The sequence below is a fragment of the Streptomyces ficellus genome (assembly GCF_030406405.1).
Classification (GTDB): domain Bacteria; phylum Actinomycetota; class Actinomycetes; order Streptomycetales; family Streptomycetaceae; genus Streptomyces; species Streptomyces ficellus_B.
Genome location: NZ_JAUEPL010000046.1, coordinates 1 through 55,623 on the forward strand (window position 1 = coordinate 1; position 55,623 = coordinate 55,623).

At 72.2% G+C, this 55,623-nt stretch carries 53 protein-coding genes, 1 tRNA gene and 1 pseudogene; 35 read left to right on the top strand and 20 right to left on the bottom strand.

Going from position 1 to position 55,623, the window contains the following annotated elements:
* Positions 1 to 783 (bottom strand): ABC transporter permease (locus QWM81_RS24625; protein ID WP_290114529.1); only part of this gene is annotated, 783 nt, incomplete at its 3' end.
* A gap of 379 nt (positions 784 to 1,162) precedes the next feature.
* Between QWM81_RS24625 and QWM81_RS24630 the strand changes: the two genes are divergently transcribed.
* From QWM81_RS24630 to QWM81_RS24650, 5 genes are all read left to right on the top strand, one after another.
* The gene (locus QWM81_RS24630; RefSeq protein ID WP_290114530.1) at positions 1,163 to 1,819 is read left to right on the top strand and encodes an HNH endonuclease family protein; all 657 of its coding nucleotides are present in this window, start codon (positions 1,163 to 1,165) and stop codon (positions 1,817 to 1,819) included.
* An 87-nt stretch (positions 1,820 to 1,906) separates the two neighbouring features.
* Entirely contained in the window at positions 1,907 to 3,607 is a 1,701-nt protein-coding gene (locus tag QWM81_RS24635) for an alkaline phosphatase D family protein (protein ID WP_290114532.1), read from the top strand.
* Positions 3,608 to 4,215: 608 nt separating this feature from the next.
* Positions 4,216 to 6,090 (top strand): FAD/NAD(P)-binding protein, encoded by a 1,875-nt coding sequence (locus QWM81_RS24640; protein WP_290114533.1) that lies wholly within the window; start codon positions 4,216 to 4,218, stop codon positions 6,088 to 6,090.
* A gap of 36 nt (positions 6,091 to 6,126) precedes the next feature.
* Complete coding sequence (locus tag QWM81_RS24645; RefSeq protein ID WP_435372447.1) at positions 6,127 to 6,573, top strand: DoxX family protein; 447 nt, start codon at positions 6,127 to 6,129, stop codon at positions 6,571 to 6,573.
* Positions 6,574 to 6,720: 147 nt separating this feature from the next.
* On the top strand, positions 6,721 to 7,317 hold the full coding sequence (locus QWM81_RS24650) for a DedA family protein (RefSeq protein ID WP_290114580.1): 597 nt from the start codon (positions 6,721 to 6,723) through the stop codon (positions 7,315 to 7,317).
* Between the two features lie 149 nt (positions 7,318 to 7,466).
* Here QWM81_RS24650 and QWM81_RS24655 read toward each other — a convergent pair whose 3' ends face one another.
* A complete protein-coding gene (locus tag QWM81_RS24655; protein WP_290114534.1) occupies positions 7,467 to 7,721 on the bottom strand; it encodes a DUF2277 domain-containing protein in 255 nt (84 codons plus the stop codon).
* 516 nt (positions 7,722 to 8,237) lie between these two features.
* Here QWM81_RS24655 and QWM81_RS29305 point away from each other — a divergent pair.
* The 6 genes from QWM81_RS29305 to QWM81_RS24675 all read left to right on the top strand — a co-directional run bounded on the left by QWM81_RS29305 (position 8,238) and on the right by QWM81_RS24675 (position 11,365).
* Positions 8,238 to 8,312, top strand: coding sequence for a 50S ribosomal protein bL37 (locus QWM81_RS29305; protein ID WP_435372452.1), 75 nt, complete (start codon positions 8,238 to 8,240; stop codon positions 8,310 to 8,312).
* Between the two features lie 564 nt (positions 8,313 to 8,876).
* Positions 8,877 to 9,053, top strand: a complete 177-nt coding sequence (locus QWM81_RS29205) for a DUF6879 family protein (protein WP_353938341.1) — start codon at positions 8,877 to 8,879, stop codon at positions 9,051 to 9,053.
* Positions 9,010 to 9,405 (top strand): DUF6879 family protein, encoded by a 396-nt coding sequence (locus QWM81_RS29210; protein WP_353938342.1) that lies wholly within the window; start codon positions 9,010 to 9,012, stop codon positions 9,403 to 9,405. Before QWM81_RS29205 ends, QWM81_RS29210 begins: the two co-directional genes overlap by 44 nt.
* Positions 9,402 to 10,244 (top strand): helix-turn-helix domain-containing protein, encoded by an 843-nt coding sequence (locus QWM81_RS24665; protein WP_290114535.1) that lies wholly within the window; start codon positions 9,402 to 9,404, stop codon positions 10,242 to 10,244. Before QWM81_RS29210 ends, QWM81_RS24665 begins: the two co-directional genes overlap by 4 nt.
* A 272-nt stretch (positions 10,245 to 10,516) precedes the next feature.
* Complete coding sequence (locus QWM81_RS24670) at positions 10,517 to 10,789, top strand: hypothetical protein (protein ID WP_290114536.1); 273 nt, start codon at positions 10,517 to 10,519, stop codon at positions 10,787 to 10,789.
* Between the two features lie 117 nt (positions 10,790 to 10,906).
* Positions 10,907 to 11,365, top strand: coding sequence for a glycine-rich domain-containing protein (locus tag QWM81_RS24675; protein WP_290114538.1), 459 nt, complete (start codon positions 10,907 to 10,909; stop codon positions 11,363 to 11,365).
* Positions 11,366 to 11,694: 329 nt separating this feature from the next.
* Here QWM81_RS24675 and QWM81_RS24680 read toward each other — a convergent pair.
* Positions 11,695 to 11,769: transfer RNA gene (locus QWM81_RS24680), tRNA-Val, on the bottom strand.
* 374 nt (positions 11,770 to 12,143) lie between these two features.
* On the opposite strand from QWM81_RS24680, the gene QWM81_RS24685 reads away from it, so the two are divergent.
* The 4 genes from QWM81_RS24685 to QWM81_RS24700 all read left to right on the top strand — a co-directional run bounded on the left by QWM81_RS24685 (position 12,144) and on the right by QWM81_RS24700 (position 14,838).
* Entirely contained in the window at positions 12,144 to 12,278 is a 135-nt protein-coding gene (locus QWM81_RS24685) for a hypothetical protein (protein WP_290114539.1), read from the top strand.
* A 93-nt stretch (positions 12,279 to 12,371) separates the two neighbouring features.
* Entirely contained in the window at positions 12,372 to 13,715 is a 1,344-nt protein-coding gene (locus QWM81_RS24690) for a hypothetical protein (protein ID WP_435372448.1), read from the top strand.
* Between the two features lie 33 nt (positions 13,716 to 13,748).
* Positions 13,749 to 13,964: an FmdB family zinc ribbon protein gene (locus QWM81_RS24695; protein ID WP_290114541.1), complete on the top strand. Its 216-nt coding sequence runs from the start codon at positions 13,749 to 13,751 to the stop codon at positions 13,962 to 13,964.
* A gap of 262 nt (positions 13,965 to 14,226) precedes the next feature.
* Positions 14,227 to 14,838: a DedA family protein gene (locus QWM81_RS24700; RefSeq protein WP_290114542.1), complete on the top strand. Its 612-nt coding sequence runs from the start codon at positions 14,227 to 14,229 to the stop codon at positions 14,836 to 14,838.
* Here the strand turns inward: QWM81_RS24700 and QWM81_RS24705 are convergent.
* Genes QWM81_RS24705 through QWM81_RS24715 form a run of 3 tightly spaced genes read right to left on the bottom strand, consistent with a single transcriptional unit; the run spans position 14,807 to position 19,541 of the window.
* Positions 14,807 to 15,622 carry an HAD family hydrolase gene (locus QWM81_RS24705; RefSeq protein WP_290114543.1) on the bottom strand — a complete coding sequence of 272 codons (816 nt, stop codon included), beginning with the start codon at positions 15,620 to 15,622 and terminating at the stop codon, positions 14,807 to 14,809. The genes QWM81_RS24700 and QWM81_RS24705 overlap by 32 nt on opposite strands.
* A complete protein-coding gene (locus QWM81_RS24710) occupies positions 15,619 to 18,345 on the bottom strand; it encodes a phosphoribosyltransferase (RefSeq protein ID WP_290114545.1) in 2,727 nt (908 codons plus the stop codon). The genes QWM81_RS24705 and QWM81_RS24710 overlap by 4 nt, the downstream gene beginning before the upstream one ends.
* A gap of 32 nt (positions 18,346 to 18,377) precedes the next feature.
* Positions 18,378 to 19,541 carry an HpcH/HpaI aldolase/citrate lyase family protein gene (locus QWM81_RS24715; RefSeq protein ID WP_290114546.1) on the bottom strand — a complete coding sequence of 388 codons (1,164 nt, stop codon included), beginning with the start codon at positions 19,539 to 19,541 and terminating at the stop codon, positions 18,378 to 18,380.
* 176 nt (positions 19,542 to 19,717) lie between these two features.
* Here QWM81_RS24715 and QWM81_RS24720 point away from each other — a divergent pair, with 176 nt between their 5' ends.
* Positions 19,718 to 20,680 carry a TerD family protein gene (locus QWM81_RS24720; RefSeq protein ID WP_435372449.1) on the top strand — a complete coding sequence of 321 codons (963 nt, stop codon included), beginning with the start codon at positions 19,718 to 19,720 and terminating at the stop codon, positions 20,678 to 20,680.
* A gap of 13 nt (positions 20,681 to 20,693) precedes the next feature.
* On the opposite strand, the gene QWM81_RS24725 is transcribed toward QWM81_RS24720, so the two are convergent.
* From QWM81_RS24725 to QWM81_RS24750, 6 genes are all read right to left on the bottom strand, one after another.
* A complete protein-coding gene (locus QWM81_RS24725; protein WP_290114548.1) occupies positions 20,694 to 21,437 on the bottom strand; it encodes a TerD family protein in 744 nt (247 codons plus the stop codon).
* Positions 21,438 to 21,563: 126 nt separating this feature from the next.
* The gene (locus QWM81_RS24730; protein ID WP_290114549.1) at positions 21,564 to 22,688 is read right to left on the bottom strand and encodes a DUF475 domain-containing protein; all 1,125 of its coding nucleotides are present in this window, start codon (positions 22,686 to 22,688) and stop codon (positions 21,564 to 21,566) included.
* Between the two features lie 83 nt (positions 22,689 to 22,771).
* A complete protein-coding gene (locus tag QWM81_RS24735; RefSeq protein WP_290114550.1) occupies positions 22,772 to 23,347 on the bottom strand; it encodes a TerD family protein in 576 nt (191 codons plus the stop codon).
* 328 nt (positions 23,348 to 23,675) lie between these two features.
* Complete coding sequence (locus tag QWM81_RS24740) at positions 23,676 to 24,251, bottom strand: TerD family protein (RefSeq protein WP_290114551.1); 576 nt, start codon at positions 24,249 to 24,251, stop codon at positions 23,676 to 23,678.
* 112 nt (positions 24,252 to 24,363) lie between these two features.
* Positions 24,364 to 24,876 (bottom strand): peroxiredoxin, encoded by a 513-nt coding sequence (locus QWM81_RS24745; RefSeq protein WP_290114552.1) that lies wholly within the window; start codon positions 24,874 to 24,876, stop codon positions 24,364 to 24,366.
* Positions 24,877 to 24,978: 102 nt separating this feature from the next.
* Positions 24,979 to 25,410: a DUF3052 domain-containing protein gene (locus tag QWM81_RS24750; protein WP_290114553.1), complete on the bottom strand. Its 432-nt coding sequence runs from the start codon at positions 25,408 to 25,410 to the stop codon at positions 24,979 to 24,981.
* A 474-nt stretch (positions 25,411 to 25,884) separates the two neighbouring features.
* Here QWM81_RS24750 and aceE point away from each other — a divergent pair, with 474 nt between their 5' ends.
* Positions 25,885 to 28,617: a pyruvate dehydrogenase (acetyl-transferring), homodimeric type gene (gene aceE / locus QWM81_RS24755; RefSeq protein WP_290114555.1), complete on the top strand. Its 2,733-nt coding sequence runs from the start codon at positions 25,885 to 25,887 to the stop codon at positions 28,615 to 28,617.
* A 123-nt stretch (positions 28,618 to 28,740) separates the two neighbouring features.
* On the top strand, positions 28,741 to 29,514 hold the full coding sequence (locus QWM81_RS24760) for a potassium channel family protein (protein ID WP_290114556.1): 774 nt from the start codon (positions 28,741 to 28,743) through the stop codon (positions 29,512 to 29,514).
* 363 nt (positions 29,515 to 29,877) lie between these two features.
* Here the strand turns inward: QWM81_RS24760 and QWM81_RS24765 are convergent, their stop codons facing one another.
* The 3 genes from QWM81_RS24765 to QWM81_RS24775 all read right to left on the bottom strand — a co-directional run bounded on the left by QWM81_RS24765 (position 29,878) and on the right by QWM81_RS24775 (position 32,441).
* A complete protein-coding gene (locus tag QWM81_RS24765) occupies positions 29,878 to 30,186 on the bottom strand; it encodes a small hydrophobic protein (protein ID WP_290114557.1) in 309 nt (102 codons plus the stop codon).
* A 19-nt stretch (positions 30,187 to 30,205) separates the two neighbouring features.
* Positions 30,206 to 30,646, bottom strand: a complete 441-nt coding sequence (locus QWM81_RS24770) for a peptidase inhibitor family I36 protein (RefSeq protein ID WP_290114559.1) — start codon at positions 30,644 to 30,646, stop codon at positions 30,206 to 30,208.
* 169 nt (positions 30,647 to 30,815) lie between these two features.
* Positions 30,816 to 32,441 carry an MFS transporter gene (locus QWM81_RS24775; protein WP_290114560.1) on the bottom strand — a complete coding sequence of 542 codons (1,626 nt, stop codon included), beginning with the start codon at positions 32,439 to 32,441 and terminating at the stop codon, positions 30,816 to 30,818.
* Positions 32,442 to 32,556: 115 nt separating this feature from the next.
* On the opposite strand from QWM81_RS24775, the gene QWM81_RS24780 reads away from it, so the two are divergent.
* The 7 genes and pseudogenes from QWM81_RS24780 to QWM81_RS24810 form a co-directional block, all read left to right on the top strand.
* Positions 32,557 to 33,252, top strand: coding sequence for a TetR/AcrR family transcriptional regulator (locus QWM81_RS24780; RefSeq protein WP_290114561.1), 696 nt, complete (start codon positions 32,557 to 32,559; stop codon positions 33,250 to 33,252).
* Between the two features lie 87 nt (positions 33,253 to 33,339).
* Positions 33,340 to 34,572 carry an alpha/beta hydrolase gene (locus QWM81_RS24785; protein WP_435372450.1) on the top strand — a complete coding sequence of 411 codons (1,233 nt, stop codon included), beginning with the start codon at positions 33,340 to 33,342 and terminating at the stop codon, positions 34,570 to 34,572.
* 86 nt (positions 34,573 to 34,658) lie between these two features.
* Positions 34,659 to 35,516: a DUF4429 domain-containing protein gene (locus QWM81_RS24790; RefSeq protein WP_290114562.1), complete on the top strand. Its 858-nt coding sequence runs from the start codon at positions 34,659 to 34,661 to the stop codon at positions 35,514 to 35,516.
* Positions 35,517 to 35,650: 134 nt separating this feature from the next.
* Positions 35,651 to 36,961, top strand: a complete 1,311-nt coding sequence (locus QWM81_RS24795) for a sensor histidine kinase (RefSeq protein ID WP_290114563.1) — start codon at positions 35,651 to 35,653, stop codon at positions 36,959 to 36,961.
* Positions 36,958 to 37,635, top strand: coding sequence for a response regulator (locus tag QWM81_RS24800; RefSeq protein ID WP_290114564.1), 678 nt, complete (start codon positions 36,958 to 36,960; stop codon positions 37,633 to 37,635). Before QWM81_RS24795 ends, QWM81_RS24800 begins: the two co-directional genes overlap by 4 nt.
* A gap of 129 nt (positions 37,636 to 37,764) precedes the next feature.
* Entirely contained in the window at positions 37,765 to 38,802 is a 1,038-nt protein-coding gene (locus tag QWM81_RS24805) for an alpha/beta hydrolase (protein ID WP_290114565.1), read from the top strand.
* Positions 38,799 to 39,986 (top strand): annotated as a pseudogene (locus QWM81_RS24810) (acyltransferase family protein); the annotation flags it as partial. The gene QWM81_RS24805 and the pseudogene QWM81_RS24810, both read left to right, overlap by 4 nt.
* A 2-nt stretch (positions 39,987 to 39,988) precedes the next feature.
* Here QWM81_RS24810 and QWM81_RS24815 read toward each other — a convergent pair.
* Together QWM81_RS24815 and QWM81_RS24820 are read right to left on the bottom strand one after the other, a co-directional pair.
* Positions 39,989 to 41,005, bottom strand: coding sequence for an aldo/keto reductase (locus QWM81_RS24815; protein WP_290114566.1), 1,017 nt, complete (start codon positions 41,003 to 41,005; stop codon positions 39,989 to 39,991).
* A complete protein-coding gene (locus tag QWM81_RS24820; RefSeq protein WP_290114567.1) occupies positions 41,002 to 41,469 on the bottom strand; it encodes a MerR family transcriptional regulator in 468 nt (155 codons plus the stop codon). The genes QWM81_RS24815 and QWM81_RS24820 overlap by 4 nt, the downstream gene beginning before the upstream one ends.
* An 87-nt stretch (positions 41,470 to 41,556) precedes the next feature.
* Here QWM81_RS24820 and QWM81_RS24825 point away from each other — a divergent pair, with 87 nt between their 5' ends.
* The gene (locus QWM81_RS24825) at positions 41,557 to 42,375 is read left to right on the top strand and encodes a serine hydrolase domain-containing protein (RefSeq protein WP_290114568.1); all 819 of its coding nucleotides are present in this window, start codon (positions 41,557 to 41,559) and stop codon (positions 42,373 to 42,375) included.
* A 66-nt stretch (positions 42,376 to 42,441) separates the two neighbouring features.
* Here QWM81_RS24825 and QWM81_RS24830 read toward each other — a convergent pair whose 3' ends face one another.
* A complete protein-coding gene (locus QWM81_RS24830) occupies positions 42,442 to 43,146 on the bottom strand; it encodes a pirin family protein (protein ID WP_435372451.1) in 705 nt (234 codons plus the stop codon).
* 39 nt (positions 43,147 to 43,185) lie between these two features.
* Here QWM81_RS24830 and QWM81_RS24835 point away from each other — a divergent pair, with 39 nt between their 5' ends.
* From QWM81_RS24835 to QWM81_RS24855, 5 genes are all read left to right on the top strand, one after another.
* Positions 43,186 to 44,388: a PucR family transcriptional regulator gene (locus QWM81_RS24835; RefSeq protein WP_435372453.1), complete on the top strand. Its 1,203-nt coding sequence runs from the start codon at positions 43,186 to 43,188 to the stop codon at positions 44,386 to 44,388.
* Positions 44,389 to 44,477: 89 nt separating this feature from the next.
* A complete protein-coding gene (locus QWM81_RS24840) occupies positions 44,478 to 45,425 on the top strand; it encodes an ACP S-malonyltransferase (protein ID WP_290114570.1) in 948 nt (315 codons plus the stop codon).
* 16 nt (positions 45,426 to 45,441) lie between these two features.
* The gene (locus QWM81_RS24845) at positions 45,442 to 46,443 is read left to right on the top strand and encodes a ketoacyl-ACP synthase III (RefSeq protein WP_290114571.1); all 1,002 of its coding nucleotides are present in this window, start codon (positions 45,442 to 45,444) and stop codon (positions 46,441 to 46,443) included.
* Positions 46,444 to 46,550: 107 nt separating this feature from the next.
* Entirely contained in the window at positions 46,551 to 46,799 is a 249-nt protein-coding gene (locus QWM81_RS24850) for an acyl carrier protein (protein ID WP_290114572.1), read from the top strand.
* A gap of 66 nt (positions 46,800 to 46,865) precedes the next feature.
* Positions 46,866 to 48,128 carry a beta-ketoacyl-[acyl-carrier-protein] synthase family protein gene (locus tag QWM81_RS24855; RefSeq protein WP_290114573.1) on the top strand — a complete coding sequence of 421 codons (1,263 nt, stop codon included), beginning with the start codon at positions 46,866 to 46,868 and terminating at the stop codon, positions 48,126 to 48,128.
* A gap of 301 nt (positions 48,129 to 48,429) precedes the next feature.
* Here QWM81_RS24855 and QWM81_RS24860 read toward each other — a convergent pair whose 3' ends face one another.
* Positions 48,430 to 48,924, bottom strand: a complete 495-nt coding sequence (locus tag QWM81_RS24860; RefSeq protein WP_290114574.1) for a DUF3145 domain-containing protein — start codon at positions 48,922 to 48,924, stop codon at positions 48,430 to 48,432.
* Positions 48,925 to 49,174: 250 nt separating this feature from the next.
* On the opposite strand from QWM81_RS24860, the gene QWM81_RS24865 reads away from it, so the two are divergent.
* Positions 49,175 to 50,074 carry an SGNH/GDSL hydrolase family protein gene (locus QWM81_RS24865; RefSeq protein WP_290114575.1) on the top strand — a complete coding sequence of 300 codons (900 nt, stop codon included), beginning with the start codon at positions 49,175 to 49,177 and terminating at the stop codon, positions 50,072 to 50,074.
* Positions 50,071 to 51,042 carry an aldose epimerase family protein gene (locus QWM81_RS24870; protein WP_290114576.1) on the top strand — a complete coding sequence of 324 codons (972 nt, stop codon included), beginning with the start codon at positions 50,071 to 50,073 and terminating at the stop codon, positions 51,040 to 51,042. The genes QWM81_RS24865 and QWM81_RS24870 overlap by 4 nt, the downstream gene beginning before the upstream one ends.
* Here QWM81_RS24870 and QWM81_RS24875 read toward each other — a convergent pair.
* Positions 51,039 to 53,480, bottom strand: coding sequence for a beta-glucosidase family protein (locus QWM81_RS24875; protein WP_290114577.1), 2,442 nt, complete (start codon positions 53,478 to 53,480; stop codon positions 51,039 to 51,041). The two genes, QWM81_RS24870 and QWM81_RS24875, sit on opposite strands and share 4 nt — an antisense overlap.
* A 140-nt stretch (positions 53,481 to 53,620) precedes the next feature.
* Here QWM81_RS24875 and QWM81_RS24880 point away from each other — a divergent pair, with 140 nt between their 5' ends.
* Complete coding sequence (locus QWM81_RS24880) at positions 53,621 to 54,187, top strand: TetR/AcrR family transcriptional regulator (protein WP_290114578.1); 567 nt, start codon at positions 53,621 to 53,623, stop codon at positions 54,185 to 54,187.
* A gap of 58 nt (positions 54,188 to 54,245) precedes the next feature.
* Positions 54,246 to 55,496: a PA0049 family protein gene (locus QWM81_RS24885; RefSeq protein WP_493660872.1), complete on the top strand. Its 1,251-nt coding sequence runs from the start codon at positions 54,246 to 54,248 to the stop codon at positions 55,494 to 55,496.
* Positions 55,497 to 55,623: the final 127 nt, after the last annotated feature.

The following is a 55,623-nucleotide window of genomic DNA, read 5'->3' on the forward strand; positions in this document are numbered from 1 at the left end:
TGCGCTTCCCCGAGTGCCTGCGCCTGGCCGACGCGGCGGTGACACCGTTCGCGATACAGCCCGGCCAGACGCTGACCCCCGAGGCGTGCGCCGTGGCGCTGCGGATCGACGCGGCGGCGGGCAGCTGTCCAGGACGAACAGTTGCACCGCGCCCGCCAGCAGCGGTGACGCCCCGCCCAGCAGCATCCCGACGAACGCGCCCGGCAGTGTGACGAGCCCCACCGTCCGCGTCTGGTCCAGCCCCGGCAGCAACGCGTCCGCGGCCGCCTCCCTGGCCACCTCCAGCCGCGCGTCCCGCTCCAGCATCCCGAGCGCGAGCCCCGCCTCCACCTCGCCGTGCCGCGTACCGAGCTCGTCCAGGGCGCGCCGCCCGCCGAGCACCGTCGCCGTGAGCGCCCCGCCGATCAGGATGCCGGTCACCGGGATCAGCGCGATGCCCTTGACCGGGACGAGCCCCGTGAGCACCAGCGCGGCGACGACCGGGACGACCCCGGCGGCGATGGGCACGGCCGCCCACCACCAGGTGCCGTTGGACGTGACGCGGCGCCCGGCCGTGCGTACCGCGACCGCGTACATCAGCAGCAGGAAGGCCAGCAGCAGCGGTACGGAACGAACGACCCACCCGATGACCAGCGACACGGCGCCCAGCTGTACGGCAGCGCGCACTCCCGCGGTGACGATCTCGCGCGGCGGCCGGAGGTGGGCGAGGGCTGCGACGGTGGCGGCGACGGCGAGCAGGACGGCGAGAACGGCCCCGAAGGTGACGTTGACGGGCAGCAGCACGCGTCAACCCTAGAGCGGGGAGCGCGATCTGCCGGGACGCCGGCGAACGCGATCTACCGGCGGACGTCGGCGAACGCCATCTACCGGCGGACGCCGGTGAACGCGATCTACTGGCGGACATCGGCGAACGCCATCTACCGGCGGACGCCATCTGCCGGGACGTCAGCGGTGGCCCGAGCTGACGCCGTCCAGGCCCGTCCCGCCCAAACCCGCTCCCGCACGCCCCATATGTCTGCCCGTCAGCCCCTTGATCTGACGTGCCCATGTCGTCAGGCTGTTACCTGGCGCACCCCCCACCGAAACCTGGCGCCGCAACCATGGCCGAGCCGCCCGCCCGGGCGGGAACAGGCCAAGGCCCCCCACCCCTGAAGGAGTTCGCATGTCCGGTGTCTACGCGCGTCGAATAGCCCGTCGAACCGCCGTGCTCGCCGCGTCCGCCGCCCTGGCCGCCACCGGCGTCCTGGCCACCGCACCCGCCGCCCAGGCCGCTCCGCCGACCCCGATCAGCGCCTCCACCGCCCGTACGTACCTCGGTCAGCTCACGGTCAAGGCGGAAGGTTCCTCCAGTGGTTACAGCCGCGACCTGTTCCCGCACTGGATCACCCAGTCCGGCAGCTGCAACACCCGCGAGGTCGTCCTCAAGCGGGACGGCGTCAACGTCGACCAGGACTCCAGTTGCGCGGCGGTGAGAGGCAGTTGGTTCTCCGAGTACGACGGCGCCACCTGGACCGCCGCCTCCGACGTCGACATCGACCACGTCGTCGCCCTCGCCGAGGCGTGGCGCTCCGGCGCCAACGCGTGGACCACCTCGCAGCGCCAGGCGTTCGCCAACGACCTCACCCGCCCGCAGCTCATCGCGGTGACCGACGACGTCAACCAGGCCAAGAGCGACCTCGACCCGGCCGAGTGGCTGCCGCCGCGCACCACGTACCGCTGCACCTACGCCCGGATGTGGGTGCACGTGAAGTACCACTGGAACCTGAGCCTGGACTCGGCGGAGAAGAGCGCACTGCAGTCCGTGCTCAACGGCTGCTGATCTCGGGCGACCGACGGAGCCCACCGGTTCCCTCGCCCTCCGTCGCCCCGTACCGTACAGAAGTACGGGCGACGGAGGAGGCCGGGCATGGCAGCCGGACTGCGGTTGGGACCACTGCTGCGGTATGTCGACTGGGACCGCGGCGACCGGGCGACCGTCTGGGTCGAGACCGATGGGCCGCGCACGGCCGAGGTGCGGTGCGCGGACGGCGCCGGCGGCAGCGTACGCACCTTCCAGGTGGCCGGTCACCACTACGCCCTGATCCCCGTCACCGGCCTGACGCCCGGCTCGACCACCTCGTACGAGGTGCTGCTCGACGGCCACCGCGTGTGGCCGCCCGCCGACTGGCAGTACCCCGCCAGCACCATCACCACGCCGGGGCCCGACACCACCGGCGTCCGCGTCACCTTCGGGTCGTGCCGCTGGGCCGCTCCGCCCGCCGGCGGCGAGGACCCGGTCGGCCCGGACGCCCTCGACACGCTCGCCTCCCGGCTGGCCGCCGACCCCGGCCCCGGCCACGTACGGTCCGACCCGGTGCGCCCCGATGTGCTGCTCCTGCTGGGCGACCAGGTGTACGCGGACGAGACGTCGGAGGCGACACGCCAATGGCTGGCCGGCCGGCGCGACCTGAACGAGGAGCCGGGGGCGCAGGTCGCCGACTACGAGGAGTACACCCACCTCTACTACGAGTCCTGGCTCGACCCCGGTGTGCGCTGGCTGCTCTCCACCGTCCCCACCTGCATGATCTTCGACGACCACGATGTGATCGACGACTGGAACACCAGCGCGGCCTGGGTCGCGGACATGCGGCGCACCGACTGGTGGCGGGAGCGGATCCTCAGCGGGCTGATGTCGTACTGGGTCCACCAGCACCTGGGCAACCTCTCCCCCGACGAACTGGACGCCGACCCGCTGTACGCGGCCGTGCGCGCGGCGGACGACGGGACGGAGCCACTGCGCCGGTACGCCGCCGAGGCCGAAGCCGATCCGGCCCGGGTGCGGTGGAGTTACCGGCGCGACTTCGGCCGGACCCGGCTGCTGATGGTCGACACCCGGGCGGCGCGCGTGCTGGACGAGCAGAAGCGGGCCATGCACGACGAGGACGAGGCACAGTGGCTGGAGGAGCAGGCGCTGGAGGGCCTCTCCGGCCGCGACCACCTGCTGGTGGGAACCTCGCTGCCATGGCTGCTGCCGCCCCTGATGCACGGCGCGGAGACCTGGAACGCCGCGCTGTGCCGCGGTGAGCGCGGCCCGCGCTGGGGGCGGCTGTCCGAACGGCTGCGCCGTGGCGCGGACTTGGAGCACTGGTCGGCGTTTCCCGAGTCCTTCGAGCGGCTGACGCGGCTGCTCGCGCGGGCGGGCGAGGGCCCCCAGGCGCCGGCGACGGTATGCGTCATGTCGGGCGACGTGCACCACGCGTACGTCGCGGAACCCGCGTGGCCCGCGGGCGAGGAGCCCGGGGCGCGGGTGGTCCAGCTGACCTGCTCGCCGGTGCACAACGGGATCCCGCTGGTGCTGCGCGTCGCGTTCCGGCTGGGCTGGAGCCCGGTGGGACGGTGGCTCGGGCGCGTCCTGCTGCGGCACGGGCGGGCGGGGCGGCCGCGGGTGGACTGGCGCCGGACGGGCGGGCCGTGGTTCGGCAACCAGCTGATGACGCTGACGCTGCGGGGGCGGTCGGCGGAACTGCGGCTGGAGCAGGCCCGCGAGGGCGCCGGGCTCGTCACCGTACAGACGAGGTCCCTGACGCCGAGCAGTGAACCGGGCGCGCGGAACCGGTCGGAGCAGTGAACCGGCCGGGGACAGTGAACCGGCCGGGCCGAGAACCGGGCGGGGGCTGCGAACCGGCCGGTCTCTGTACCGCCGAGTTGCGAACCACCGAGCCGTGAAGCACAGGGAAGGCCGACCTCGGCGTCACCTCCGGCAACGGCTCCTGAACGAAGGCATCGGCGACACCATCCGCGTACGCTGTGACCCACCGGGTCGCGAACCACCAGGCTGTGAACCACCGAGCCGTGAACAGCGAGCCGTTGAACACAGGCCGTGAACAGCGAGCTGTAAACCACAAGCTGTGAACCACCGAGCCGCGGACCACAAGGCTGTGAACGCCCGAGCCGCGAACTTCCCGGCCGCGTACCACCAGGCTGTGAACGCCCGAGCTGCGACATCCCGGCCGTGAACCACCAGGCCGTGAACCGGCCGAGCCGCGAGCATCCCGGCCGTGAACCACCCGGCTGTGGAGGTCCGCGCTGTGAACGTCCGGTGAACGTCCGGGGCGAAGGCCCGTGATCTGGCCCACAGCGGAGGGTCATCCTCCACCCAGGGGTTCGGCGGGGCGCGCGGCAACGGCATGATGAGCCTTCCGCTTGCCGCACCCGCCTGCCCCGGGAGTCCGAGTCTTGTCAGCAGTTCCGCATGCCATAGCCCTGGTCGGCGCGGGTCCCCGCGGCACTTCGGTGCTGGAGAGACTGTGCGCCTCCGTCCCGGAACTGGCCGCGGGGACCCCGCTGACCGTCCATGTCATCGACCCGTCCCCGCCGGGGGCGGGCCGCGTCTGGCGCACCGACCAGCCGGCCGAGCTGCTGATGAACACGGTGGCGTGCCAGGTGACGGTCTTCACCGACGAGAGTGTGAGCTGCGAGGGTCCGATACGCCGGGGGCCGAGCCTGTACGAGTGGGCCGTCGCCCGCTCGTATCCGCTCGGCCCCGACGACTACCCCACGCGCGCGTGCTACGGCGCCTATCTGGAGTGGGCGTTCGCCCGCACGGTGCGCGAGGCCCCGCCGGAGGTGACCGTCCGGGTCCACCGGGCGCGTGCGGTACGGCTGGAGGGCGGCGCGGGTGCGCAGCGGCTCGTGCTGGACGACGGCACTGTACTGACCGGCCTCGGCGCGGTGGTCCTGGCCCAAGGCCACCTTCCGTCGTCGGCCGCCCAGGCCCCGGCGCACCTGGGTGCGTACGCGGCCCGGCACGGCCTGCGGCACCTGCCGCCCGCCAACCCCGCGGACCTCGACCTCACGCCGATCGCGCCCGGCGAGCCGGTGCTGCTGCGGGGCCTGGGGCTGAACTTCTTCGACCACATGGCGCTGCTGACGGTGGGCCGCGGCGGCACATTCGTACGGAGCGGGGACGGCGACGGCGGCGGGGGGCTGACGTACCGCCCCTCGGGCCGTGAGCCCCGCCTGTACGCCGGTTCTCGGCGGGGGGTGCCGTACCAGGCGCGCGGCGACAACGAGAAGGGCGCGTCGGCCCGGCACCAGCCGCTGCTGCTGACGCCGGACGTCATCGAGACCTTCCGCAAGCGGGCGGACGCGGGTGACCCGCCGGACTTCCTGGCCGAGATATGGCCGCTGGTGGCGAAGGAGGTCGAGGCGACGTACTACTCAACCCTCCTGCCCGACGCCCCCGGCTTCCGCTCGCACTTCCTCGACGCCCCGGAGGAAGCCCTCGACGCCTACGCCATCGCCGAGCACGACCGCTGGTCCTGGGAGCGGATCTCCCGCCCGTACGCGGGCGAAACGTTCCGCTCGCCGGACGGCTTCCGTACGTGGCTGCTGGCGCACCTGCGCCGGGACGCGGCCGAGGCGGCGCTCGGCAATGTGGCGGGTCCCGTGAAGGCCGCGCTGGACGTGCTGCGCGACATCCGCAACGAGCTGCGGCAGATCGTGGACCACTCGGGGCTGTCCGGGGCGTCGCGCCGCGACCACCTGGACCGCTGGTACACGCCGCTGAACGCCTTCCTCTCGATCGGCCCGCCGCGCCGCCGGATCGAGGAGATGACGGCCCTGCTCGAGGCGGGCGTGCTGGACGTGATCGGCCCGGGCATGGAGGTACGCGGAGAGAACGGCGTGTTCATCGCGGAATCGCCCGCCGTACCCGGTTCGGCCGTGACGGCGACCACACTGATCGAGGCGCGGCTTCCGGAGCCCGACCTGCGGCGCACGGGCGACGAACTGCTCACCCGCCTGCTGGCGGACGGCCAGTGCCGGACGCACGTCGTCGACGGTTACGACACCGGGGGACTGGACGTCACTCCGTCCCCGTACCGCCTGATCGACGCTCAGGGCAGGGCGCACGCGCGGCGCTTCGCGCTCGGCGTCCCCACCGAGGGCGTGCACTGGGTCACGGCCGCGGGCGCCAGGCCGGGCGTCGACTCGGTGACCCTCGCCGACACGGACGCGGTGGCCCGGGCGGCCCTGCGCGCCACCGTCCCGGATAATTTCACACATTCAAGTGTTGAACTAGCAAGTATCGATGAGGACTGCCTAACCTAGGGCTCGTCGGTTCCGTCCCAAACCGAAGGATCCCCCATGCCCTCCATCACCGCGCACCTCGATACAGCCCGCCCCTACGCACTGGGCCTGTTCCGCATAGTCGTCGGCCTGCTGTTCCTGTGCCACGGCGCCGCCTCGCTCTTCGGCGTCCTGGGCGGCGCGGACGGCAGCGGCGGCACGGTCCCGGCCGGCAGCTGGCCCGGCTGGTACGCGGCCGTGATCCAGCTCGTCGGCGGCGCGCTCGTGCTGCTCGGCCTGGGCACCCGCGCCGCCGCGCTGATCGCCTCGGGGTCGATGGCGTACGCGTACTTCACGGTGCACCAGCCGCAGGCCCTGTTCCCCATGGCGAACGGCGGCGAGGCGTCGGCCATGTTCTGCTGGGCGCTGCTGCTGCTGGTCTTCACGGGCCCGGGCGCGCTGTCCCTGGACGCCCTCTTCTCGGCGCCGGAGCGTGCGGAGAAGCGCGAGCCGGTCGCCGTCTGACGCTCCCCCGACGCTCCCCCTGACGCTTCCCCTCGGTCCCGCCCGGGCGCGGGGCCAAGGTCCCCCGCCCGGGTGATCACCTGGGCGCCCGTCCGGCGTACGCTGTGCGCCTGTCAGCCGCCCGCTTCGGGGGACCGGGGAGTGAAGGTGCTCGAAAGCGTGGCCGCCGGCCCATGGATCTACGCGGCCGTGGCCGTCTCCGTCCTGCTGGACGTGTTCGTGCCGGTCCTGCCGAGCGGCATCCTGGTGATCGCAGCCGCGACGGCCGCCGCGTCCGGCAACGGCTCCCTCCTCGCGCTGGCCCTCTGCGCGGCCACCGCGTCCCTGCTCGGCGACCTCGTCGCGTACCGCCTCGCCTGGCGCGGCCGCTCCCGCCTGCACCGGGCGATCGGCCGCTCGCGCCGCCTGACCACGGCGCAGGAACGTCTCGGCACGGCCCTGGCGCGCGGCGGGGGCGCCCTGGTCGTCATTGCCCGGTTCGCCCCGGCGGGCCGCTCGGTCGTCTCGCTGGCCGCGGGCGCGGCCCGCCGCAAGGCCAGTCAGTTCCTGCCCTGGTCAGCGCTGGCGGGCGCGGCCTGGGCCTCGTACGGCGTGGCCCTCGGCTACTACGGCGGCCAGTGGCTGGGCGCCACCTGGACGGGCGTGGCGGTCTCGGCCCTGGCCCTCACCCTGGCGGGCACGCTCGCCACCTACGTCCTCCGCCGCCCCCCGATCCCGTCGCCGTCGCCGTCCCCGGCTTCCTGACCCCCGCCGCCTCGCCGGTCACACGCGGGGGCGTTGCCGCCGCGCACCCGGACCACCGCTGGCCCCGTCACCGGCCCTGTCACCGGCCTCGTCCCCGTGTCCCCGTCCCCGTCCCCGTCCTGCGTCGAGGCCGCCGGACGCCTCGCCGGTCACACGTCCCCGACGCGCTCCTCCCCCACCGGCCTCCTGCCCGCGCCGCCCCGCACCTCGATGCCGTCGAGCAGCCGGCGGGTCGCCTCGGTGACCTCGGCGACGGCCTGCTCGAACACCTCCCGGTTGTGGGCGGCGGGGGCGCGGAAGCCGGACACCTTGCGTACGTACTGCAGGGCGGCGGCGCGAATGTCCTCCTCGGTGGCCTCGGTGGGGAGGACGGGCGGACGGAGTGTCTTGATGCTGCGGCACATGCTCCCAGTGTGCGCCCGCCCGCTGCCCGAGGTCAGGGCTTTGGCCGCGTGCGCCTCCGCTCCCTTTTCTTTTCCCGCTCCCGGTCCCGGTCGATGGTGTAGGTCGCCCAGTCCCCGCGATGCAGGTTGCACCGCGAGGCCCCCACCATGGCGAGCCGCCGGCAGCGCCCGCCCTCCTTGGTACGCCCACCGCACCTGGACTGCGTACGAGCCATGTCGTCCCCTGTCTCCGAGTGATCCGGCCCCGCCAGAGTCTCGGCCCCCGGCCCCAGCGGTGCAGGGCGCACGGCGGTCCCACAAAGGTGCACTCCGTCGCACGCGCGGCCCGCCCCCCGCCGCGCGACGTACGGAGCCCGCCGCACGGCCCTCAACCCGGCCGCTTGATGCTCTGGCCTCCTGGGCGCAGCGATCCGGCGCCGAAAAGGTCTCCGTAAGCACTGCCGGGGCAGCCCCGCAATAAGGAAGAGCACCCTATTCGCGCGCGTTCTAAACTGAGGTGACGCTAGGAGGTACAACATGTCCAAGCGAGGAAACAAGCGCCGCGCCCGCAAAACCAAACGCGCCAACCACGGCAAGCGCCCCAACGCCTGAAACCATGCATGCGGTCCAGGCCAGCGGCTCCATAAAGGGCCGTTCATAGATCACCCAAAGACCACCGCCCGATTCGCGGCCACCAAGCTCGACGCGACTCGGGCGGCTCCTCACCCGCCGCGCAACAGCCCTGTGCGCGTCCCGCCTTCCAGGCCGAGCCCCCTGATGGCTAACCGAGCCGTGACCTCGACGCGGCGATCGCTGGGGCTCTGGAGCAGGCCTTCGCCTGACCGACCAGCGTTTGCGCGCAACCGACCCACCCTGCCAAGGTGTCGCAATTTCAAGCAATCCACGGGTGCGCCATCGCTAGCCCGAGCATCCTGGTGCCTCAGCGACCTGCACCGGAGGGCCACATGACGCTCAGGTTCATCGGCACGACCAGCGATGACGGTGACTGCCCCACCCTGTACGAGATCGAGGCAACGGGCGACATCCTCGTCCAAGGCGACCGAGTGACCGACCCCGAGCACCTGGCCAGGCTCCGCGACCTCAAGGAGAGCGAGACGTGCGTGGTCGTCCCTCGCAGCCTGCTCACCCGCTTCTCCCCGAGGCACGCCCACCCCCATGGTGCCCTTCACGAGCATCACCCACCTGTTCCGCGAGTTCAAGCACGCAGCGTGGCGTCTGGAGACCCGTCGCGGCTACGCCTCCGACCGCAACAGCGCGGAAGTGGCAGCGATGGCAGGCCGGCGCGGACATCGCTGCCGAACCGGCCGACGACTGGCGCCGCAACGTCGCTGAGCAAGTGGCGCAGGGCAAGCGGTTCGAGCGGGTCCGGCTTGTGGACGACCCGCCGACTGACGGACAGCGGTTCCTCCTCGCGTCCGGGCAGGGCAACGTCCGTGCGGGCGAGGACATCCGTAACCTGAGCCGCGCCGACGCCGAGCATCTCGGCCTGCCGGACTGGGACTTCTGGCTCTTCGACTCCCGCATCCTCGTGCGATTCGTTTTCGACGAGAACGACACGACGATGGGCGTCATCGTCAGCGAGGACCCCGCCGAGGTCCTCGCCGCCTGCCAGGCCCGTGACACAGCCTGGCATCATGCCGTCCGTACCGCCGACTTCGCCAGGCAGGTACGTTCCACTATGTGAGCACCGACTTCCAAGACGGTCGTGAAGTCCTCGGCGCGCGGCTACGTGAGCTGCGCACCGAGGCCGGCCTCGACGGCAAGAGCCTGGCCGAGCGGCTTGGCTGGCAGCGCTCCAAAGTCTCCCGCCTGGAGAACGGCAAGCAGACCCCATCCGTAGCCGATCTGAGCGCGTGGGCGTCGGCAGTCGGCCGACCGGACGTGACCGACGAATTGAAGGGCCGCCTGACGGGGCTTGAGACCAAGTACAGGTCCTGGCGACGGCAGCTCGCGGGCGGACACCGCGCGCGGCAGGAACTGGCGATCGCTGAAACGGTGAGCACCAAGACCATCCGCGGCTTCGAGGTGGCCCGTATCCCCGGCCTGTTCCAGACAGCCGACTACGCGCGGCACACTTTCGAGGCGAATGCCGAGTTCCGGCAAGTGCCCAAGGACATCGAGGAAGCCGTTCGGGCCCGTATCCGCCGACAGGACGCGCTGTACGAGGCGGGCAAGCTGTTCCGGTTCCTCATCTGGGAAGGCGCCCTGTACGTGCGCACGTCCCCGCCGGGCGTGCACGCCGCCCAGTTGGACCGCCTCATCAGTCTCATCGGACTGGACACCGTGGAACTCGGCATCGTGCCGCTCGGAGCACAGCTGCGTCGCACGCCCAGCCATGGATTCTGGATCTACGATCAGCGGCTCGTCATCGTCGAGACCATCAACACCGAGATGTGGCTGGACGACGAGGACTCGATCCGACTGTACGAGCGGGCCTGGGACTGGCTGGGCGAGCCGGCGGTGTACGGGCATCGGGCGCAGCGGTTGATCGGTCGTGCACGGGCGGCCCTCGACGCGGTGTGAGCAATCCCGGCCAAACTCCCGAGCCGCGGGAGCAATCTCGCGCAATCGGCGAGCAATCGATCAATCCGCGCTCGTACGGTCCTGGTCATGGAGACGGGTATCCAGCCCCTCGGGGCGACATCTGAGCAGTGGTGCCACTGGCACAAGGGCCCCTCCGGAACCGCCCGGCCGGTGCGGCGAGTTGAGCGTCAGTCCGGCTCACCCGTGCAGCTCTACGCATGCGCGCCCTGCCGCGAACAGCGTGGGCTCACCCCGCTGATGGAGACGGCGTCATGACCTACAAGGTCGGCGACTACGTCGTCCACGAGGGCAGGACCGGGCTCATCACCATGGACCTGGGCCCGGGGCTGTACCGGATTCGGTTCCACCACGGACCCGCACGGCATGACGGCTCGGTGCGGGAGGCCACCCTTCGCGAGCACCGCCTGACTCCGGCGAGTGCCGAGCAGCAGGCGGCAGCCATCGAGGCCGGGGTGACCCTGGACAACGAGCGCAGCTACCTCCCCGGTAAGCCCCGCACGCGGACTTTCCAGCGCGTGCGGTGAAGCGCGGCGCCCGGCGGCGAGCAAGACAGGGCGCCCGCTGGAACAGCCCGGCCAGTGCGCAGGATTCCCGTCCCCGCCGGCCGGGTCCACACCCCATCCACCAAGCAGGAGACGCCCATGCCCAACGCACGGTCCTTGCTCAGCGACGTGGTGTTCAACGACGTCCGCGCGACCGTCCTGGACAACAACCCGGGCATGGACCCGGACCTGGCCTCACGCATCCTTGCCGACGCCCTCGCGTTCGTCGCCACCGCCGCGTCTGCCCCTGGCCAAGCCCTCGTACCGTCGCGTGCGGTGGACGAGGGATGGCACGCCCTGATCCTGCACACCCCGCTGTACTACTCGCTGTGCGCACGCTTCGGAAACTTCGTGCATCACCTGCCCCAGCGGCCGGACCCGGGTCGCTCCAACCAGGCCGTACTGGAGCGCACCATCACCGCGATCAAGGCGGCCGGGTACGAGGTGGACAGGGACCTCTGGCGCAGTCCTGACGACCAGCTCGTCAGGGTGGCCGCCTCGTGCCAGCACTCCGACGAGTCCGGCCCAATCGTCCTCATCCCCAAGCCCAAGGGCTAGTCACCTAGGCTGCGACACGAGGAAAGGATGTCGTGATGGCTGAGTGGATCGACCCTCGATACGCGGCCCTGGTCGCAGCATGGAAGCGCACGCAGCGGCCCGACTCGCGTGATCCGCAACCCCGACCTACGCGCGGCTTCATGGTGCCGCGGCCCAAGAGCTGACCGACCGCCCCGGCCGGTCCCGACTGTGGCGGCCAGCCGGGGGCACGCCGCGCGTGAGGCCGACAGCCTCGGGAGATGCGCCGCCCGCACCGAGTGGCTGCCGCCGTGGGTGGCAGTCGGGGATGCCGAAGGCCCCCGGCCGTGATCGGCTGGGGGCCTTCGTCGTGGTGGGCGCGGACGGTTTCGAACCGCCGACATCTGCTTTGTAAGAGCAGCGCTCTACCCCTGAGCTACGCACCCGGAATGAGTGAACAGCGTACATGGCGCACGGGTGCATTCTGCAAACCCATCGCCCTCGGCCGCCGGGACCTGGGGGTAGCCCCAGCACCGGGACGGTGGGTTGCCGGATCGTGGGGAGGGCGGGGATACGTAGCGTGAGGGTGTGAGAGCGGACCGGCATCGGTAGCGGGGTCCTCGTGGGGCACACCGTATGCGCGGTGTGGTCGGGGGGTGTGGGGTGCCGATGTGGACGGGCGCCGGTGGAGCTGGAGGCTTCGGGTTCCGGAGGGAGGCGCTGTGCGCGCGCGTGGAGGGGGCGGCCTTGAAGAGCGTGGTGGCGCGGTCGGGCAAGGGGCGGATACGGCTCGGGTCCCGTGCCGGGCCGGGTGGAGGCGGTGGGTGAGGACGGTGACGCCTCCGTCGAACTGCCGGGCGGGCAGGCCCGGTACGCCGGGGAGGTGAAGGTGGTGGCGCGACCGACGTCGGCGGTGGTCATGCCGTCAGGGCGCGGAGCGGGAACGGGCAAGTGACCGTCCGAACCGCGAACTAACGGGCTCGTGCGTTCGTCCTACCTGGTGGGAGAATGAACCGGGCAGGGGCGGCCGGACGGCACGGGAGCGGATGTGACGGCGACACACGCGCGGCGGTACCTGAAGGATGTGCTCGCGCTGATGTTGTTGCCGGTGCCGTTGGTGGTCGCCGCGCTGCCCGGCGCGTTCGCCGGGGGCGGTACGCGGCGCTGGTTCGGCGGGCGCGGGGAGAGCCAGCGGGCCGACGCGCAGGCCGCGAAGGACGCCGCCGCGGCGGCGTTCTACGAGCTGGACACGGCCCAGCGGGACCTGCGGATCTCGATCGAGACGATCACGGCGGTGGACGCGTCGCCGGGCGCGCGGCGGGCGGTGGACGACTTCGCCGCGCTCGGGCGGCGGATCGACGAGGTGAGCCATGCGTACATCACGGCCGTCGACGCGTACGACCTGGACCGGGACGATCTTGAGGCGTCCGTCGCCTCACGGGCACGCGGCGAGCTGAACCGGGCCAAGGACGACCTCGTACGCGTGAAGGGGGAGCTGGACCGGTTCGAACAGGGGCTGGGCCCGCTGCTGGACAAGGCGGAGACGCAGCTGGCGCGGCTGGCGCCGGCCGTGGAGCGGGCGAGAGCGGCGCTCCTGGCCGCGAGCAACGCTCTCGACGCGGTGCGCGGCTCCGGACTGCGCGCGGACGACCTCGCGGCGCGCCTCGCCGCGCTGGGGCCGGAGCTGACCAAGCTCAACCAGGGCGCCGGCCGGCACGGTGTCGCAGAGACGTTGCAGCGGGCCGACCGCGTCGTACGCGACGCCGAAGCCGTACGGATGGAGGCCGAGCGCCTCCCGGAGCGGGCCGCCGAGATCGACAAGCGGCTGGTCTCGCTGCGCACCCGGGCGCAGGCCCTCGCCAACCGCGCCGCCTCCGTCGAGCCCGTCCTCAGCGAGCTGCGCCGCCGGTTCACCGCCGCCTGCTGGCAGGACCTCCAGCCCGTGCCGGAGCAGGCGGGCAAGCACGTCCACCAGGCCGAGGAGAAGCTCAAGGAGGCCACCCGTGCCCGGGAGGATCAGCGCTGGGCCGACGCCACCGCCCTCCTGGCGACGGTACGGGCGCTGCTGAACAGCACCGACGAGGCCGTATCGGCTGCCGGTGAGCGGCTGAACCGACTGAACGCCGTCGCCAAGGACCCCCAGGCGGAGATCGACCGAACCCGCTTCGCGATCCGTGACGCCCAGCGGCTCGCCATGGCCGGCCGCAACACCCCCGATCCGCGCCACGCCCGCCCCCTGGACGACTCGGTGGCCCGGCTGGAGCGGGCGATCGCCCAGCTGGAGGGCCGCCACCCGGACTACTGGCACTTCCTGAGGGAGACCGGGGCGGTACGGGACGCGGTCCACCGCGTGGTCGACATGATCCGCCAGGAGCGAGGCGGCGGGCACTGACCGCCCCGCTCATCGCGCCACTAATCTGGTGCCATGCCTCGTTACGAATACCGCTGCCGCACCTGCGGCGACAGCTTCGAGCTCAACCGCCCCATGGCCGAGTCGTCCGCCCCCGCCGCGTGCCCGGCCGGCCACGACGACACCGTCAAGCTGCTGTCGGCCATCGCGGTGGGAGGAACGGCCAAGGCCGCGCCCGCTCAGGGCGCCGGCGGCGGGGGAGGCTGCTGCGGCGGCGGGTGCTGCGGCTGAAACAGCCCGGGCGGTACGGGAAACGGGCCGGGCCATGCGTGAAACGGCCCGCGCATGCGTGAAACGGGCGGGCGATGCGGGAAACCGCCCGGGCCGTGCGTGCGCCGTAGCCGTGGCCCCGCCTTCGAGGCGGTAACCGTGGCCCCGCCTTCGGGGCGGTGACCGTGGCCCCCCTCGAGGCGGTAACCGTCGCCCCGCCTTCGAGGCGGTGACCGCGCCCGCCTTCAGGGTGGCTTCAGCTCCGGGTTCCTAGCGTGGGGGCATGGAACGCTGGATCAACAGCCTCATGGACACGCTCGGCGCGCCCGGCGCGGGGATCGCGATCGCGCTGGAGAACCTCTTCCCGCCGCTGCCCAGTGAGGTGATCCTGCCGATGGCCGGGTTCGCCTCCGCGACCGGCCGGATCGATCTGATCGCCGCGCTGCTGTGGACGACGGCCGGGTCGGTCATCGGGGCGCTCGCGCTGTACGGGGCAGGCGCGCTGCTCGGCCGCGACCGTACGGTCGCCATCGCGGCCAAGATGCCGCTGGTCAAGGTCGCCGACATCGAGCGGACCGAGGCGTGGTTCACGCGGCACGGCACCAAGGCGGTGTTCTTCGGGCGGATGGTGCCGGTCTTCCGCAGCCTCATCTCGGTGCCCGCCGGCATCGAGCGGATGCCGCTGCCGGTGTTCCTCGGGCTGACGACGCTCGGCAGCGCGTTGTGGAACACCGCGTTCGTCCTCGCCGGTTACGCGCTCGGCGACAACTGGGAGCAGGTCACGCACTACGTGTCGCTGTACTCCAAGGTGGTGCTGGTAGTGGCGGCCGGCGCGGTACTGGCGTTCGTGGCCGTACGGGTCCTCAGGCCGGGGACGGGCGCACGGCGGAGCTGAAGCGGCGCAGGATCTCCTCGCCCGCCAGCACGCCCCGCTCCTCCAGTACGTCGACGTGGGCGGCGCTCCAGCCGGACTCCGCGAGCTCCCCGTGCCCCGGCCGCCAGCCCCGGTCGGCGGCCAGCAGCAGATCGGCGTCGAGCAGCGAGTCACCGGCGGCCAGCACACGGTCCGCCCCGGCGCGGCGGGCGACCTCGCGCACCGCGGCGCTCTTGGTGAGCGGCTGCGGCACGGCGTACACCTTGCGTCCCTGGAGGGAGACGGCCCACCCGCGGGGCGCGGCCCACGCGGCCAGCTCCTTCATCCACCCCTCGGGCAGCAGGTCGCGCTCCACGACGAGGTACGCGAAGAGGTCCTCGGCGACCCGTTCCTTGAGCAGCCAGGCCGGGTCGGCGACGGCCAGCAGGTGGGCGCGGACCTCGCCGAGCGTGGCGCACTCGTCGGCGAGGCGCGCGGCGACCGAGCGGCGCCAGTCGGGGTCGGACACGCCGTTGACGAGGAGGTGCCCGCCGTTGGCGCAGATCGCGAACTCGGGTGCCGGTCCCGGCAGCCGGATGCGGTGGTACTGCTCGCGCGTGCGGGTCGTCGTCGGTACGAATGCGGCGTGGCGCGGCAGTTCGGTCAGCAGCGCGGCGGCGGCCTCGGTCACGTACGACAGCGGCTTGTGCTGGTACACCTCGACGCACAGCAGGCGTGGCGCCTCGGCGTCCGGCCCGGTCAGGCCGAGGGCGGCCGCCGAGTAGATGAGGGTGCGGTCGAGGTCGCTGGCGATGAGCGTCTTCACGGCCGGGTCACCGCCTTGCCGTCGGCGCCCGTCGCGCCGCGCGTGTACGTGGGGTGGATCAGGCCGACGCATGTGTACGGCAGGTCGTCGGCCTCCTCCACCGGTACGCCGCGCTGGCCGGCCAGCAGCCGTACGTGGTCGAGGTCGGCGCCCGCGCCGCGCTTGGCGAGGATCTTCCAGGGGACGCGGCGCAGCAGGACGCGGGTGGTCTCGCCGACGCCGGGCTTGACCAGATTGACGTCGTGGATGCCGTACTCCTCGCTGATCCGCTCGACGGCGGCCCAGCCCTCCCAGGTCGGCGAACGGTCCGCCGACAGCAGCTCCTTGACGTCGGAGTCGACGGCGGCGACGACCTCGTCGAAGTGCGCGGTGATGGTGTCCAGGAAGGCGTTCGACACATCGGCGGCGGCGAGCTCGCGGTAGAACTTCGCGCCGTGGTAGTCGCCGGGCCCGACCAGGTCGGCACGGAGCACGGTGCGCGATATCAGGCCGGAGACGGTGGAGTTGAGGCAGGCGGAGGGGATGAGGAAGTCCTCGCGGGTGCCGTAGGTGCGCACGCAGGAGCCCGGGTCGGCGAGGACGGCGATCTCGGGGTTGAAGTCCGGGAAGTCGGCGAGGGCGTTGGCCAGTTCGCGCGTGATGGCGCCCTTCCCGGTCCAGCCGTCCACGAACACCACGTCGGCGGGGTCGTGGTTGCGCTGGAGCCAGCGCAGCGCGTTGGCGTCGATGCCCCGGCCGCGCACGATGGACACGGCGTAGTGCGGCAGGTCCAGGCCGTGGCGGTGGGTCGCCCAGCGGCGCATGAGTACGCCGACGGGGGTGCCCGCGCGGGCCAGCGACACCAGCACGGGGCGCGGCGACCGCTCGGCGATGACCGTCTCGGTGACGGTGCCCACGGCGCGGGCGATGCGGGCGGCGGAGGTCTTCAGCGCCGCGTGGAACAGCGCCTGGTAGCGGTCGCTCGGCTGGTACTCGACCGGCAGCGACTCGGCGTAGTGCGCGCCGCCGCTCTGGATGGCCTCCTCGCGCTCCTCGGTGGGGGCTTCCAGCTCGACGCCGGAGAGATCCTGGAGGAGCCAGCCGACTTCGTCCGGGGCGTACGAGGAGAAGGCGGGCCCGCGCAGGGGCTCGGGCAGCGGTACGGTCGGCGGCTCGGACGGCATCGGGGCACCTCGTGGTGTGTGGGACGGGACGACGGCGAGCAGCACGTGCGGTATGTGCGCGGCGAGCTGGGCCAGGAGGCCGTCCGGGGCGTGAAGGGCGGGCGTGTCGGCGGCGGAGTCCACGACGGCGACGACCGCGTCGAAGCCGGCGCCCGCGATGTTGTACGCGTAACGGTCACCGGGCCCGTCGGCCGGGTCGTCGTGCGCGGGGAAGACAAGCCGGGTGCGTATCGCGTAGCCGGGGTCGTCCACGGCGAGCACGGGCGAGCGGGTGGTGGTGGAGTACCGCACCTCGGCGCCGCCGCGCTTCTCCAGCGCGACGCCCAGCGCGAGCGGCGCGTACATCAGCTCCTCGCACCCGAGCACCAGCACGCGCGGCACCGCCCGCGAGGCGGCTGCCCCCGGTGTGGCGGCTCCCCCCGTGGCGGCCCCCCGAGTGGCCTCGTCCAGCGCCTCGGCGACGCGGGCCGCCATCCCGGGCAGGGCGGCGTCCAGGCGGGCGCGGTGTTCCGGGGTGAAGCCGTGCCGGCCGCCATCCGGGACGCCGGCCGGCCACCCGAGGTCCACGCGCCGCACGCGACGCACGGGACAGGCGGGACCCACGGGACCTGCGGCGCCCACCGCGCCCCCGGGACCCACGGGACCTGCGGAACGCACGGGACCCGCCGCACCCACCGCACCCGCAGGAAGCACGGAACCTCCGGGACACGCCGGATCCGCCGCACCCACCGCACCGGCAGGACCCACCGCACCCGCAGGGCGCACGGAATCTCCGGGACGCACCGCACCCCCCGCACCCACGGAACCTTCGGGACGCACGGAACCCCCAGGGGCAGCCATACCGGCCTCCGACGCCCTCGCCTCGTACTCCGCGACCAGCTTCTGGCCCTTCTCCAGCACCCCCTCCGGCAGCCGTACCGTCCCGGCGGCCAGCGTCACCAGGTCCACCCGGGCGCCGATCTCGGCCGCGAAGTCCGCCAGCCGTCCCCGGTCGGCGTCCGACCGCATGTCGACAAGGGCCACGATCACGTACCGCTCACGCGGGTAGCGCTCGTGCAGCGCCCGCACGGTGTTGAGCACCGTGTTCCCGGTGGAGAACTCGTCGTCCACCAGCACCAGCGGCCCGGGCCCCGCCAACAGCGCCGGGTCCTCCGGCAGCAGCAGGTGCGAGGTGGCGTGCGAGTGGGCCTCCTCGAAGCCGCCCGCCTGCTCGACGCCCGCGACCGGGCGGCGCGTGGAGTGCAGGTACGGGGCGCCGGCCAGCCCGTCGGCGACCGAGTGGCCGAGCCCTGTCGCCGTCTCCGCGTACCCCAGGACCACGGCCCGCGCGGCGTCGGCGCCCAGCAGCTCCCGTACCCGCACGCCCAGGCCGTAACCGGACCGCCACACCACGCCCGGGCTCTGCGGCACGTGCTTGCCCAGCACCTGGGAGACGAGCAGGTGCGCCCGCTTGGGGTTGCGCCGCAGCGCCAGGCCCAGCAGCTCGCGCAGGGAGGCGTCCCCGACCAGCTCGACCCCGAGCCGCTCGGACACCCACGTCCCGGACCAGACCGCCGCCACGTTGCCGCTCCCCTCCCCACACCTCACCGGATTCACTTGACCAGTCCCGCCGTGAGCAGCTCCACGAAGCCGACGTCCTCCTTCGCGACCCCGAAGACCTCCGCCCGCTGAAGCGTCCGCTCGGCCCACGCACGGTGGGGTTTCACTTCATTCATCTTGTTCGTGTACGCACTGCGCAGCACCCCGCCTCCACCACGCTCGGGCCGCAGGATGTCCTGGGCGTCGCTGAACTCCTCATGGCTGACGACGGACAGCGCGTGGACGGGCAGCACATGCGAGGGGTGGATGCAGGTCTTGCCGAGCAGGCCGTTGGCGCGGTCGAGTTCGATCTCGCGCAGCAGCCCGTCGAGGTCGTGTTCGATCAGCGCGGTGCGCAGTTCTTCGGCGCGCTGCTCCATGAAGGGGCTGCGGCGCAGCTGTGGCTTGAACATGCGCTCGCCGAGCCGGAAGTACTCCCACACGGGCCCGGTGATGGTGAAGCCCGTGCCGTCGGAGCGGCCGAGCACATTGACGACGTCGGCGATGACCCCGGCGACGATCTTCACGTCGTACGCGGTCATGTCGGGCGTGCGGCGCAGCCCGTACGCGGAGCAGAAGTCGGTGACGCCGAGGCGCAGGGCGAGGACGCGGTCGCGGTACTTGTCGACGGTTCGGGCGATCCCGGCGAGGGTCTCGCGCCGGGTCTCCAGGTGGAGGAGTTCGGGAGACTCCAGTACGGGCATGGCGAACAGCCGCTGATCGCATACGTTCTCGGCCGCCGTCAGGGCCTCCATGAAGGCGCCGCCGCGCTCCTCGGTGAACTTCGGCAGTACGAATCCGGACAGCAGCCGTACGGCAGGTCCGAGCCGCCGTACGAGGTCGGCCATCTGCCCCGGTTCACGGACGCGGATGAAGAGCAGGGGCGGTTCCCCGCCGCGCTCGTGGAGGTCGGTGAACTGCCGGACCAGGTTGTCCTCGGCCCCCGCGACCTCGCTGTCGTCGATGGAGTCCTCCAGGCACAGCACCATCGACACCACACCGCGGCCGACCTGCTTCATCACGTCGTCGGCGAGCCGGGGCCGGGTGGCGGGGCTGTAGAGCGTGGCGCCGAGGGCGGGCGCGAGCACGCGGGCCGGGGAGCCGGCGGTGAACTCGCAGGGCTCCCGGTGGAAGAGGCCGGCCCGGGCAGCAGCCGGGATATGCCCGAAATGACGCATGAGTGTCCCCCGTACCGCCGTGATGGCCCTGATGACATGTGGCCGGTAATAGTACGTAGGGACCGGTGTCGCGGGTTCCCCATGGGCATGAACTTCAGGTAACTCGTCCGCTTCTCGCCGCTGCCGCGCGGCCCCCGCGTTGTCCGTGGCGTGGGCGGGCAGGCAGGATGGCGGGCATGACGCACGCCATGCTGAAGGGCTCGAACGTCCCGCTCGACGCCGCGGCCGTACGGGCCGTACTGTGCTGGACCCCCGGTCCCGGGGTCCCCGACGTGGACGCCTCGGCCCTGCTGCTCGGCACGGACGGGCGGGTGCGTTCGGACGAGGACTTCGTCTTCTACAACCAGCCGCGTCATCCCTCCGGTCTGGTGCGGCGGCTGTCGAAGAAGCGGGTGACGGAGGGGCTGACCGACACGGTCGAGGCAGATCTCGCGGGGCTGGACGCCTCGGTGGACCAGGTGGTGCTGGCGGCGTCGTCGGACGGCGACACCTTCGAGCACGTACGGGATCTGCGAATCCTGCTGTACGACGCCGGGGCGAGCGCCGCTGAGCCGCTGGCCGTCTTCGAGGTGAAGCCGGAGACGGGCGAGGAGACGGCCATCATCTGCGGCGAGCTGTACCGGCGGGGTGAGGGCTGGAAGTTCCGCGCGGTGGGGCAGGGTTACCCGACCGGGCTGATCGGTCTCGCCACGGCGTTCGGCATCTCGGTGGACGAGACGGAAGCGACAGAAGAAACGGAAGAAACGGACGAGGCACAGCGGGCCGGCCAGGCGGATGCGGCGCCGCGCAGCGCCGCGGAAGCGGACGCCCCCGCGACACCTCCCGCGCCCCCGGCCCCGGCACCCGCTCCCGCACCCCCGGTTTCGGCACCCACTCCGGCACCTCCGGCTCCGGCTCCCGCTCCGGCTCCGGCTCCGGTGGCACCCCCCGTGCCCACCGCCGCCCCGGCCTATGGCTACCCCCAGGCCGGTTCGCCTCAGCCCGCGTACGGCTACCCCCAGGCCGCCCACCCCGGCCCGGCACAGCCCGCGCCCGCCCAGCCCGCGTACGGCTATCCGCAGCCCGCCGCGGCCGCCGCGCCCGCGCCGGACCCGAACTTCCGGCTGCCGCCGATGGGCCCGCAGTTCGTACGGAGGTGACGCCACGCCCGGCTCAGACCTTGCCCGCCTTGAAGCCGCGCCCCCACTGCAGACCCCACCCGTACAGCCGGTCCAGCTCGGCCTGGAAGCCGTAGACGAACCTCACCTCGCGGCGTACCACCAGCTCCCCCTTGACGTTCTCCAGCATGAACACCGCGCAGGAGCGGGCCTGGGGCGCGCGCTCGTCGAGCTCTATCTCGATGCGCGGACCGTTGCTCGGGTAGAGCGTCATCGTGGCGTGCGTACGGTCGAAGGCCGGCGTCTGGTCGTAGATGTAGACGAAGAACAGCAGCCGCTTGATGGACTCGCGGTGGTCGAGATTGACGAAGATCGTCTCGCCGGACGGCGCACCGAAGCGGTCATCGCCGCTGAGTTTCACATACGGCGGTGAGTTGAGGTCGCCGAAGAAGCCGCCGAGCGGCTGGACCACGCCTTTGGTGCCGTCCACCAGCTCGTACAGGCAGCCGATGTCCAGGTCCACATTGACCACGCCCTGAGTGTGTGCCTGGACCACATCGGGCTTGAAGAGCTTGAGGGGGTGCCGCAGCAGCCGGCCGCTGTTCTTGGACCTGCCTTCGATGTCGGATGTGCGCATCCGCCAGGAGAGGTTGACGCGCAGATTGCCGTTGGCCGCGCCCTGTTTGGTGAGCGAGACGGACGGGCGGCGCTTGGTCAGGTCGATGGCGTTCGTCGACGCGCTGCCCGAGTCGAACTGCGCCGCGTTGTTGTTGCGCAACAGGCTGTCCCAGAAGGCCATGCCCCCACCCCCAGTCGTCCGGTGCCTCAGTGGATACGCGACGGGGCGGCCGGGAGCACCCGGCCGCCCCGCAGAGAGCGTTCCTCAATGCCGGGGCCGTCACACTCCGACGGGCCCCGGCGAATGTCACACCGTGACGTGCGTCTTGTCCTCCTCGCCCGCGGCCGCCAGCGCCCTGTTGCGGCGGACGGACGACAGGAAGGACGCGGCGATCAGGAAGACACCGACCAGGCCGGTGATGATCTCGCTGATCTCGTGCTGGATGGTGATGAGCAGGATGACCGCGAGCGCGCCGATCGCGTAGTGCGCGCCGTGCTCCAGGTAGACGTAGTCGTCCAGGGTGCCCTGGCGGACCAGGTAGACGGTGAGCGACCGGACGTACATCGCGCCGATGCCGAGGCCCAGCGCCATCCAGAAGATGTGGTTGGTGATGGCGAAGGCGCCGATGACGCCGTCGAAGGAGAAGGACGCGTCGAGGACTTCCAGGTACAGGAAGAGGAAGAAGGCCGCCTTGCCGGCGAGGCCCACGGCGGAGACGGGCTTGCCCTCCTTCTTGGCCTTCTCCTCCTCCTCGTGCTCGCGTTCCTCTTCTTCCTCCAGCTTGTCCTCGAAGTAGCCGGAGAGGCCGCCGACGACCAGGTACGTGATCAGGCCCGCCACACCGGACAGCAGCACGGTGGCCGACTTGTCGGCGTGGCCGGCGCTGGTGTGCGCCTGGGTGGCGAAGGTGACCGCGGTGATCAGCAGGACGATCAGGGCGATGCAGGCGGACAGCATGTCGACCTTGCCGAACTTGGCGAGCGGGCGCTCCAGCCAGGCGAGCCACTTGTGCTCCCGCTCCTCGAACATGAAGTCCAGGAAGATCATCAGCAGGAACATGCCACCGAAGGAGGCGATCGCCGCGTGCGCGTCGGTGACCAGGGCCTCGTACTGCGCCGGCTGGTCCATGGCGAGCTGGACGGCTTCGATGGGTCCGACCTTGGCGCTGATGGCGACGATCACGACGGGGAAGACCAGTCGCATACCGAACACCGCGATCAGGATGCCGATCGTCAGGAAGATCTTCTGCCAGAAGGCGTTCATCTTCTTGAGGATTCCGGCGTTGACGACCGCGTTGTCGAAGGACAGCGAGATTTCGAGGATCGACAGGATCAGTACGATCCCGAACGCCTCCCAGCCCCACTGCCAGGCTGCGAAAGCGAGGCCGAGCGCCGTGACGGCGAACGACCAGCCGAAGGTTTTCAGAACCACTGGCTACCCAATCGTGTTAAGTACGGGTACGGGTCTCCCCCGCGCCGTGCGCGCCGGGCTTTGAACGAACCCGGAGACGTGCTTTAGGAAACATTGACCCCGAAGTCTAGAGCGATGCCCCTCAGCCCCGATGCGTACCCCTGTCCTACCGCTCGGAACTTCCATTCGCCGCCGTACCGGTAAAGCTCGCCGAAGATCATCGCGGTCTCGGTCGAGGCATCCTCACTGAGGTCGTACCGCGCGAGTTCCTGGCCGTCCGCCTGGTTGACGACGCGGATGAACGCGTTGCTGACCTGGCCGAAGGTCTGGCCCCGGTTGTCGGCCTCGTGGATGGAGACCGGGAAGATGATCTTGTCGCAGTGCTCGGGCACCCGGGGCAGGTCCACGATCAGCGACTCGTCGTCCCCGTCGCCCTCTCCCGTGAGGTTGTCCCCGGTGTGCTCGACGCAGCCGTCGGGACTGGTGAGGTTGTTGTAGAAGACGAACCACTCGTCGCCGAGCACCCGGCCGTTCTGGCAGAGCAGTGCGCTGGCGTCGAGGTCGAAGGGCGCTCCGGTGGTGGAGCGCGCGTCCCAGCCGAGTCCCACCAGCACCTGGGTGAGGTTGGGTGCGGCCTTGGAGAGGGAGACGTTGCCTCCCTTGGCGAGCGTGACGCCCATGACGTGGATCCTCCCCTTGGATGTGCTGCTGCGATGTGCTGCCGCGCTGCCCGGGGACGACCCCGGACCCCCGTCCCCGAGCGGCCCCCGAGCCGCCGAGCCGCCGAGCCGCCGAGCCGCCACCGGCGTACCGGGCTGCGGCCCGGATCCCCGTGGCGGTGCAGGGTGCGGTAAGGCGCGTCCGGCGCCGCACGGAAGCGTGTGGCGCCGGACGAGGCCGCGCGCCGGACCATGCCCGCCGCGCGGCCGAGCTGCATGGCGGCCGAGCCGCGTGGCCGGCCGAGCCGCCCGCCGGCGACGCCGCGCGGCGGGCGGACCGTGCCGTGCGTCAGACGTTGACGCCGAAGTCCTGCGCGATACCGCGCAGGCCGGAGGCGTACCCCTGGCCCACGGCGCGGAACTTCCACTCCGAGCCGTGGCGGTACAGCTCGCCGAAGACCATGGCGGTCTCGGTCGAGGCGTCCTCGCTGAGGTCGTACCGCGCGATCTCGGTGCCGCCGGCCTGGTTCACCACGCGGATGAACGCGTTGCGGACCTGGCCGAAGGACTGCTGGCGGTTCTCGGCGTCGTAGATCGACACCGGGAAGACGATCTTGGCGACGTCTGCCGGAACGTTGGCCAGGTCGACCTTGACCTGCTCGTCGTCGCCCTCGCCCTCACCGGTGAGGTTGTCACCGGTGTGCTCGACCGAGCCGTCGGCGCTCTTCAGGTTGTTGAAGAACACGAAGTCCTGGTCGTTGCGGACCTTGCCCTCGGCGTTGACCAGAATGGCGCTGGCGTCGAGGTCGAAGTCTGTACCGGTGGTGGTGCGGACGTCCCAGCCCAGACCGACGGTGACTGCCGTCAGGCCCGGGGCCTCCTTGGTCAGCGAGACGTTGCCGCCCTTGCTGAGGCTGACTCCCACGAGTCCCTCCATTGGTTTCCAGGGGCAGCGCCCCCGTCGTGCGTTGGCATCGGATCAACGACTGGATCCTAGTAACCGGTTCCCGTCGTGAGCAGGCAGTTGCGCCGAAGAATCAGAGGGTGTCGAGCGCCTTGACGTAGTCGTTCAGGTCACGGGCGTCCGGCAGGTCGTTGACGACGCTCCAGCGGACGACGCCCTCCTTGTCGATGATGAAGGTGCCGCGCACCGCGCAGCCCTTCTCCTCGTCGAAGACGCCGTACGCGCGCGAGACCTCGCCGTGCGGCCAGAAGTCCGACAGCAGCGGGTACTCCAGGCTCTCCTGCTCGGCGAAGACGCGCAGGGTGTGGATGGAGTCGTTGGAGACGGCGAGCAGCTGGGTGTCGTCGTTGACGAACGTCGGCAGCTCGTCACGCAGAGCGCACAGCTCACCGGTGCACACGCCGGTGAAGGCGAAGGGGTAGAAGAGGAGCACCACGTTCTTCTCACCGCGGAAGTCCGCGAGCGAGACGGTGCGCCCGTGGTTGTCCTTCAGCGCGAAGTCCGGAGCCTTGGTGCCGACCTGGACCACCTGGGTCGCCTGGGTCGCCTCGGTCGCGGCGGTTCCCTCGATCGCGTCGATCGCCATGAAAAAGCCATCCCTTCCGTGGATCTCCTGGGCCGGCCCCCACCCTACGCACAGGGCCCCCGCCGACAGCTGTCGGCGGGGGCCCCGGTGGCTGCGGAAGGCTCAGCGCTTGCCGGGCTTGGGCGTGGCCAGCCGGCTGCCGGTCCAGTCCTTGCCCGCGTTGATGCTCCGGGTCTGGGAGAGGCCGGCGGTCTGGGCGGCCTCGTTGATTTCGCTGGGCTCGATGTAGCCCTCACGGCCCGTCTTGGGCGTCATGAGCCAGATCTGCCCGCCTTCCTCGATCAGACCGATGGCGTCGACCAGCGCGTCCGTGAGGTCGCCGTCCTCGTCGCGGAACCACAGCAGTACGACGTCGGCGACGTCGTCGTAGTCCTCGTCGACGAGCTCCTGGCCAATGACGGCCTCGATGCCTTCACGGAGCTCCTGCTCGACGTCGTCGTCGTAGCCGATCTCCTGGACCACCTGTCCGGGCTCGAACCCCAGCTTTGCCGCCGGGTTGGTCCGCTCCTCCGCGTGGTCCGCGGTCGCGCTCACGGCTTGCCTCCTGATCGTGTTTGTAAAGTGCTTCGGCCGCGCGCGTACGCGTGGCATTGGGCGTAGTCCACACGTGCTGGGCGGATCGCGCAAGTACCCGGCGATCGAGACCGCCGAAACGGTGACTTTTGGGGCCGTCTCGCCGCAACTCCAGGCAGCTTCCCGCCCACGCCCGCGATCCACACCACGGCTCTTGACCCACTTTATGCGTTTCTACTCCTTCCGTGCGCCCGGAGGGTGCGCACGGCCGTGCGGAACACCTGGCCGGATCGGGCGTAAAGTTGCGATTTGGCCCGCCCCGCCCGACCGGGGCCCGCACCCCCCGACCCGGGTCCCCACCTGGGCCGGAACAGGGCGACCCGCAAGGGTTACCCCTCGGTAAAGATGACGTTTGCGTCCCACGGGGTACACGATGGTGGTGGCGCGACCGTACAGCCGACATCCCCGTAGGCTCCACCGAACAGAAGGAACAGCGTGGCTTCCGGATCCGATCGCAACCCGATCATCATTGGCGGCCTTCCCAGCCAGGTCCCGGATTTCGATCCCGAAGAGACCCAGGAATGGCTTGACTCCCTCGACGCCGCGATCGACGAGCGCGGCCGCGAGCGAGCCCGCTACCTGATGCTCCGCCTGATCGAGCGGGCCCGCGAGAAGCGCGTGGCCGTGCCCGAGATGCGCAGCACGGACTACGTGAACACCATCGCCACCAAGGACGAGCCGTTCTTCCCCGGCAACGAGGAGATCGAACGCAAGGTCCTCAACGCCACCCGCTGGAACGCCGCCGTGATGGTGTCGCGCGCCCAGCGTCCCGGGATCGGCGTCGGCGGCCACATCGCCACGTTCGCCTCTTCGGCGTCGCTCTACGACGTGGGCTTCAACCACTTCTTCCGCGGCAAGGACGAGGGCGACGGCGGCGACCAGATCTTCTTCCAGGGCCACGCCTCCCCCGGCGTCTACGCGCGCGCGTTCCTGCTGGACCGGCTGACCGAACAGCAGCTGGACGGCTTCCGTCAGGAGAAGTCGAAGTTCCCCAACGGGCTGTCCTCCTATCCGCACCCGCGGCTGATGCCGGACTTCTGGGAGTTCCCGACCGTCTCCATGGGCCTCGGCCCGATCGGCGCGATCTACCAGGCGCGCATGAACCGCTACATGGAGGCGCGCGGCATCGCCGACACCTCCATGTCGCACGTGTGGGCGTTCCTCGGCGACGGCGAGATGGACGAGCCGGAGTCGCTCGGCCAGCTGTCGATCGCGGCGCGCGAAGGTCTCGACAACCTCACGTTCGTCGTCAACTGCAACCTCCAGCGGCTCGACGGCCCGGTGCGCGGCAACGGCAAGATCATCCAGGAGCTGGAGTCGCAGTTCCGCGGCGCCGGCTGGAACGTGATCAAGCTGGTGTGGGACCGCTCCTGGGACCCGCTGCTGGCACAGGACCGCGACGGCGTGCTGGTCAACAAGCTGAACACCACGCCGGACGGACAGTTCCAGACGTACGCCACCGAGACCGGTGCGTACATCCGCGAGCACTTCTTCGGTGACGACCACCGGCTGCGCGCGATGGTCGAGAACATGACCGACCACCAGATCCTGATGCTGGGCCGCGGCGGTCACGACCACCGCAAGATCTACGCGGCGTACAAGGCGGCCGTCGAGCACAAGGGCCAGCCGACCGTGATCCTTGCGCAGACGGTCAAGGGCTGGACGCTCGGCCCGAACTTCGAGGGCCGCAACGCCACCCACCAGATGAAGAAGCTGACGGTCGACGACCTGAAGCGCTTCCGCGACCGGCTGCACCTGCCGATCTCCGACAAGGAGCTGGAGTCCGGCCTGCCGCCGTACTACCACCCCGGGCCGGACTCGGAGGAGATCCAGTACATGCACGACCGCCGCAAGGCGCTGGGCGGGTACGTCCCGACCCGGGTCGTGCGGGCGAAGCCGCTGACGCTGCCGGAGGACAAGACGTACGCGGCGGTCAAGAAGGGCTCCGGGCAGCAGTCGATCGCCACGACGATGGCGTTCGTGCGGCTGCTGAAGGACCTGATGCGGGACAAGGAGATCGGCCGGCGGTTCGTGCTGATCGCGCCCGACGAGTACCGCACTTTCGGTATGGACTCGTTCTTCCCGAGCGCCAAGATCTACAACCCGCTGGGGCAGCAGTACGAGGCGGTCGACCGTGAGCTGCTGCTCGCCTACAAGGAGTCGCCGACCGGGCAGATGCTGCACGACGGCATCTCGGAGGCGGGCTGCACGGCGTCGCTGATCGCGGCCGGCTCGGCGTACGCGACGCATGGCGAGCCGCTGATCCCGGTCTACGTCTTCTACTCGATGTTCGGTTTCCAGCGGACCGGCGACCAGTTCTGGCAGATGGCCGACCAGCTGGCGCGCGGTTTCGTGTTGGGCGCGACCGCGGGGCGTACGACCCTGACCGGTGAGGGGTTGCAGCACGCGGACGGGCACTCCCAGCTGCTCGCGTCGACGAACCCGGCCTGTGTCGCGTACGACCCGGCGTTCGGCTACGAGATCGCGCACATCGTCAAGGACGGCCTGCGCCGGATGTACGGGCCGGACAGCGAGGACGTCTTCTACTACCTGACCGTCTACAACGAGCCGATCCAGCACCCGGCCGAGCCGGCGGACGTGGACGTGGAGGGCATCCTCAAGGGCCTGTACCGCTTCAAGAGCGGTGAGGCCGGGGCGATCCCGGCGCAGATCATGGCGTCCGGTGTCGCGGTGCCCTGGGCGGTGGAGGCGCAGCGGATCCTCGCCGAGGAGTGGAACGTACGGGCCGACGTGTGGTCGGCGACGTCGTGGAACGAGCTGCGCCGTGACGCCGTCGCGGTGGACGAGCACAACCTCCTCCACCCGGAGGAGGAGCAGCGCGTCCCGTATGTGACGCGGAAGCTGTCCGCCTCGGAGGGTCCCTTCGTGGCCGTCTCCGACTGGATGCGCTCGGTTCCGGACCAGATCGCGCGCTGGGTGCCGGGTACGTACTCCTCGCTGGGCGCGGACGGCTTCGGCTTCGCGGACACGCGGGGCGCTGCGCGGCGGTACTTCCACATCGACGCGCAGTCGATCGTGCTGGCCGTGCTGAGGGAGCTGGCCCAGGACGGCAAGGTGGACCGCTCGGTGCTGAAGCAGGCCATCGACCGGTACCAGCTGCTGGACGTCAAGGCTGCCGACCCGGGCGCGGCGGGCGGCGACGCGTAAGCGTCAGGCGTAGGCGTCAGGCGCAAGCGTCAGGCGTAAGCCGGGACGCGTAGCGGCTGACGGTCGTGCGGTCGTGAGGGCGGTGGGGCCTGGTGGTCCCGCCGCCCTTTCGCGTTCCTTACGATGCCCGGCATGACGGAATCCACCTCGCAGCACCGCTGGGAACAGCGTGCCCAGGCGCCGCTGCTGGCGCTCGCGGTCGCCTTCGGCGTCGCGTACGCCGTGCCGATAGTGGCGCCCGACGCCGACCACTGGGTGCACGCGGTGTGCACGGCGGTGGAGTGGACCGTGTGGGGAGCCTTCGCCCTCGACTACGTGGTACGGCTGGCACTGGCCCCCTCGCGACGGCTGTTCGTGCGCAGCCATCCGCTGGACCTGGTGGCGGTGGTGCTGCCGCTGGTCCAGCCGCTGCGGTTGCTGCGGCTGGTCTCGACCCTGCTGCTGGTGGGGCGGCGGGCCCGGATGGCGTCGCAGATCACGCTCACGACGTATGTGGCCGGGTCGGTGGCGGGCCTGCTGATGTTCGGCTCGCTGGCCGTGCTGCATGTGGAGCGGGACGCGCCGGACGGGAACATCAAGACGCTGGGTGACGCGGTGTGGTGGTCGTTCACGACGATGACGACCGTGGGGTACGGGGACCACGCGCCGACGACCGGGCTCGGGCGGCTGCTGGCCGTGGGCCTGATGCTGTCGGGCATCGCGCTGCTGGGTGTGGTGACGGCGAACATCGCGGCGTGGTTCATCTCCCGCTTCGAGCGGGACGACAAGGAGGAGCGCCGCCAGACCGCGCTCCTGGAAGCGCTGACCGAGGAGGTCAGGCAGCTCCGGGCGGAGGTCGTGCGGCTCTCGGGCAACGCCCCGGCGGTGCCGGCACAGACCACCGCGGAGCGAACCTGAACCCCTGCTGGGTCCGCCGGGCCGGCCGGGCCGGCTGGGCCTGCCGCACTGCGGGAGCTGCCGGGCCGGCCGGACCCAGCGGACATTCCGACCTACCGGGCTGCCGGACCTGCCGGGCCAACTGGACCTGCGGACATGCCGGGCTGCGGAAGCTGCCGGGCCCGCCGGGCCGGCTGGACCCGCGGACATGACGGGCTTCCGGACCTGCCGGGCTGCGGGACCTGCCGACCCACCGAGCTGCGGGACCTGCGGGAGCTGCCGGACCTGCCGGGCCAACTGGGCCTGCGGACATGACGGGCTACGGGGCTCCCCGGACCTGCCGGGCCTCACACGCTGCCCGGCCTGCCGGGCCGGCGGCCGCTGTCAGAACAGGCCGTTGCCCGGGGTGCCGGCGCCGGCCGCCCATATCAGGGCCAGCACGGTGTCGATCGCCCCGAGAACGAAGGCGACCAGCGCCGGGACGTGATCGGACGCCCAGCGCCGGCCCATGCCGAGCCAGCCGCAGACGATCGCCACCGGGCCGAGGATGATGCCCAGTACGAAGAAGCCGGCGACCGCGCAGACCAGCCCAACGATCCCGAGCGTCGCGCGATCCGGCCCGGTCCGCGACCACATCCGGCCGCGTGAGCGGGGGTTCCTGCGCGAACGCGAGGTGTACCCGAAACCGTTCATGGCGTGCGGGTGCCCTGGTTCAGTTCTCCCACACCTTGAAGGCCCGTACTTGATAGGGGGATTGGGGCACCCAGGTGCCGCCGCCCGGATACGTCTCGAACTCGCCGGTCTCGGCGCACTCGGCGGACTGGTAGGTGGTGACGGGCCGTCCGGTGCGGTTGGCGAGGGCGGCGGCGGTGGTCCCCGCGGGGAGGGGGACGCACGCCTCGATGTCGACGCCGGTCAACTCATGCGCGTGCCGGGCCCCCTTGAAGCCCTCCTTGGCCCACAGGCACAACTGCCCGGTGTCACACGGTCCGAGGCGGGGCGACGCGGCGGCCACACGCGCGGCGCTCCCGGTCGCGGCGCTCCCGGTCGCCGCAGCCACAGGCGCGGCGCCCACCGGAACGGCACCCGTGAGCGTGGCGGCGAGCGCCGTGGCGGTGAGCGCGGCGGTGGTCAGGGCAGTCGTGGAACGCATGGGAACCCCCGTGTGTCGTAAAGATCACTTGCCCCCATCGTGACGCTGAGTGACCGCTCTGGGGAAGGGTTCCCGGGCCGGTCCACCCGTACGAGTGACCGACCGACACGCGTCGGGCCCCGGCAGCGCATCGCATGGCTGCCGGGGCCCGAGGGAACTGCCAGGAACGTCAGATGTGCGCGCCGCCCGCGCCCGCCTCGGCGTTCTCACCGCGCTTGGTGAGCGTGGCGACCAGGGCCGCGACGACCGCCACGGCACCGGCCACCGTGAAGGCCAGACCCATGCCGGACATGAACGTGTCGTGGATGACGCCACCGATCTTCGACAGCAGGTCCGGCGTCATACCCGGCGTCTTCGCCAGCTCCGCCGGAACCGTGCCGAACTCCGCCGCCTGCTCCAGCCGCGGGTCCGGCGGCACCGGAATCCCGGCCTCCCGCCAGTTGCCTGCGAACTCGGAGCTGACCTTGGAGGACATGACGGCGCCGAGCACCGCCGTACCCAGCGCGCCGCCGACCTGCATCGCGGCCTGCTGGAGACCGCCGGCCACGCCGGACAGCTCCAGCGGGGCGTTGCCCACGATGACCTCCGTGGCACCCACCATGACCGGCGCGAGACCCAGGCCCAGCAGGGCGAACCAGAGGGACATCACCAGCGTGCCGGTGCCCTCGGTCAGGGTGATCATGCCGAACATGGCGGCGGCCGTGCAGACCATGCCGCCCACCAGCGGCACGCGCGGCCCGAACCTGGTGATGAGCGCGCCCGCCAGCGGCGAGGAGATGATCATCATGGCCGTCAGCGGCAGCAGGTGCAGACCGCTGTCGACGGGGCTGAGTCCCTTGACGCCCTGGAGGTAGAACGTCACGAAGAACAGGCCGCCCATGAAGGCGAACGCCATCAGGACCATGAGCACCGTGCCCGCCGACAGCGGGATGGAGCGGAACATGCCCAGCGGGATCAGCGGGTCCTTGCGCAGGGCCTTCTGGAGCACCAGCTCCCAGGCGGCGAACAGGGCGAAGAGGACGACCGCGCCGCCCAGGAAGCCCCATGTGCTGGCGCTTCCCCAGCCCCAGCTCTCGCCGGCCTTGATGATGCCCCAGATCAGGGACCCCATCGCGGCCGACAGCAGCACGATGCCGAGCAGGTCGAAGGAGCGCGGCGCGTTCCGTGCCCGGTGGTCCTTCAGGATGACCAGGCCGAAGACGAGGGCGATCACGCCCACCGGCACGTTGATGAAGAACACCGACTGCCAGTTGACGTGCTCCACGAGCACGCCGCCGAGGATCGGGCCGCCCGCGGTGGACGCGCCGATGACCATGCCCCAGATGCCGATCGCCATGTTCAGCTTCTCGGCCGGGAACGTGGCGCGCAGCAGGCCGAGCGCGGCCGGCATGAGCAGTGCGCCGAACAGGCCCTGGAGCACCCGGAAGGCGATCACCAGGGCGATCGAGTCGGACAGGCCGATCGCCGCGGAGGCGGCGGCGAAACCCGCGATGCCGATCAGGAAGGTCTGGCGGTGGCCGAAGCGGTCACCGAGCTTGCCGGCCGTGATGAGGGCGACGGCCAGCGCCAGCAGATAACCGTTCGTGATCCACTGGACGTCGGCGAGCGACGCGCCGAGGTCCTGCTGGATCGCGGGGTTGGCGATGGCGACGATCGTGCCGTCCAGCGCGACCATCATCACGCCGGCCGCCACGGCGAACAGCGTCAGCCAGGGGTGGCCGCGCAGCCCCTTGGCCGGTGCGGGCGCGGGATCCCCGCCGTGTGGCGACTTTTCGATGGTGGTCTGACTAGTCATACCGCGAGGCTAATGTCAGCCGCTGACAATTGACAAAGCATTTCACACGCCGGTAACTGTCACGCCGCTCACAGGTAGCCTGAGCAGCCAGAAATGGCAGAAAGAGGACCATGACGTGACGGTTGAGCAGCCGAGCTCCGCGGGCTTGCGCGAGCGCAAGAAGCAGCGCACCCGCGACGCCCTGCTGCGCGCCGCGCTGGAGCTCTTCACCACCCAGGGGTACGAGCGGACCACGGTCGACGAGATCGCCGATGCCGTCGACGTCTCGCAGCGCACCTTCTTCCGCTACTTCGCCAGCAAGGAAGAGGTCGCCTTCGCCGTCCAGCAGATGGTGGAAGGGCACTTCGTGGACGCCCTGCGCCAACGCCCCGGCCACGAGGCCCCGTTGGAGGCGATGCGCAACGCCGTCCTGTCCGCCTGGGACACCATCGGCGAGGCGATCAGGGAGGTCGTGCCGGTCGAGCTGTACCTCCGCACCTTCCAGGTGATCGAGTCCACGCCCGCGCTCCTCGCCGTACACCTGCGCCGCTCCATCGAGATGGAGGAGAACATCGCCCGGCTGATCGCCGAACGCGAGGGCCTGGACGTGGACGCCGACCCGCGCCCGCGCGTGGCCGTCGCCGCGTTCAGCGGCGTCATGCGGATGACCGGCCAGCTGTGGGGCCGCGGCGAGGACGCGTCCCTGGAGGCGATCCGCGCCCTCACCGAGGCCTACCTCGATCACCTCGGACCGGCGCTCGCCACTGACTGGCGCGGCGGCGAGGCGCCTGCGCGGGCCCCGCGGCGTACGCCCGGAGCGCACGCGGAGTAACCGCACTACCCCGATCCGCCACTCTCACGCGTGACGTGCGTCACCCTCTCCCCGGGGCCCCTCAGGTGTCTCCTAGGGTGTCCCGCAGTGACTTCCTTCGACTCCTCCCCCACACCCCAAGTGTGGCGCGCCACACCCCAGGTGTGGCGCGCGCTGCTCGCCCTGGCCGTGGTCTTCGTCCTCCTGATGACCACCGGCTGGACCGCGATACGCGATCAGCGCGGGCCGGGCGGGCCGCGCGAGGCCGCAGTGGCCGCCTGGCGGGACGACCGGATCGGCACGCGCCACCTTCCCGACCCCCAGTCGCCACCGGCCGAGCTCACCGCGTTCTTCGCGTCGCTGAGCCCCCGGCAGCGCGACCGGCTCGCCACCGAACACCCCCTCGTCGTCGGCAACCTCGACGGCGCGCCCGTCACCCTGCGCTACCGCGCCAACCGGCTCGCGCTGCGCGCCGCGCTCGACGCCGAGCAGCGGCGCGTGGACGACAGGCGGCTGTCCCCGGACGGTCACCGCGAGGCGGTCCGCCGCACCCACCGGTTCGCCTCCCTGATGCGCGCCGACCGGCAGATCCTCGCCTTCGACCCCTCCGGCAACGGCCGTGTCGCCGAGGTGTTCGGCGACCTCGACCGCGCCCAGCGCGTCTCCGTCATCGTCCCGGGCGTCGACACCAACCTGCTGACGTTCCAGAGGAGCGCCCGCAAGTACACCGCGCCCGTCGGCATGGCCGAGTCGCTGTACGCCGCCGAACGCGCCGCCGCGCCCGCCACCCGTACCGCCGTCATCGCCTGGGCGGACTACACCGCGCCCGTGGGCGTCGGCATGGACGCGGCCATCGGCCGGCGCGCCGAAACCGGGGCAGCCCGGCTCGTCTCCCTGACCGGCGCGCTGCCCGGCCACTCGCGGGTGGCCCTGTTCTGCCACAGTTACGGCTCCGTGGTGTGCGGGGTCGCCGCCCGCCGGCTGCCCCCGCGGGTCGCCGACCTCGCGGTGGCCGGGAGTCCCGGGATGCGCGCCGCGAGCGCCGCCGGGCTCGGCACCCGCGCCCGGGTGTGGGCCATGCGCGACGCCGACGACTGGATCGCCGAGGTGCCGTACCTGGAGGTCGGCGGGCTGGGGCACGGGGCCGACCCGGTGGCGCCCGAGTTCGGGGCGCGCCTGCTGTCCGCGGCGGGCGCGGTGGGGCACGCCGGGTACTTCGAACCGGGTACGGAAAGCCTGCGCAACTTCGCCGAGATAGGCGTCGGCTCGTACCGGTCCGTGCGCTGTGCGGGCACCGGGGACGCCTGCCGCGGTGGAATCTCCGGCGCGACGGCGCTCTGACGCGCGTAGAAACGCGTGGGACGGTGCGAAACCTCGCAACTCTTCGGGGGGCGACGCGCGGGCGCCCGCCGCATACGATGAGGCGCATGGGTGATGTGCTGGCCGGAATTCATGCCACCTGGGAGTTCGAACCCGACGCCGTGCTCATCCGCTTCGAACGGGGGATCCGCGCACCGAAGCTGTACCAGGCGCTGCGCGAACGGCGTGTCCCGCACGAGGCGTTGGCGTCGGTGACCCTCTCCCCCGGCAGACGCGGCACGGTGGTGCTGCACGCCGTGCCCAGAGCGGGTGCCGATCCGCTGATGGAGGCCGCGGCGGGCCAGCTGAAGGACGCCTGCGACCCGTACCGCCTGGTGCTGCCCGCCGAGCGGGAGACCCTCGCCGAGTATTACGCGGACGAACTGCGCGCCCGGCTCGGGCCGGAGGCGAAGGAGCGGGCCGACCGGTTCCTGGTCGCCGCCCCCGAAGCGCCCCTCCAGTTCAAGGCGTACGACGGCAAGGCGAGCTTCGACGGCGGCCAGGTGGCGTTCCGCTGGTTCTGGACCGGCGCGTCGTCCGCCAAGTGGAAGGCGGGCGACCAGACCTTCTCCGTACGGGAGCTGAGCGGCGTCGAGTGGCGCTCGCCGGACGTCTTCGACGGGTACCTGCGGCTGCTGCGGCGCGGCCACCACCCGGAGCCCCAGGCCGACCAGGACCCGGCGGCGGTCGTCTTCGGGCTCGGCTACGGGCCGGTGCACGAGTCGCTGCCGTTCGCGGCCGCGGTGCTGGCGGCGGTACGGGACGCGGGCGGGGAGCCCGTCCCGGTGGGCGCCGCGGTGACGGCGGGGCGGGACCCGGCGGTCATCGCGGAGCGGATACGGCACCTCGGCGAGCTGTACCAGGCGGGGCTGGTGACGGACGAGGAGTTCGCGGCGAAGAAGGCGCAGTTGCTGGCGGAGCTGTGAGGCCCGGCGCTGCCGTACGCGAGCGGCGAAGACCCGGGCGGTCCTGCCCGGCGCTGTCATACCCCGGTATGAGGCGGGGACCGGCTCCCGGGTATGACGCCGGGGAGCCCGCCGCTTTCTAGGCTGGCCGGACCATGAGTACCGCACCTTCCCGCACAAGCGACCACACGCGCGACCACAAGGGCGACCGCACCCGCGAGTCGCTGCGCGCGCTCGGCGTCGCCCTCGCCACCCCCACCGCACCGGGCGCGCCGCTGCTCGCCGAGGCGTCCTCGCGGTGGCTGCGCCTGCTTCCGTACGCCCTCGCGTTCGCGTTCGTGGCATCCCTGCTGCCCAGCACCGTCACCGTGCTCGCCAACGACTACGGGGTGAACGGCGCGATCGCCGGCGCCCTGGCCACCGCCCAGACCACGCCGCTGCTGCTCGCCGTGACCCGGCCGCTCCAGGCCTGGTGGATCGTCCTGGCCGGTGACGTCCTGGGCGCGCTGGTGCTGCTCGGCGCGGACGGCGTGGCCGGCCGGCCCTGGCCGTGGACGCCCATGGTGGTGGTGGGCTACCTGGCGCTGATGCTCGCGGTGGGGCTGCGCGAGCCTCGCCGGACGCTGCTGGGCGTCTGGCTGGTGACGGGTGCGGCGGGGTTCGCGTTCGAGCTGTTGCCCCGGCCGCACGGCGACGGTACGCACCTGCTGATGTTCGTCCTCAGCGGCGTCGTCCTGCTGCTCACCGGGACGCTGCGGGAGCGCGGGGACGCGCAACGGCGGCTGGTCGAGCAGGAGACGATCAGTGAGGCGGAGCGCGCCCGGCGCACGCTGCTGGAGGAACGGGCCCGGATCGCGCGCGAGTTGCACGATGTGGTGGCCCACCACATGTCGGTGATCACGGTGCAGGCGGATTCGGCGCCGTACCGGATCGAGGGCCTGCCGGAGGCGGCGCGCGAGGAGTTCTCGGCGATCGCCGCGTCCGCGCGGGAGTCCCTGACGGAGATGCGGCGGCTGCTGGCGGTGCTGCGCAGCGAGGGCACGGAGGGCGAACGGGCGCCGCAGCCGGGCCTGGACCGGGTGCAGCAGCTGGTGGAGGCGACGGTACGGGCGGGCGTGCCGGCCGAGTTGTCGCTCCCGGCGGAGCTGGGCCCGGTGCCGCCGGCGGTGGACCTGTCGGCGTACCGGATCGTGCAGGAGGCGCTGGCGAACGTGGTGCGGCACGCGCCGGGCGCGCCGACGCGGGTGTCGGTGACGTCGGCGGACGGCCGGCTGACGGTCCTGGTCGTCAACGGCCCGCCGGACCGGGCGCGTTCGCCCCTGGAGAGCGGTGGTACCGGGCACGGGCTGGTGGGGATGCGCGAGCGCGTACGGTTGACCGGCGGCACGCTCGACACCGGGCCGCTGCCGGACGGCGGATTCCGCGTCGCGGCCTGTCTCCCCCTCACCGCGAAGGAACCCGTGTGACCATCCGCGTGATCATCGTCGACGACCAGGCCATGGTGCGCGCGGGGTTCGCCGCGCTGCTGTCGGCGCAGCCGGACATCGACGTCGTGGGCGAGGCGCCGGACGGCCGGGCGGGCGTGTCGGTGGCCCGTTCGACGCACCCGGACGTGGTCCTGATGGACGTACGGATGCCGGAGATGGACGGTCTGGCGGCGGCGCGGGAGATCCTGTCGCCGCCCCCGGGCGTCGTCCACCGGCCGAAGGTGCTGATGCTCACCACCTTCGACGTGGACGACTACGTGTACGAGGCGCTGCGCGCCGGCGCGTCCGGGTTCCTGCTCAAGGACGCCCCGCCGGCCGACCTGATCGGTGCGGTACGGGTGGTGGCGGCGGGCGAGGCGCTGCTGGCGCCCTCGGTGACCCGGCGCCTGATCGCCGAGTTCGCCGCCTCCCGCCCGGCCCCGCGCCGGGACCGCTCCCTGCGCCTGAAGGGGCTGACGCCGCGCGAGACGGAGGTCCTGGAGCTGATCGCCCGGGGCCTGTCGAACCAGGAGATCGCGGGGCATCTGATCCTGGCCGAACAGACGGTGAAGACCCATATCGGCCGGGTCCTGTCGAAGCTGGACCTCCGGGACCGGGCGCAGGCCGTGATCTTCGCGTACGAATCGGGCCTGGTCACCCCGGGCGAGGCGTAGCGCCCGGGTCTCGCCCACCCCCTACTCCGGTATCACCCCGTGGTTGGCCCCGCGGTGTGACGTCCCCTCCGAGGGCGTCCTCCTACCTTCCTCTCGCCGCACAGGACGAAGGAAGAAGAGGGGGGCGTCATGCGCCGCTGGAAGAGGACCGTGACCGCCGTCGCGCTGGCGACGGCCGTTGCCGCCGGGACCGCCGGATGGGCCGCCGGGAGCGGTCAGCGGGCCGTGACCGGGCCGCCGCCGGGAACGGCCGCATGGCGCGCCGATACGTCGCTGGGGCGGGCCCTTCCCGATCCGGAGCGCGCCACACCGCGTGAAGTGGCGGGGTTCTTCCGCACGTTGAGCCCCGCGCGGCAACGGGACCTGGTGCGCCGGCACCCCTCCGTCGTCGGCAACCTCGACGGCGTGCCGGTCGCCCTGCGCTACGAGGCCAACGCGACCGCCCTGCGCCGCGACGCCCGGTTCGCGCACCTGGCCGGGCAGGGGCGGCGGATCCTGGCGTTCGACCCGCGCGGGCGGGGCCAGGTCGCCGGGGTGTACGGCGACCTGACGCGCAGCCGGCACATCGCCCTGATCGTGCCCGGGTCCGACGTCGACGCGGGGACGTACGACCGGGCACGCGATCCGTACGGCACCCCCGCCGGGATGGCGCGGCAACTGCGGGCGGCGACCGGCGAGGACGTCGCCGTCATCGCCTGGGCCGGCTACACCACGCCCGTCGGGGTCGGCGTCGACGCCGCGACCGGCGGCCTCGCCGAGGCCGGGGCCGAGCGGCTGGCCCGCCTCGCGGACGGGCTGGCCGCGGCCGGCGCCCCCGCGCCCGCCGTGTTCTGCCACAGCTACGGCTCGGTGGTGTGCGGCCTGGCGGCCGGCCGGCTGAGGGCGAGGGACCTGGTCGTGTTCGGCTCGCCCGGCATGCGCGCCGACAACGTCGCCGCCCTGCGCACCTCCGCACGCGTGTGGGCGGCCAAGGACCCGTCCGACTGGATCTCCAAGGTGCCCCACACCCGGCTCCTGGGCCTCGGCCACGGCCCCGACCCGGCCTCCGCCGACTTCGGCGCCCGCCCCGTGCCCGCCGCCGACGCCCACGGCCACACCGGCTACTTCGCGCCGGGCACCGAGTCTCTCCGTACCTTCGCGGCCATCGCCCGGGGAGAGGTCCGATGAGGCTGACCGATCGCATCGAGGCCCGCACGCCCGCCCACCGCGACCGGGCGATCGACGGGCTGCGCGCGCTCGCCCTGCTCGCCGTGCCGACCGGCCACTGGCTCCTCGGCGGGTTCACCCTCGACGGTGACGGGGCGATCCACAACGCCAGCCCTCTCACGGCCTTCGGCTTCCTCGCACCCGTCAGCTGGGTGCTCCAGACGCTGGGGATCTTCTTCCTGGTGGGCGGGTACGCGTCCGTCCTGTCGTACCGGAGGAAAACCGGCTCCACGCGCGCGTGGCTCGGGGGACGGCTGGCCCGGCTCGGCCGGCCGGTCCTCGGGGTCACCGCCGTGTGGGCCGTCCTGCTGCCCGTGCTGCGCTACGGCCTCGACGTGCCGGGCGACACGCTGCGGACCGCCTCGACGCTGGTCGTCCAGCCGCTGTGGTTCGTGGGCGTGTACGCGGTCGTGACCGCCCTCACCCCGTACTGCGGGTACGCCGCCCGCCGGCTCGGCGGCGTGTGGGCGGCGGTGCCGCTGCTCGGGTCGGTCGCCGTCGTCGACTTCCTGCGGTACGGGCCGTACGCGCAGGCCATGCCGTCCTGGCTGAGCCTGCTGAACCTGCTGCCCGGCTGGCTCTTCGCGTACCAACTGGGCGTGTCGTGGGGCGAGAAGCGGCTCGGCGGGCGGCAGGCGTGGGCGCTGCTGCTCGGCGGGGCCGCGCTCTTCGCCGCCCTGCTGCTCGCCTTCCACTACCCCGCCTCGATGGTCGGCGTCCCCGGCGAGGCCCGCACCAACTCCCACCCGCCGTCGCTGCTCGTCCTCGCCCTCGCCGCCGCGCAGAGCGGCGCCGCGATCCTGCTGCGCGACCGGCTGGGCAGGCTGCTGAGGCGGCCCGCGCTGTGGGCGCCGGTCGTGGTGGTGAACCTGTCGGCGATGACGATCCTGTGCTGGCACCAGACGGCGATGCTGGCCGCCGCCGTTCCCGCGTCGCTGACGGTCGGTACGGTGCCGGGGCTGACGACCGCGCCCGACACGCTCGGCTGGGTCCTGGCGCGGGCGGCGTGGCTGCCGCTGTTCGCGGGGCTGCTGATCCTGATCGGGCGGTACGCGCGGGGGCTGGAGTCCCCGTGGACCGGCGCGACCCCGGCCCGCCGCACGGCAGCGGGGCTGCTGGCGGCGGGCTTCGCGGTGTACGCCCTTCATCAGCCTTCGCGGGCGGCCGACGTGGACGACATGTCCGGGTACCGGTCGCCCGCCACCTGCGCGGCGATCGGTTCGAGCAGCGCCAGCTCGTCGGCGGTCAGCGTGATGCGGGTGGCCGCGGCGTTCTCCAGCAGCCGGGCGCGCTTGCGGGTGCCGGGGATCGGCACGACGGCCAGGCCGTGCACCTCCGCCCGCTGCTGGACCCAGGCGAGGGCGATCTGAGCGGGCGTCACCCCGCGCGCCTCCGCGATCGTGCGGACCGGCTCCAGCAGGGCGGCGTTGCGCCGGGCGTTGTCGCCCGAGAAGCGCGGCTGGAACTGCCGGAAGTCGCCGCCCGGCAGGTCCTTCGTCGCGTCGGCGAACGCCCCGGTGAGGAAGCCCCGCCCGAGCGGCGAGTACGGCACGAACGCCACGCCCAGCTCGGCCGCCGCGCCCACCGCGCTGTGCTCCACGTCCCGGGAGAACAGCGACCACTCGGACTGCAGGGCCGTGATCGGGTGCACGGCGTGCGCCTCGCGCAGTTCCGCGCCGGTCACCTCACTCAGCCCGAGGTGCTTGACGAGTCCGTGCTCCACCAGCTCGGCCATCGCGCCGACGGACTCGGCCAGCGGCACGGCCGGGTCGCGGCGGTGCATGTAGTACAGGTCGATGACGTCGACGCCCAGGCGGCGCAGGCTGCCCTCCACGGCGGACCTGATGTACGCGGGGTCGTTGCGGATGCCCCGGTAGTGGGGATCGTCGGTGCGCTCGATGGCGAACTTCGTCGCCAGGGTGATCTCGTCGCGGTGCGCGGCGACGAACGGCGCGAGGAACTCCTCGTTGGCGCCCTTCCCGTACATGTCGGCGGTGTCGATCAGCGTGACGCCCGCCTCCAGCGCGGCGTCGAGGGTGTCGCGGGCGGCGGCCTCGTCGGTGTCGCCGTAGAAGTCGCTGATGCCCATGGCGCCGAAGCCCTGGACGCCCACCAGGGGGCCGTCCGTGCCGAGGCGTACCGTGGCGATCTTGTCGATGCTCATGTGGTCCTCTCCGGGGCCCGCCGGGCGCCCGCGTAAAAGTCGATCTTGTAGTCGAGGACGGCGAGCGTGTCCTGGAGCTCCGCGATGCGTGCCCGCACATCACGGCGGGTCGACTCCAGCAGTTCCTGCCGCTCCTCGAAGGTGTGCTCGCCCTCGCGCACCAGCTCGGCGTAGCGCACCATGTCCGCCACGGGCATGCCGGTCAGTCGCAGCTTGCCGACGAAGGTCAGCCAGTCCAGGTCCCGGTTGGTGAACCGGCGCTGGCCGGTGTGCGACCGGTCGACGTGCGGCATCAGCCCGATCCGCTCGTACCAGCGCAGCGTGTGCGCGGTCAGCCCGGTCCAGGCCGACACCTCGCTGATCGTGTAGCGGTCCTGTCCGTCGGGGCGCGGATGCGGGGGCGGCGCGGAGGCGCAGGCGTCGGGGCGCCCGGTGCGCACGGGAGTGCTCTCGATCACCGTCATGGCCTCCACGCTAGGACCTTGGAGTGCACTCCAAGCAAGCGAGAACCCGGAGCTGTTCCGGCCGGGCACGGCGATAGGCTCGTACGCATGCAGAGCCTGGCGATGATCGAGAACTGGCCGGTACCGAACGCGGCGGCGGCCGTCGTGCGCGCGGACGGGACGGTCGCGGGCGCGCACGGCCCCACGGACCGGCCGTTCCCGCTGGCGTCGGTGACGAAGCCGCTCGCCGCGTACGCCGTGCTCGTGGCGTACGAGGAGGGGGCGGTCGAGCTGGACGAGCCGGCCGGGCCGGAGGGCTCCACGGTCCGGCACCTGCTGGCGCACACCTCGGGCCTCGCCTTCGACGAGCACCGGGTCATGGCACCGCCCGGCACGCGGCGGATCTACTCCAACGCCGGGTTCGAGGTGCTGGCCGATCACGTGGCGAAGGCGACCGACATCCCGTTCGCGGAGTATCTGCGCCAGGCGGTGCTGGAGCCGCTGGGCATGACGGCGACGGCGCTGGACGGCTCACCCGCGAAGGACGCCGTCTCGACGGTCGACGACCTGGTGCGGTTCGCCGCCGAGGTGCAGGCCCCGCGGCTGCTGGACCCGCGCACGGTCCTCGCCGCCATGTCGGTCGTCCACCCGGGCCTGTCCGGCGTCCTGCCCGGCTACGGACGCCACAAGCCCAACGACTGGGGTCTCGGCTTCGAGATCCGGGACGCCAAGTCCCCGCACTGGACGGGCACTTCCTCCTCACCGCGCACGGTCGGCCACTTCGGCCAGTCGGGCACGTTCCTGTGGATCGACCCGGACGCGAGCGCGGCCTGCGTCACCCTCACCGACCGCGCCTTCGGCCCGTGGGCCATCGAGGCGTGGCCGCCCTTCACGGACGCGGTCCTGGCGGAGCTGCGCGGGGCCTGATCCTCAGCCCGACGTCGGCCTGATCCTCGGCCCGACCTCGGCCCGACCTCGCGCGCCGGCGGCGGGTCAGCCGTTCATCTCCCACAGCAGTACCTCGGCCGGGCCGCCGGCCACCAGTTCCAGGTTCTCGGAGCCGGTGATCCGCGCCGCGTCCCCCGGGCCGAGTTCGTCGGCCTCCAGTCGCACGGTGCCGCGCACCACGTGGGCGTACACCTGGGGCGCGGTGGGCAGGGCGAGGCGTTCGCCGGGGGTGGTGGGGCGGCGGACGTGGAGCATGGCGGCCGCGGCCGGGACGGCGTAGGGGGTGGCGTCCGCGATGCCGCGCACCACCTCGTAGGAGGGCTTGCCGCCCGGCTCCTTCGGGGCCAGCCACATCTGTACGAAGACCAGCGGGCCGTCGCCGTCGTTGCGCTCCTCGTGCCGCACCCCGGCCGCCGCGCACAGGTGCTGTACGTCGCCGGGGCGGACCACCGCCGTGTGGCCGGTCGAGTCACGGTGGGTCAGCTCGCCCTCGACGACCCAGGTGACGATCTCGGTCCGGCTGTGGGGGTGCTCGTCGAAGCCGGACCCGGGCGCGAGCCGCTCCTCGTTGCAGGCCAGGATCGCGCCGAACCGGAGGTTGTCGGGGTCGTAGTAGCGTCCGAAGGAGAAGGCGTGCAGGGTCTCGATACCGCTCGCCGCGTCACCACCGCGGTAGCGCTCGCCCGCCCGCTGAATGGTCCACACCGGCCGGGAAGCGGTCGCGGCACCGTCTGGTTGCCAGGAAGTCACGGGACCACCGTAGACCCGGCCCCGCACGCCACCGTCCCGATAAGGCAGTCTTGTCCCGTGCCTGAACCCGCAGCGAACCACGCCCACCGCCATGCCGCCACCCTGAAGCGCCTGGAGCAGTCCTCGGGGCGGCTCGCCGCGAACGCGATTGCCCGCATGGACGAGACGCTGCCCTGGTACCGCGCCATGCCTCCGGAGAACCGGTCCTGGATCGGCCTGGTCGCCCAGGCCGGTATCGCCGCGTTCACCGAGTGGTTCCGGCACCCGGAGACCCCGCAGGCGATCTCGACGGACGTCTTCGGCACGGCTCCGCGCGAGCTGACCCGGGCGATCACGCTGCGCCAGACCGTCGAGATGGTGCGCACGACCATCGAGGTCATGGAGTCGGCGATCGAGGAGGTCGCCGCCCCGGGCGACGAGTCGGTGCTGCGCGAGGCGCTGCTCGTGTACGCGCGGGAGATCGCCTTCGCGACGGCCCAGGTGTACGCGCAGGCCGCCGAGGCACGCGGCGCGTGGGACGCCCGGCTGGAGTCCCTCGTGGTGAACGCGGTGCTGTCCGGCGAGGCCGACGAGGGCGCCGTCTCCCGGGCGGCCGCACTTGGCTGGAACTCGCCGGAGCATGTCTGCGTAATCCTGGGCACCGCCCCGGACGGCGACAGTGAACTGACCGTCGAGGCGATCCGGCGGGCCGCCCGGCACGCCAAGCTCCAGGTCCTCACCGGCGTCCTCGGCGACCGGCTCGTCGTCATCGCGGGCGGCAGTGACAACCCGCTGCAGGTCGCCAAGGCGCTGATCGGCCCGTACGCGGCCGGCCCCGTCGTCGCCGGGCCGATCGTGCCCGACCTGCTGGCCGCGACCCGGTCCGCGCAGGCCGCGGCGGCCGGCCTGAAGGCGTGCTCGGCGTGGCAGGACGCGCCGCGGCCGGTGCTGGCGGATGATCTGCTGCCGGAGCGCGCGATGGCCGGTGACCCATCGGCCCGCGAGCAGTTGGTGGAGGAGATCTACAGACCGCTGGAGGAGGCGGGCTCGGCGCTGCTGGAGACGCTGAGCGTCTATCTGGAGCAGGCGAGCAGTCTGGAGGGCGCGGCGCGGATGCTCTTCGTGCACCCCAACACCGTGCGCTACCGGCTTCGACGTGTGACCGACGTCACCGGATGGTCACCCTCCGATGTGCGTTCCGCCTTTACGCTACGGATCGCACTGATCCTGGGGCGTCTGGCCGACGCGGATCCCCAGTCCTAATCTTTTGTCGGACATCCACAATTCCCCTGACGGTTCTTCGTCCCTGTCCCCACGGGCGGTGGGAGCCGTCCACAAGAGAGAGTGTGAGGGTGCTCGTACTCGTCGCTCCCGGCCAAGGCGCTCAGACGCCCGGCTTCCTGACTCCCTGGCTCGACCTGCCCGGCGCCTCCGACCGCGTCGCCGCGTGGTCCGAGGCCATCGGGCTCGACCTCGTCCACTACGGCACCAAGGCCGACGAGGACGCGATCCGCGACACGGCGGTGGCCCAGCCGCTGCTGGTCGCGGCCGGTCTGCTGTCCGCCTCGGCACTGGGGACCGAGACATTCGCCGCCGACGCGGCGGGCACCCCCGGTGCCGTCGCCGGCCACAGCGTCGGTGAGATCACCGCCGCCGCGTTCGCCGGCGTCCTCGACGACACGGCCGCGCTCGGCTTCGTACGGACGCGTGGCCTGGCGATGGCCGAGGCCGCCGCCGTCACCGAGACCGGCATGTCGGCGCTGCTCGGCGGTGAGCCGGAGGTCACCGTCCCGCACCTGGAGAAGCTGGGCCTGACCCCGGCGAACGTGAACGGCGCGGGCCAGATCGTCGCCGCCGGCACGATGGAGCAGCTCGCGGCGCTGGAGGCGGACAAGCCCGAGGGCGTACGCCGCGTGGTGCCGCTCAAGGTCGCCGGCGCGTTCCACACGCACCACATGGCGCCCGCGGTCGCGACGCTCCAGAAGGCCGCCGAGGGCCTGCGCGTCGCCGACCCGGCCGTGCCGTACGTCTCCAACAAGGACGGGCAGACCGTCACGACGGGCGCCGATGTCGTCGCCCGCCTGGTCGGCCAGGTCGCGAATCCCGTGCGCTGGGACCTGTGCATGGAAACGTTCCAGCGGCTCGGCGTGACCGCCCTGGTCGAGGTGTGCCCCGGCGGCACGCTCACCGGCATCGCCAAGCGCGCCCTGAAGGGTGTCAAGACGCTCGCGCTGAAGACGCCGGACGACCTGGACGCGGCCCGCACGCTCATCGCCGAGCACGCGCGCCCCGCCGCCTGACAAGGAGCCGTAGCACATGGCGAAGATCAAGCCCAGCCAGGGCGCCCCGTACGCGCGCATCATGGGTGTCGGCGGCTACCGCCCCACCCGGGTCGTGCCGAACGAGGTGATCCTGGAGACGATCGACTCGTCCGACGAGTGGATCCGCTCGCGCTCCGGCATCGCCACCCGCCACTGGGCCTCCCCCGAGGAGACCGTGACCGCGATGTCGGTCGAGGCGGCGGGCAAGGCCATCGCGGACGCCGGGATCACCCCCGCGCAGATCAGCGGTGTGATCGTCTCCACCGTCTCGCACTTCAAGCAGACCCCGGCCGTCGCCACCGAGATCGCGGACAAGATCGGCGCGAACAAGCCGGCCGCGTTCGACATCTCGGCGGGCTGCGCGGGCTTCGGCTACGGCCTCACCCTCGCCAAGGGCATGGTGGTGGAAGGCTCGGCAGAGTACGTACTGGTGATCGGCGTCGAGCGGCTCAGCGACCTGACCGACCTGGAGGACCGTGCGACGGCCTTCCTGTTCGGTGACGGCGCGGGCGCGGTCGTCGTCGGCCCCGCGAAGGAGCCGGCGATCGGCCCCACCGTGTGGGGCTCCGAGGGCGACAAGTCCGAGACCATCAAGCAGACCGTGGCCTGGACCGACTACCGCGACGGCACGGTCGAGAAGTTCCCGGCCATCACGCAGGAGGGCCAGGCGGTGTTCCGCTGGGCCGTCTTCGAGATGGCCAAGGTCGCCCAGCAGGCCCTGGACGCCGCCGGCATCTCGGCGGCCGACCTGGACGTCTTCATTCCGCACCAGGCCAACATGCGGATCATCGACTCGATGGTGAAGACGCTCAAGCTGCCGGAGCACGTCACGGTCGCCCGCGACGTGGAGACCACCGGCAACACCTCGGCCGCCTCGATTCCGCTCGCGATGGAGCGGCTCCTGGCGACCGGGCAGGCGAAGAGCGGTGACACCGCGCTCGTCATCGGCTTCGGGGCGGGTCTCGTCTACGCCGCGACGGTCGTTACCCTCCCCTAGGCACCGTTCGGATCTTTCCCCCGGATCGTTCCGGACGACCAGCCTCACACCTCTGAGAAAAACCCTCTGAGAAACACCCTCTGAGGAACACACCGAAGGAGCGCCACATGGCCGCCACTCAGGACGAGATCGTCAAGGGCCTCGCCGAGATCGTGAACGAGATCGCCGGCATCCCGGAGGAGGACGTCCAGCTGGACAAGTCCTTCACCGACGACCTGGACGTCGACTCCCTCTCGATGGTCGAGGTCGTCGTCGCCGCCGAAGAGCGCTTCGACGTCAAGATCCCCGACGAGGACGTCAAGAACCTCAAGACGGTCGGCGACGCTGCCGACTACATCCTGAAGCACCAGGGCTGATCGGATCGCCACCCGGCGGTGGCGCCGTATTCACGCATACCTCATACACGTGGAGAAAGAATTCCTGTGAACTCGACCAATCGCACCGTGGTCGTCACCGGTATCGGCGCAACCACACCGCTGGGTGGCGACTCCGCCGCGACCTGGGAAGGGCTGCTGGCGGGACGCTCCGGCGTCAAGCCCCTCGAAGGCGACCGCTACGCCGACATGCCCGTGCGTATCGCGGCCCCCGCGGCCGTCGACCCGGGCGACGTCCTGCCCCGCCCGCTCGCCCGCAAGCTGGACCGCTCGGCGCAGTTCGCCGTGATCGCGGCCCGCGAGGCGTGGGCGGACGCGGGCTTCACCGCCCCCGCGGGCGAGGACGGGTCCGTCGCCCCCGAGCGGCTCGGCACCGTCATCGCCTCCGGCATCGGTGGCGTGACGACCCTGCTGGACCAGTACGACGTGCTGAAGGAGAAGGGCGTACGCCGCGTCTCCCCGCACACCGTGCCGATGCTCATGCCCAACAGCCCCTCCGCCAACGTCGGCCTGGAGGTGAACGCCCGCGCGGGCGTGCACACCCCGGTCTCGGCGTGCGCGTCGGGCGCGGAGGCGATCGGCTACGCCGTCGAGATGATCCGCACCGGCCGCGCCGACGTGGTCGTCGCGGGCGGCACCGAGGCGGCGATCCACCCGCTGCCGGTCGCCGCGTTCGCCAACATGATGGCGATGTCCAAGAACAACGACGAGCCCGAGAAGGCCTCGCGCCCCTACGACAAGGCCCGTGACGGCTTCGTCCTGGGCGAGGGCGCCGGTGTCGTCATCCTGGAGTCCGCCGAGCACGCGGCGGCGCGCGGCGCGAAGGTCTACTGCGAGGCGCTGGGCCAGGGCCTGTCGGCCGACAGCCACCACATCGCCCAGCCCGAGCCGACCGGGCGCGGTATCGCCGCGGCGCTGCAGAACCTGCTGGACACCACCGACCTGAAGCCGTCGGAGGTCGTCCACCTCAACGCCCACGCCACGTCCACCCCGCAGGGTGACGTCGCCGAGGTGAAGGCGCTGCGCGCGGTGCTCGGCGAGGAGCTGGACCACGTGGCGATCTCGGCCACCAAGTCCATGACCGGCCACCTGCTGGGCGGCGCGGGCGGCATCGAGACCGTCGCCACGGTCCTGGCGCTCCACCACCGCACGGCCCCGCCGACGATCAACGTCGACGACCTGGACGAGGCGGTCGACGCGGACGTCGTCCGCGACACCCCGCGCCCGCTGCCCGAGGGCACGATCGCCGCGATCAACAATTCATTCGGCTTCGGCGGCCACAACGTGGTGCTCGCCTTCCGCACCGTCTGACCTGCCCCGGCCCGGTCCGCCGGACGGAGTCCGGCGCAGCGATCCGAAGCCTGCCCGGCCCCCCGGGGCCGGGCAGTGCGAGAGTCGCACGAAAAAGCGCCAACTCGTTCGGCTTCGGCGGCCACAACGTGGTGCTCGCCTTCCGCACCGTCTGACCCCCCTTTGCGCCTGAACCGGCGCCGCTCTCGCGGACGTGGTTGCTCGCCGTCGGGGTTCCTCAATTGATGGTTGCGGCGCCTCTGACCACGACAAGGGCCCACCCGAATCACTCGGGTGGGCCCTTCGTCGCGTACGGGGCCGGTCAGACCACCTGGTGCAGCCAGCGGACCGGGGCGCCTTCGCCGGCGTAGCGGAAGGGTTCCAGCTCGTCGTCCCAGGGCTTGCCGAGCAGTTTGGCGATCTCCGCCGCCAGTTCGGTCTCGCCCTGCGCGGAGCGGGCGAGGGCGGCGCGGAGGCGGTCCTCGGGGATCAGGATGTCGCCGTGGATGCCGGTGACGGCGTGGAAGATACCCAGCTCGGGCGTGGCGCTGTAGCGTTCGCCCTCGGCCGTGGGGCACGGCTCGGCGGTCACCTCGAAGCGGAGCATCTGCCAGCCGCGCAGCGCGGAGGCCAGCTTGGATGCGGTGCCCGGTTCGCCCTGCCAGGAGAACTCGGCTCTCCACGTTCCCGGGGAGGCCGGCTGCCGGATCCAATCGAGCTGGACCCTCGCGCCGAGCACACCCGCCACCGCCCATTCGACGTGCGGGCACAGCGCACGCGGTGCGGAGTGTACGTACAGGACTCCACGTGTCGTCACCGGGACCTCCAGTGTGGGACGAGGTTCGCCTTTCCCAGCGGCCTCAGTAAACAGCATCGGGAGTGAAACTCCGCAAAAGGGACAGCATGTGACGTGATGTAATTTACCGGAGCCGATTGGCGAAGGCGCCTGACGGTTCGACGGGGAAAAGCTACCGTGCGCCGGGGCGCTTGGGATGACGTACGGTCTGCCGGGGGGACGTTGACACCAAGCTTTCACTCGCCAGGACGCCGACGAAAGGGCCACGGGGATGCCCGACAGCCGACGAATCCGCATACGGAAACGTGCCGCCGTCGCCCTGTCGGCGGCGGCGCTGCTGGTCTGCGGCGCGGCGCTGTCCGGGTGTGAGGCGTCGCCCGGGGGCGGCCCGAAGGCCACGGCGCGCCCCTCGCCCTCCCCCTCCCCCTCCCCCGCGTGGGACCGCAGCCCGGCCTCGGTCGCGGCCGTCGGCGACTCCATCACGCGCGGGTTCGACACGTGCGCGCTGCTGGCCGACTGCCCCGAGGCGTCGTGGGCGACCGGTACCGACGCGCGGGTGGACAGCCTCGCGCTGCGGCTCCTCGGGGCGTCCGCGCTGCCCGCCCGCAGCTGGAACCTGGCCCGCTCCGGGGCCCGGATGGCGGACCTGCCCGTCCAGATGGCGGCGGCGGCCGCGCGGAAGCCCGGACTGGTGACGGTGATGGCCGGCGCGAACGACGCCTGCCGGGACTCCACCGCCCTGATGACCCCGGTGGCCGATTTCCGCGCGTCGTTCGAGGAGGCGATGCGGCGGCTGCGCGTCGCGTCGCCGAAGAGCCAGGTGTACGTGTCGAGCGTGCCGGACCTGAAACGGCTCTGGTCGGTCGGGCGTGGCAACGCGCTCGGCAAGCAGGTGTGGAAGCTCGGCATCTGCGCCTCGATGCTGGGCGGCGCCGACGACCTGAGCCCGGCCGCCGAGCAGCGGCGCGAGACGGTGCACGGCCGGGTGGTGGCGTACAACGAGGTGCTGCGGGACGTCTGCGCGAAGGACCGGCTCTGCCGGTACGACGGCGGGGCGGTGTTCGCCTACCGGTTCACAAGTAGGGAGCTCAGCCCGTGGGACTGGTTCCATCCGAGCGTGGGCGGCCAGGAGCGGCTGGCGGAGATCGCGTACCGCATCATCACCGCATGAGAACTCGATGTGAACCGTGCGGCCGGCTGGCCGACGGTACGACGGTCCACCGCTGGGTCCTGGAGCGGGGCGGCACGCGGGTGGGTGTCCTGACGTACGGCGGCATCGTGCAGTCGGTGGAGATCGCCGACCGGGACGGCGCCGTCGCGAACGTGGTGCTGGGGCATGACTCCCCGGCCGGGTACGAGGCCGATCCGGGGCCGTACTTCGGGGCGCTGGTGGGGCGGTACGCGAACCGGATAGCGGGCGGGTCGTTCACGCTGGACGGACGGACCTACCGGCTGGCGCGCAACGGCGGGCCGAACAGTCTGCACGGCGGGGAACGCGGGTTCGACAAGCGGGTGTGGCACGCGGAGGCCGTCGAGGGCGGGGTGCGGCTGTCGCGGGTCAGCCCGGACGGCGAGGAGGGCTTCCCCGGGCGGCTGGAGGTGTCCGCCACGTACACCCTGGACGCCTCGGGCGCGCTGCGGATCGCCTACGAGGCGGTGACGGACGCGCCGACCGTCGTGGCGCTGACCAACCACACGTACTGGAACCTGGGCGGTGCGCACGAGCTGCGGATCGCGGCCGGGCACTTCACGCCGCTGGACGACGCCTCGGTGCCGACCGGCGAGATCGCGAAGGTGGACGGCACGTGGCTGGACTTCCGCGAGCCGCGCCCCGTGGGCACGGGGCTGGACCACAACTTCGTCCTGGACGCCCCGGACGCCCTGGACGCCCTGGACGCCCCGGACGGCGACCGCGACGGCCCGGCGGCCGAGCTCTCCTCCCCGGTGACGGGACGCCTGGTGACGGTCCGTACGACCGAGCCGGGTCTCCAGGTGTACGCGCCGGAACACCTGGACGGGGTGGCTCTGGAGACGCAGCACTTCCCGGACTCGCCGAACCGGCCGCATTTCCCGAGCACGGTCCTGCGGCCGGGCGAGGTGTACACGTCCGAGACCGTGTACGGGTTCGGGATTCGCTAGTCCGTTCCGTCGACCGTCAGCGTGGCGCCCAGGCGGGTGTCGGTGAGGGAGCGGCCGGTCCGGACGTCGTACGAACCCGGGATCGCCGTCCACGCACCGGTTTCCTCGTCCCAGACCTCGAACGCCCTGCGCGGGAGCGGGATCTCGGCCTCGGCGCTCTCGCCGGGGCCGGCCTCGACCCCCGCGAAGCCCGCCAGCCAGCGGGCCGGGCGCTCCACCGGGCCGGGCGTCACCGGCGAGACGTACAGCTGGACGACCTCGCGGCCGGGGCGGGAGCCGGTGTTGCGGACGCGGACGGTGGCGCCGTCCGGGGTCAGCTCCAGCGACTCGTACTCCCAGGTGGTGTAGCCCAGGCCGTGACCGAAGGGGTACGCGGGGGTGGCGCCGGCCTTGTCCCAGGCGCGGTAGCCGATGAACAGGCCCTCGGTGTAGTGGAGTTCGCCATTGGTGGGGGTGACCTCGGTGACCGGCGCGTCGGCGAGGGTGGCCGGCCAGGTGGTGGGCAGGCGTCCGCCCGGCTCCTCGGCGCCGAGGAGGACGTCGGCGAGCGCGGCGCCGCCCTCCTGGCCGGGGAACCAGCTGAGCAGCACGGCCGCCACCTCCTCGCGCCAGGGCATCTCCACCGGGGAGCCGGCGTTCACGACCACGACCGTGTTCGGGTTGGCGGCCGCCACGGCGCGCACCAGGTCGTCCTGACGCCCCGGCAGCTTCAGGTCCGCGCGGTCGAAGCCCTCGGACTCGACGCGTTCGGTGGTGGCGACCACGACGATCGCGGTGTCGGCGGCGCGGGCGGCCGCCACGGCTTCGGCGATCAGCTCGTCGGGGTCGCGGCGCGGGCCGAGGTGGAGGAGGGAGAACAGGACGCCCGGCAGCGGCGCCGCGTGCTCCCGGTCGAGCGGGTGGAGCAGCGACACCTCGACGGGTACGCCTTCGGTGAGGGCGACCGTGCCGCGCTCGGCCGGGGCGCCGAAGAACGCCTCGAAGGGGTCGGCCTCCTCGCCCATGCCCTGAACGCCGTCGTAGAGGGTCTCGCCCGCGACGGTGAGCGTGAAGGCGCCGAGGCCGCGTGTGCCGAAGGCGTGCTCGCCGCTCTCGCGGGGTGTGAAGGTGCCGGTGACCTCGACACTGTGCAGGGTGTCGTGGGTGACGCCGTCGGGCAGGTCGTCGCCGATCCACTGGACCTGGCCGCTCGGCAGGGAGCGTTCACCGATGACGTTGCCGGCGGCGTCCCGGCAGACGGCGCGCAGCCGGAAGCCCGGCCCCGCGGGGGCGGGTTCGTCGCTGGGGTCGGCGCCGGTCGCGTACGTCAGCGAGGACGGCGGCAGCGCGGCGGCGAGGCCGTCGAGCGGGGAGACGACGTGGGCGGGGAAGACCTGGGCGGAGCCGCCGCCGAGGACGCGGGCGTCACGGGCGGCGGCGCCGATGAGGGCGACCTTTCGGCCTTCGGCGAGGGGCAGGGCGGCGTTTTCGTTCCGTACGAGGACGAAGGCGCGGCGGGCGATCTCGCGGGCGAGGGCCTCGCCGTCGATGGGCGCCGGGAGGCCGGTGACGACGGGCTCGGCACCCTCCAGGGCGCCGACACGGGCCGCGAGGCGCAGCACACGCCGTACGGCTTCCTCGACGGCCGCCTCGTCGGCCTCCCCCGCGCGGACGGCGGCGGCGAGGGCCCGGCCGTACACGGTGTCCGGCCCGGGCATGGCGAGGTCGAGGCCGCCTTCGATGGCGCGTGTGGTGTCGCGGGCGGCCATCCAGTCGGAGACGTTGACGCCGTCGAAGCCCCACTCGCCGCGCAGCACCTCGTTCACCAGGTGGTGGTGTTCGGTCATCGTCGTACCGTTGACCTGGTTGTAGGCGGTCATGATGCCCCATGGGCGGGCGTTCTTGACGATCGTCTCGAACGGGGCGAGGTACAGCTCGCGCAGCGGCCGGGCGGCGACCTTGTTGTCGACGGTGAAGCGGTCGGTCTCGGCGTCGTTGGCGACGAAGTGCTTGACGGTGGTGGCGACGCCGCCGTCCTGGACGCCCCGCACATAGCCGGTGCCGATGGCGCCCGTGAGGTGCGGGTCTTCGCTGTACGCCTCGAAGTGGCGCCCGCCCAGCGGCGAGCGGTGCAGGTTGACCGTGGGAGCGAGCAGCACGTGGACGCCCTTGCGGCGGGCTTCCTGGGCGAGCAGGCGGCCCGCGCGGCGGGCGAGGCCGGGGTCCCAGGTGGCGGCGAGGGCGGTCGGGGAGGGCAGCGCGATGGACGGGTCGTCGGCGGTCCACCGGACGCCGCGTACGCCGATGGGGCCGTCGGACATGACGAGGGAGGCCAGGCCGATGTCGGGCAGCGCGGGCAGGGACCACATGTCCTGGCCGGCCAGGAGCCGGGTCCTGGCGTCGAGGCCGAGCTTGCCGAGTGCCGCTTCCACGGCCTGTTCGCGACCGGCGTCTGTCACTGTCGTACCTCCGTGTCGTCGGCGTACTGCGGTGCTGCTGTGCTGCTGTGCTGCGCGGTGCGTGCGTCCATGGTGAGGGGTTGTTTGTAACCCGGTAGGTTTCGTTGCGGTTTTGTGATGTCCAGGACAGGGGTGTGAGGATGGCAGCGGCCAGGGCCAGGAGTGAGGAAAGACGCGCCGCGATCGTGCGCGCCGCCCTGGAAGTGATCGCCGAGCGCGGCTACCGGGGCGCGTCGCTCGGGGCGGTCGCCGAACGGGTCGGGCTGACCCAGCAGGGGCTGCTGCACTACTTCCCCACCAAGGAGGCGCTGCTCATCGCCGTCCTGGAGGAGCGGGACCAGTGGGACACGGGCGGCGGGGCCCGGGAGGGCTGGCGGCTCGACCTGCTGGGCTCCCTCGTCGAGTACAACGCGATGCGGCCCGGCATCGTGCAGACCTTCTCGGCGCTGCTCGGCGAGAGCGTGACGGAGGATCATCCGGCGCGGGAGTTCTTCACGCGCCGCTACGCCCAGGTGCGGGCGGAGATGGCGGCCGTGCTGCGTGCGGAGTACGGGGACCGGCTGCCGGGCGGGCTCACCCCGGAGCAGGCGGCGCCGCTGGTGGCGGCCGTGATGGACGGGTTGCAGTACCAGTGGCTGCTGGACCCCGACGCGGTGGACATGCCGGCGGCCTTCCGGGACTTTCTGCGGCTGTTGGGGGCGCGGTAGCGTTCCGGGATCCGACGGAAGGCTGCCTCCTGTGTCCCGAATACCCTTGCGTACCACGCTGGTTGCCGCGTTCGCCGCGCTGGTGTTTCCCCTGGCTCCCGCCCAGGCGGCGGCCCCCGCCGTGGAGCCCACCGCCGTGGAGCCCACCGCCGTGGAGCCCACCGCCGTGGAGCCCACCGTCGAGGAGGCCCGCCTCGACCGGGCCGTACCGCGGGAGATCCTGCGACGCGGCGGATTCGACACGGTGGCGCCCGAGCTCGCCGTCGCGCTGGAGGGGGCACCGTCGTACGCGGCGGCCGAGCGGACCGTCGTACGGCAGGGGTCGCGGCTGTGGCGGCGCGCGGTGGACCGGGCCCAGGGGCGCGGCCCGGTACGCGGAGACCTGGCGCGGGACGACGACCGGCCGCTGTACTGGGCGCGGCTGGGGATGACCCGCGAACTGCGCGCCTGGGAGCCGCGCTTCGCCCTCTCGTCCGCCGAGCGCGCCCGGCTGCTGGAGCGGCTGGAGACCTCCTCGCGGGGCCAGGACGCGATCCGCTTCCCGGTCGGCAAGGGCATCAAGCGCGTGCTGATGACCGGGTTCGACCCGTTCACGCTGGACCGTGACATCCGGATCAGCAACCCGTCCGGGGCGGCGGCGCTGGCGCTGGACGGCCGGCTGATCCGTACGGCGGACGGGGAACTGGCGCGGGTGGAGACGGCGGTGTTCCCGGTGCGCTGGCGGGACTTCGCGGACGGCATGGTGGAGCGGGCCCTGCGGCCGCACCTGCCGCGCGTGGATGTGTTCACCACGGTGAGCCAGGGCCGCGTCGGCCGCTTCGACATCGAGCGTTTCAACGGAGCCTGGCGGGGCGGGTTCGGCGACAACGAGAACGTGTCCGAGACCGGGACCGTGCCGGTCACCGACCCGGCCTCGCAGCCGCAGTGGACGGTGACGACCCTCCCGTACGCGAAGATCGTGGCGGCCGGCACCGGGCGCTTCCCGGTGTACGACAACACGTCGGTGACCGAGATCCCGGCGGGCGGCACGGCCCCCGTGGTCAGGCCCGATGGCCCGACACCCGGCTCGGCGGCCCGCGCGGGCGGCGGCGGGGACTACCTCTCCAACGAGATCGCCTACCGCGCCACGCTGCTGCGCGACCGGCTCGGCCTGACCGGCCTGCCGGGCGGGCATGTGCACACGCCGGTGCTCCGGTTCGGCGCGGGCAACACGGACGCGGTGACGGACCCGGAGTTCCTGCGCAACCGGGCGGACATCACCGCACAGGTCCGGGCGATCATCGCGGTGGCCGCCGCCGCCACGGACTGAGCCGGCTTCGCGCGCCCGCGCGGGCCGGAGCCGCCCGTGCGCCCGAAGATGCTGGGCCGGCTGGCCCAGGAGCCGGTCGGCCTCGGCGACGGCCGGGAGCGGGGCGTCCACGAACTGCTCCTGCAAG

Excerpts from the sequence above, each read along its gene's own strand:
- QWM81_RS24805 (WP_290114565.1), top strand. The coding sequence starts at position 37,765 with ATGCGCCGCTGGAAGAGGACCGTGACCGCCGTCGCGCTGGCGACGGCC.
- QWM81_RS24815 (WP_290114566.1), bottom strand. The coding sequence starts at position 41,005 with ATGAGCATCGACAAGATCGCCACGGTACGCCTCGGCACGGACGGCCCC.
- QWM81_RS24645 (WP_435372447.1), top strand. The coding sequence starts at position 6,127 with ATGCCCTCCATCACCGCGCACCTCGATACAGCCCGCCCCTACGCACTG.
- QWM81_RS24725 (WP_290114548.1), bottom strand. The coding sequence starts at position 21,437 with ATGGCCTTCTGGGACAGCCTGTTGCGCAACAACAACGCGGCGCAGTTC.
- QWM81_RS24720 (WP_435372449.1), top strand. The coding sequence starts at position 19,718 with ATGACGCACGCCATGCTGAAGGGCTCGAACGTCCCGCTCGACGCCGCG.
- QWM81_RS24735 (WP_290114550.1), bottom strand. The coding sequence starts at position 23,347 with ATGGGCGTCACGCTCGCCAAGGGAGGCAACGTCTCCCTCTCCAAGGCC.
- QWM81_RS24635 (WP_290114532.1), top strand. The coding sequence starts at position 1,907 with ATGGCAGCCGGACTGCGGTTGGGACCACTGCTGCGGTATGTCGACTGG.
- QWM81_RS24795 (WP_290114563.1), top strand. The coding sequence starts at position 35,651 with ATGAGTACCGCACCTTCCCGCACAAGCGACCACACGCGCGACCACAAG.
- QWM81_RS24845 (WP_290114571.1), top strand. The coding sequence starts at position 45,442 with ATGGCGAAGATCAAGCCCAGCCAGGGCGCCCCGTACGCGCGCATCATG.
- QWM81_RS24675 (WP_290114538.1), top strand. The coding sequence starts at position 10,907 with ATGCCCAACGCACGGTCCTTGCTCAGCGACGTGGTGTTCAACGACGTC.
- QWM81_RS24880 (WP_290114578.1), top strand. The coding sequence starts at position 53,621 with ATGGCAGCGGCCAGGGCCAGGAGTGAGGAAAGACGCGCCGCGATCGTG.
- QWM81_RS24745 (WP_290114552.1), bottom strand. The coding sequence starts at position 24,876 with ATGGCGATCGACGCGATCGAGGGAACCGCCGCGACCGAGGCGACCCAG.
- QWM81_RS24870 (WP_290114576.1), top strand. The coding sequence starts at position 50,071 with ATGAGAACTCGATGTGAACCGTGCGGCCGGCTGGCCGACGGTACGACG.
- QWM81_RS24715 (WP_290114546.1), bottom strand. The coding sequence starts at position 19,541 with ATGCGTCATTTCGGGCATATCCCGGCTGCTGCCCGGGCCGGCCTCTTC.
- QWM81_RS24850 (WP_290114572.1), top strand. The coding sequence starts at position 46,551 with ATGGCCGCCACTCAGGACGAGATCGTCAAGGGCCTCGCCGAGATCGTG.
- QWM81_RS24630 (WP_290114530.1), top strand. The coding sequence starts at position 1,163 with ATGTCCGGTGTCTACGCGCGTCGAATAGCCCGTCGAACCGCCGTGCTC.
- QWM81_RS24775 (WP_290114560.1), bottom strand. The coding sequence starts at position 32,441 with ATGACTAGTCAGACCACCATCGAAAAGTCGCCACACGGCGGGGATCCC.
- QWM81_RS24760 (WP_290114556.1), top strand. The coding sequence starts at position 28,741 with ATGCCCGGCATGACGGAATCCACCTCGCAGCACCGCTGGGAACAGCGT.
- QWM81_RS24790 (WP_290114562.1), top strand. The coding sequence starts at position 34,659 with ATGGGTGATGTGCTGGCCGGAATTCATGCCACCTGGGAGTTCGAACCC.
- QWM81_RS24820 (WP_290114567.1), bottom strand. The coding sequence starts at position 41,469 with ATGACGGTGATCGAGAGCACTCCCGTGCGCACCGGGCGCCCCGACGCC.
- QWM81_RS24670 (WP_290114536.1), top strand. The coding sequence starts at position 10,517 with ATGACCTACAAGGTCGGCGACTACGTCGTCCACGAGGGCAGGACCGGG.
- QWM81_RS24655 (WP_290114534.1), bottom strand. The coding sequence starts at position 7,721 with ATGTGCCGCAGCATCAAGACACTCCGTCCGCCCGTCCTCCCCACCGAG.
- QWM81_RS24700 (WP_290114542.1), top strand. The coding sequence starts at position 14,227 with ATGGAACGCTGGATCAACAGCCTCATGGACACGCTCGGCGCGCCCGGC.
- QWM81_RS24825 (WP_290114568.1), top strand. The coding sequence starts at position 41,557 with ATGCAGAGCCTGGCGATGATCGAGAACTGGCCGGTACCGAACGCGGCG.
- QWM81_RS24770 (WP_290114559.1), bottom strand. The coding sequence starts at position 30,646 with ATGCGTTCCACGACTGCCCTGACCACCGCCGCGCTCACCGCCACGGCG.
- QWM81_RS29205 (WP_353938341.1), top strand. The coding sequence starts at position 8,877 with ATGGTGCCCTTCACGAGCATCACCCACCTGTTCCGCGAGTTCAAGCAC.
- QWM81_RS24695 (WP_290114541.1), top strand. The coding sequence starts at position 13,749 with ATGCCTCGTTACGAATACCGCTGCCGCACCTGCGGCGACAGCTTCGAG.
- QWM81_RS24765 (WP_290114557.1), bottom strand. The coding sequence starts at position 30,186 with ATGAACGGTTTCGGGTACACCTCGCGTTCGCGCAGGAACCCCCGCTCA.
- QWM81_RS24865 (WP_290114575.1), top strand. The coding sequence starts at position 49,175 with ATGCCCGACAGCCGACGAATCCGCATACGGAAACGTGCCGCCGTCGCC.